This window comes from Paraburkholderia sp. GAS199 (assembly GCF_050436585.1).
GTDB lineage: Bacteria > Pseudomonadota > Gammaproteobacteria > Burkholderiales > Burkholderiaceae > Paraburkholderia.
In genome coordinates this window covers 749,300-806,383 of the sequence record NZ_JBNDMM010000001.1, presented here as the reverse complement: position 1 = coordinate 806,383, position 57,084 = coordinate 749,300, and the positions used below count along the sequence as shown (strand labels likewise).

Genomic DNA, 57,084 nt, shown 5'->3' with positions numbered 1-57,084 from the left:
CCAGATACGCAAGCGCATCGTATTCGACACCCGACGACGTACCCACGACCAGCACGAGCAGAGACGCCACCCAGAAGCTCGTCACACCGTGCGCGAGCAATACGAACGACAAGGCGCAAGGCAACAGCATGCAGAAAACGACAACCGGCGCCCACATACGATCGAGGAACCAGCCCGTCAGCAGACGGCCAATGACGATACCGATGCCGTACCACGATGCAATGCTCACTGCGTCGCTCATGCTGAATCCCGAGCGCGTCCAGAAGCGTTCGAGATTCGGCGCGATGCCGGCGAGTGCGAGTGAGAGCAGGAAGAAACTCGCGGTCAGCAACCAGAATGCCGGCGTCTTCAATGCCTGTTTGAAGGCCAAACCGGGAATCGTGGCCGACGCGTCGGCGGTCGCAACGGTGGCGTTGGCGGCATCGACTTTCGGTTCACGGAAGAAGATGAAAGCGACGGGCAGCGTGATCACCAGCAGGAACGCGCCGAGACACACGTACGCGAGCCGCCAGCCGAACAGCGCCATCATGTGAAAGGTGTAGAGCTTGATCAGTGCGCCGAAAATGCCGGTGCCGACCAGACAGATGCCGAGCGCAATGCCGCGATGCTTCTTGAAATGCACGACGACGCTCTTGGTCCACGTGACAGGCAACGTACCCGCGCCTAGCAGCGTGATCACCGCGTAGGTGAGGTAGAACATCGCGATCGAGCCATTGGTGAAGGCCAGCAGCATCCAGCCAATTGCAAGGCCGAACACGGACGCCAGCACGATCTTGCGCGGCCCGACCCGATCAGCGAGCGTGCCGATGTAGGGCCCCACGAGGCTCGAACCGAAGAACAGGATCATGAACGTGAGCATGACCTGTGAATCGGCCCAACCGAAAGTCTTCGTCAGCGACGGCAGGAAGACGCCCGCGCTGTACGACGCCATCGTCGTCAGGCTGGTGCCGATGCCGATCGTTGCAGCGAGAATGATGCCCCAACCCGTTTTGAATTCGTTTGTACCCGACACGACAATCCCCTTTCCAGTTGCGAGCCTGACGACGCCGGATCGTTCCGGCTTGCCTTGATTCTGCTTCGCCAAAAATATTTGATCAAATAATTATGTGATCGAGACTGATTTTTTGTGGGCAAAATTGAGCTGTCAAGCAAATTACAGCGATGCGCGAAAAAGGCCTTGTTCGACGTGTTGTATAGCGCTCATTCCGCGGATTGGCCATCCTGACCATCCGCAGTCGCGCCATAACACCGGCCGTACCGCTCGCGTCAAACGGGCAATTCAAACTAATTGATCAAACGTAGCCCACCGGCACGCGTGGGTTCGCCGGTTGTCGAAGGTCGCGCATCGTGTGGAGACTGCTTCCGCATCGCACTCTCCACACTATGCGCGTAGCACGCAGGCAACCATGAAGATCTGAATACGCGCGCGTCAGATTGATATCGGCTGCGGGTGACTAGCGACGCATCGCGTCCTGCAAGATACCGACCGGCAACAGCAACTGCGGGGCGTAACGCGCGAACGCATGCGCCTTGATCGGCGCGGCGGACGTCATTGGGAGCGGCAAAATATCCGGATCGCGATCCACCACGTAGGACGCCAGACGCTGTCCCAGAGAAGTGGTCATTGCAATGCCGCGACCGTTGCATCCCAAAGGCGCGAACCAGTTTTTGCCGACCTCGAAAAGACGAGGCAGGAAGTCGGGCGTCAATGCCGCGCCGCCACTCCAGATGAAGTCGAATTTCACCTCGTCCAGCTGCGGGAAAATGCGTTCCATGCGCCGCGCCAGCGAGCGCAACAAACGCGGCTCCGCCAGCCATTGCGACACCGGCGCCATGCCGCCAGTCACGATTCGTCCGTCCGCCGTGAAGCGCACCGCGAACAGGTTGTTTCGCGTATCGGACAGCGCTTCGTCGCCTTTGAGCATCGAACGACGCACGTCGACGGGAATGATTTGCGTCGCCAGTTGAAACACGGTCAACGGTACGAAGCTGCGCGCAACGGCCGGCGTCAGCGGACGCGTACCCGCCTGCATCGCGTTCGTACATTGAAGGATGGTGTTGGCCGTCACCGAACCGTTCGGTGTGTGCACGACATGGCGACCGCCATTCGATTCGACGCGCGACACCGGAGACTCGCAGAAAAGCCGCACGCCCTTCTCCGCAGCCACGCGCGCCAACTCCTGCGTATAGCCGTATGGATTGAGGTGGCCACCGCTCGGGTCGTAAAGCGCGCCATGAAACGTCTTGCTGCCGATCCGTTCTCTCGCGGCGGCCGCATTGAGCCAGTGCGCCCGCGAACCCGCCCGCTGCCATGCGGTCACGCGCGACTGCAAGCCGTCCACCAGTTCCGCCGCGTGCGCGGGATTGATCCAGCCGCCCTGCACCGCGTCACATTTCAACTGATAGCGCTCTATCGTGTCGAACACGGTTTGCGCGCCGTCAGCGACGAGCCGCACCAGCTCCGGCCCATAGCGATCGCCGAGCAGCCTCACCACGTCGAGCGGACCCACACGCGGCAGGCTCGGGACAACCAGCCCGCCATTGCGGCCCGACGCCGCCGCGGCCGGATGTTCAGCCTCGACGACGGCCACGTTGACGCCTCGCACGGCCAGTTCGAGCGCCGCGTTGAGTCCCATGATGCCCGCGCCGATCACGACCACGTCGCAATCGATGTCCTTGTCAAGCCGTGAAAACGAAGCGAACGTACCGGCCGCGGTGGGCCAGTAGTTTTGCCGAAGCGCCCGCCCTGGAACATGCGAAGCCATTTACGCCCTCGACAGACTGAGCGTGCAGGCACCGGCACGGCGAATCGCCGCGCAGCCTTTCGCAAGCGCGTCGAGGTCATCACGATCGACGCGCGCCACGACGTTGCCCGCCAGCCAGCCGATCGGGAACAACATGCGACCGCCCGGACCGTAAAAGAAGCCGAGATCGAACACCGGCTGCGGATTGCCACCCCACATTTTTGCGGGAACGTAAGCGAGCACCAGGTCGCCCGCTTGCGGCGTGACCGTGGCGTTTTCCGGCGCCAACGCGCGAGCGTTGCGTTCCGGGTCGATCATATCGGTCGGGATCGGGCAGGAAATCTCCGGTCCGGTCCACATGGCGTGAATGGCCGGCATCTCGCGCGGCGTGGCCAGCAGGTCCCACAGGAATTCTGTGCTCTCCGGCGCCTGCTGCTCGAGCAATTGGAAACGGACCTGCAGACCGCTGCGCACTTCCGCCACGACGATGCTTCTGGAACTCATGGTTTCTCCACTTGATTTCACCTGTGCCGCTGGGTCGTCACCGTCCCCTGCTCACGATTGAAATCATTTGATCAAATAATTATTCATTGCGCAAGCGGTCATTTTTGAGCGTGCGCGATTGCCTCCCCGTTCACGTGGATCGCCAATAAATGGCTTGACAGGCCTTTTTTACCCAGCGAAACTCGCATCAACGATCATTTGATCAAATTATTTTCATCGTGATGGGTTAGCAGCGGCCTCACCCGGCCAGCCCTGAGCGACTGGACAGGACACTCCGCATGACGCTCTCCGTTGGATCCGTGTTGCCCGAGTTCGAAGCCGTATCGAGCCAAGGCCCCCTGAATTTTTCCGACTGGCTCGGCGACGGCTGGGCGCTCGTCTTCGCGTTCAAAGCCATGTCGCCGACCTGCAGCACCGAATTCGCCGCTCTGGAGCAATTGCACGCCGAATTCGAGCGCTGCGGCGCCCGCGTGCTCGGCGTGTCGGTCGATCAGCCGGACATGGTGTCGGCATGGCTCGGCGACTTGCGTGAAATGCTCGAATGCACGCCGTCGTTTGCGTTGATCAACGATCCGACCGGCGAGATTCCCGCACTGCTCGGCTTGCTCGACCCGCACGCATCGCAGGTCTCATTGCTGCGCTCGGCTCATCTGATTGCGCCGGATCGTCGTATCGCCATGACGCTCACGTATCCGGTGACGAACGGCCGCAGCTTCAGCGAAATCCTGCGGACGCTGAAAGCCGTGCAGCTCACTGCAAACAAGCGCGTTGCGACGTCCTCGACGTGGAACGACGGTGACCCGGTGATGCTGCCGCCGTCGCTCGCTCAGGACAAAGCGGAGCAGATGTACCCTGCCGGGGTGCAAGTACTGCGTCCCTATCTGCGTATCGTCGCGCAACCCTGAAGGCTGGAGAACCGTTAATGCCAGGCGTTAAAAAACTGGAAATCCTCTCGCGTCAGCCGGTATTCGACGGCATGACATTCGGCAAGGCCGGATGCGTCGGGAGTTATGAACTGCTCTCGGGACGCGCCCATTGCGAGATCGACCCGGACGCACCGCTCAACCGCGACATCGCCAACCTGGCACACGCGCCGCGCGCGGCAAACGGCCTGGTCGAATACAGCGTCGACTTTCATATCTACAAGCCCGTCGACCTCGCCCGCGGTAATGGCTGGATGTTTTACGAATGGCTCAATCGCGGCACGCAGCGTGGCGTCGTGCGGATCAACAACGCACCAGTGGTCGCGTTGCCGACGCAGCCTGGGGACATCGGCAACGGCTTTCTGATGCACGAAGGCTATTCGATCGTCTGGACCGCATGGCAAGGCAACGTCGAGCCCGGCGGCGGTCGTATGCTCGCGCAGTTCCCGGTCGCGACACACGACGGCGAACCGATTGTCGGTAAAGGCTGGGAAGAGTTCGTGCTCGACGCGCCCGACTCCATTCGCGGCGCAATCGTCCAGGAACTCGATCCGCACAGCTACGTGCTCACGTTGTCGTATCCGGCGGCCAGCACGGACGCGTCGCGCGCCACCCTCACCGCACGGCAGAACGAGCGTGACCCGCGCGTCGCGGCAACGGGAATCCAGTGGCGTTTTCTCGATCGCAACCGGATCCAGATCGACCGGCTGCCCGATTGCCAGCTCGACCGCGGCGCGATTTTCGAATTCATCTACGACGCACAAGACCCCGTCGTGATGGGCCTCGGCTATGCCAGCGTGCGCGATGTCATGGCGTTCCTCAAATACGAAACGCAGGACAGCGAAGGCACGCCGAATCCGCTCGCACCGGTCGGTGGTCAGTCGATGCATGCGCTAGGCTTCGGTCTGTCGCAAAGCGGACGCGTGCTGCGCGACTTCATCTATCAGGGATTCAACGAAAGCCTCGACTCGAAAATCGTTTTCGACGGCGCGGTGCCGATCATTTCCGGTTCACGCCGCGCCTGGGTCAACGCGCCGTTTTCGCAACCCGGCCGCTATTCGCGTCAGCACGAAGACCACAGCTTTCCCGGCGATCAATTTCCGTTCGCCTACCAGACGTTGAGCGATCCGATCAGCGGCCGGACCGACGGCATCTTTGCCAAGGCCCGCGCATCAGGCACGGTGCCCAAGCTGATGCACATGGACACGGACTCCGAAGTCTGGTCCGCTCGCGCGTCGCTGGTTGCCACCGACTGCGAAGGACGCGACCTGGCCGCCGATCCCGACGTACGGCTCTACCTGGTCACCGGAATTGCGCACGGCGATTACCCACTGCCGGGTTCACCGGTCGTGCAATACGCCACCAACCCGCTCACCTATGGCGCCACACTGCGCGCGTTGCTCGTCGCCATGCGCCGTTGGGTCGCCGAGGGCATCGAGCCGCCGGCAAGCGCATTTCCTTCGCATGCGAACGGTGGATGGTGGACCCTCGCGCAATTTGCTGAACATTTCGAAGACACGACGGGACTCGACGGTCCCGGCGTGATCAATGAACTCCGGCTGCTCGATCACAGCGTCGTGCCGCCGCGCGAAGGCGCGCGTTACCCGGTCTTCGTGCCTGCCGTCGATGAAGACGGCAACGGTTCGACCGGCATCCGGCATCCGTTTGTCGAAGTGCCGCTCGGGACCCATGCGGGCTGGGCATTGCGGGCAACCGGTTACGCGCCGGGCGGTTTGTACAGCGTCTATGGCTCGTACATTCCGTTCATACGCGACGGCGTGGCCAGCCCGCGTGATTTGCGAGCGTCGTTCGAGGCGCGCTACGGCAGCGAAGAGAACTGGCGCGAAGCACTGCTCGCGGCCGCGGCAAACCTGGTCGAACAACGCTGGATGCTGCCTGAAGATGCCGATTACCTCGCCGCGCAGCTCGCCGTCAGCGTCGACGTCTTTCACATCATCTGACGCCGACGCCATACCCGACCACCTTGACTCACCTTCCACACGATGACGATCGATAAACACACCGTCGCACTCGTAACCGGCGCCGATCGCGGCCTCGGCGCGAAATTCGTCGACATTCTGCTCGCGCGAGGCGCCGGAAAAGTTTATGCCGCCACGCGCCGGCCTGCCGCCGACGTGGCGCACCCCGACAGCCGCGTCGTGCCGATACAGCTCGACGTGACCGATCCGACGCAGGTCGAAACGGCCGCGCGCATCGCCGACGACGTCACCTTGCTGATCAACAACGCCGGCGTCAATGTCCAGGCAAGCGCGCTCTCGGCGACGCAACCCGACGACGCGCGCAGGGAGATGGAGGTCAATTATTTCGGCACGTTGTCCATGGCAAAGGCATTTTCGCCGCATCTGATCGCCTCGCGCGGCGCCATGGTCAACATTCTGTCGATCCTCGCGCGGGTCACGCTCGCGCCAATGACCACGCTGTGTGCGTCGAAGGCCGCCGCCTTGCGCTTGACCGAAGGTCTCGACGCGGAACTCGCGCCGCATGGAGTGCGTGTGTTCGCCGTCATGCCCGGCGCCATCGATACCGACATGAGCCGCGGTTACGAAGGCGACAAGCTGCCCACCGACGCAGTCGTGAATGCGACGCTCGACGCACTCGACGGCGGCGAGCGCGAAGTGTACGTCGGTCAGATGGCTAACGACGTTGCGCGGATGCTGGCAGCCGATCGCGCCACGATTCAGGCGCAGATCATCGGCGTACCGGCCACCACGGCCGACTGACGAAACGGCGCGAAGTACTTACAGGCATTCACGCGAATCGACGAGGGAAGAATGGGAAGTTTTATCGAAGTAGCGAGTCACGACGGCAAATCGTTTGCCGCCTACAAAGCCACCCCGGCTCAAGGTTCGGGACCGGGGCTGATTCTGTTGCAGGAAATTTTCGGCATCAACGACTATATGAAGTCGATGGCCGACCGCTTCGCCGAAGAAGGCTATGTCGTGCTGGTGCCGGATCTGTTCTGGCGTATGGAAGCCGGTGTCGTGCTCGGTTACGGTGAGCAGGATTTTGCGAAGGCGTTGCAATTCAACGAGAAGATCGACCTCGACCTCGCGGTGCGAGATGTCGAATCGACGATGACGGCTTTGCGTGCGCAAGCCGAACACGCGGGCAAAATCGGCGCCATCGGCTATTGCCTCGGCGGCAAGCTGGCGATGCTGGCCGCGGCGCGTACTTCGATCGACTGCGCGGTGAGCTACTACGGCGTTGCGCTCGACGCTTTTCTCGACGAAGTGCCGCGCATCCAGTGCCCGATGGTGTTTCACTTCGCCGGCGACGACGCGTTCTGCCCGCTCGACACGCGCGAGACGATCATGCGCGCGCTGGCGAGCCAGCCGCTGGTCGAGCAATATGTGTATCCCGGTTGCGATCATGCATTCGCGACACCCGAGCGCGAGCATTTCAACAAACCTGCCACGCTGATGGCTTATTCGAGAACGCTGGCCGTCTTGCGCAAAGTACTCGGCCCGGTTCACGATCTCGACGCGCTGTGGGAAAAGCACTGCTATTACGAGTTCGCCACGCGCGACTCGAACGCGATCATGCCGACCATGGTGGCCGAGCCGTACGTCAACCATGTACCGACGATGACCGGCGGCGTGGGTCACGACCAGCTCAAACGCTTTTATAAATATCACTTCGTCGACGCGAATCCTGCCGACACCCGACTTGTTCCCATCTCGCGCACGATCGGCACGGATCGTATCGTCGACGAATTCGTTTTCTGTGCGACGCATGATCGCGAGATCGACTGGCTGTTGCCGGGACTCGCGCCGACCGGCAAATACTTCGAGATTCCGATGCTGGCCGTCGTGTGCTTTCGCGGCGACAAGCTCTACAACGAGCACATCTACTGGGACCAGGCGTCGGTGCTGGTGCAGATCGGCGCACTCGATCCGACTGGCCTGCCCGTCGCCGGGATCGAGACGGCCCGCAAGATGATCGACGAGAGTCTGCCGACCAATACGCTGATGCCGAATTGGGCGAGCAGCGAAAACAAGCCCGTCTAATTTGTCGCCGGCACCGCTTCCTGCCTGATTTTCTCAACCCGGTTCGTACCCGCGCATTGTGCGGCGGCGGGTTGCAACGCCCTGGAACTGAATATGAAACTCGCTAAACGCATCACCGAAACGTCGAAGAAATCGTACGGCATGTACGAGAAAGCCCGCAATCTGCCGGGCGATACCACCGACCTGATTCACCTGGAACTCGGCTGCCCGCACGCAGACACGCCGCAGCCGATCAAGCAGGCCGCCGCAGACGCGCTGATGCGCGGCGAGGTGCATTACAGCGACATGCGCGGACTGCCCGCGCTGCGCGAAGCACTGGCCGGCAAACTGCGCGAATTCAACCGCCTCGACGTGACGTCCGACGATATTCTGGTCACCAACGGGCTCACCCACGCCTCGTTCGCCGCCTTTTTTGCGTTGATCGACGAAGGCGACGAAGTCATCCTGCTCGCGCCGTATTACCCGCAGCACATCGGCAAAATCGAGCTGGCAGGTGGCAAGCCGGTGATCGTCGATCTGGACCGCGCTAACAATTTTTCAATCGACGCCGCCGCGATCGAAGCCGCCATCACGCCGCGTACCAAGGCGATCGTGATCGTCAATCCCGCCAATCCGACCGGCCGCGTCTACAGCCGCGACGAGTTGCAAGCTCTGGCGGATGTCGCCATTCGCCACGATCTCGTGGTGCTCTCCGATGAAGTCTACGAAGAGATCGTCTACGACGACGCGAAGCACATCAGCATCGGCTCGATTCCCGGCATGAAGGAACGCACGATCTCGATGTTTGCGTTCACCAAGTCGTTCGCGATGGACGGCTGGCGTATCGGCTTCATGGCCGCGCCCGCCGATGTGATGCCGGGTCTGCTGAAAATCACCGCCAATGACGTCACGCACGTCAATACCTTCATTCAGGCCGGCGCGCTGGCCGCCGTGACCGGCGAGCGCAGCGTGCTCGCGCAACTGGTGAACGACGACAAAGCCAAGCGCGACATCGTGGTGGACGCCCTCAATACGATGCGCAATGTCACGTGCGTTCGTCCTGAAGGCACGATCTACGCGTTCCCTGACATCACCGCGACGGGGTTGAGCGCGCAGGAGTGCGCGGATCGCATTCTCGTCGAAGCGCGCGTGGTCGTGGAGGCCGGCAGCTTCTACGGTCATGCCGGCGAAGGCCATTTGCGCGTGTGTTTTGGTTCGGAATCGGAGGAACGGATTGTTGAAGCGATGGCGCGCTTGAAAGCGTTCTTCGACGCCCTGTAAGCCACGTCGATCAGGCACCTTGCTGATTCGCCTGACAAGACAGCGAAATAAAAGCAGCCCGACCGGTGCAAACCGCTCGGGCTGCTTCCGTTTTGACACGGCCCTGCCGGCAGTCGATACGGCGACCGGCATCGACCGGAAACGGGTGAAAGATTCTGGCGATTTATATTCTGATCAGAACGACATTTTCCCCTGATTTATTTCGGCGAGTGATAGTTGATGGTGCGCCGATGCCCCAGTCTGGTACGCCCAATTTACGCGCGAAATGATAAGATTCAATGAGATTTGATCTAACGATCACGGAGTAATCATGACTGACCAGATCCAGCGCGTCGTGAAGCGATCGACGATGCAGGAGTCGATTTACGCGCAACTGCGCACCTCGCTGATGCAGGGGCGCTTCGAACCTGGCACCCAACTCACCGTCGCCACGCTCGCCGAAGGCTTTGGCTCGAGCGCAATGCCCGTGCGCGAGGCGCTACGGCAACTCGTGGTCGAGAATGGTTTGGTGGCGCTGCCGAACGGCACGATCCAGGTGCCGGAAGTCAGCAAGAAGCATCTACAGGACGTCTGCGAAGCCCGTATCGCGCTCGAAGGACTGGCTACCGAGATGGCCTGTGCGCACGCGGACGAAACCGTTGTGCGCAAGCTGAAGCGGTTGATTGCGGAGCACGAGCTTGCCATCAAGCACGACGGCATTCACGAGAGCCTCGTCAAGAATCAGGAGTTTCACTTTCTGATTTATCGGCTTTCGGGCTCTACCGTTCTGCCGCAATTGATCGAGACGGTCTGGCTGCAATGTGGGCCTTACATGCGCGTGATTACCGAAGAGGTCGAGCGCAATCAGGAAGTGCCGTACAACACGGCCGGAACGAATTATCACCACGTCGTGGTCGAGGCCATCGAAAAACACGATGCCGCTTCCGCCCGTGAGGCGATGGAAAAAGACATTCGCCTGTCGTTCGATTTTCTACTCGATATTTTGCATCGACGCGAGACCATCGTCTCGGCTTGAGCGGCTGCGGGAGCAGCCGGTAGATCACACATCACATCGAGCGGTGCGTATGGCGGAGCGCAATGTCCGCCATACATCCTGCCTTAGAACTTGTGGCGAATGCCGAGGTCTGCAACGACCTGATTGGCGTTCGACGAAGTACCGATTCCAATGATCGACGCCCGCGCGTTGTTGCCTTGAGCGTGCTCGGCCAGCAACATGGCGTAGACGTCAGTGCGCTTGGACAGCGCGTAATCGAGTGTCGTGCTGACCTGATGCAGTTTCGTCGCGCCTACCGCAGTCATGGTGTAACCGGCCGCGGCCTGCAACGCCGGCGTGAAGTAATACGTGAAGCCGACCTGGCCGTTCCGGAACATCACGTTCTCGATGTCCTTACCCCGAATGCCCGCGTACAAAGCCTGCGTGTACATCGCGTAGACGAACGTGCGGCTGAACTTATAGCTCGTTGCAATACCCATCGTGCGCAGATAGCTGCCGCCCACCTTGACCGTGCCGGTCGGCATGCCCGTCAGCGACGAAATATCGAGCGCAGACGCCGAACCGGCCACTTCCGTATAGGCCGCCGCAACATTCCAGGGACCGGCGTTGTACGTGGCCGAATAGCTGTACGCACGCCCTTCGCCGTTGATATCGCCGGCCAGGTTGGAAAAGCCGTACATCGCGCCGAACTGGAAACCCGACCAGACCGGCGTCATGTACTGCACCGAATTCGCGAGGCGCAAGGAATTCGCGCGGTCGTTGGCGAACGGGTGATCGGAGTACTGGCCGAGCAGCCACGTCGACGTTTCGTACATGCCCAACGTCGCGCCCATGTAGTCGTACTGATTACCCATCGTGAGCGTGCCGTAGCGGTTGTCTTTCAGGCCGACATAGGCTTGCCGCCCGAACAGCTTGCCGCCTTGCCCGAACGCGCCAGTGCTCGTGCTGAAGCCGTTCTCCAGCACGAAGATCGCGCTCGTGCCGCCGCCCAGATTTTCCGTGCCCCGAAAGCCAACACGGTCAGCCTGCATCACGGACGTGCTCTGGAAATACTGAGTTTTGCCGCCGACGTTGCTGACGTAGCCAACACCTGCATCCACGATGCCGTACAACGTGACGGAGCTCTGTGCATGAGCCACGCCTGCGAAGGCGAGCGTCGCAGCGACCGCGACGTTTGTTCGAAACAGCACAGGCAGGCGGCGTGAGGCGGAGCGTGTAGTCATGATCTGAGGCTTTCGAAAGAATTGGGCTGGTGGATTCCGGCTGCCAATCGCCGGAAATCTTGTTTTGATCAAATTATCATTTGATGATGCCAATTGTTTTTGGGCCAAAATCCTTTGTCAAGATTATTTGTGGCGTGGCTGAGTTGAGGTGTTGCGAGGGCGTAACTCGACGGGATGGCTCGACGCGGCGAGATGCGTTGGCATCGCCGCGATTGCATGTCCGCGGGACTTAGGCGCACGGGCGGTGTCGGTTGCGCCGTGCGTTTTCGGGAATGGGAATACGGATGGGGAAGCGTGACGGGCGCGAAAGCCTGCGAGCCTGTAAGTTCGGCGTCGTGGCGCGCCGCCCTCTTCATCGAACGTTCGTGCATCTCCGTCGACTCAGGAGACTTTTGGCGCAACACGCCGATGCCGGCGCTTCCATCAGGAACGCGCGGGGACATCCGACGCGTGGGCGAAGATCACCAAAGCAAGAGTCTCAGCACGCCCTCTATGCGCCCCTAAGCTCCTGCGTAGCTTTCGCGAGGTCTCTGGAGGGAGGCAGGCCGAACAGTCGCGCATATTCCCGGCTGAACTGGTTCGGGCTCTCGTAGCCCACGCTGAACGCAATCGACGTCGCGCTGCCCTGACCCGAGATGAGTTGCGACCGCGCGTGCAATAGCCGGATACGCTTCTGATACTGCAGCGGACTCAACGCCGTCACCGCCTTGAAATGGCGATGAAACGCCGACACGCTCAACGCGGCCATCTCGGCCAGCGTCTCCACCCTTATCTCCTCGGTGAAGTTGCGGCGTATCCAGTTGATTGCGACGCCGATGCGCGAAAGCGCCGTGTCCGGCGATGCGATGTCGCGCAACATCCAGCCCAGCGGGCCCTGCAGCACGCGGAACAGAATTTCCCGTTCGTAAGCGGCCGCGAGCACCGCGATCTCGTCCGGCCGCTCGATGAGCCGGAGCATTCGAATCCACGCGTCGAGCAGTTCGTCGTTGACCGGCGCAACCGAGAATCCCGAATCGAACAGCGTGCTGCAAACCTGCACCGGCAAGTCGCGGATAAGCGTCGCGACAATCGTGGGGTCGAGCGTCAGGCTGACTGCAAGATAGGGCTCGCCTGTCGCGGCCGGATGCACTGAGCCAACAGCCGGCAGATCCACCGACATGACGAAATAGGTTGCCGGGTCATAGCGGAAGGTCCGGTCGCCGACCGTCATCGTCTTGGAGCCCGTCAGGATGAGATTGATCATCGGATCGTAGACGGCGGCGAGCAGATGTTCCGGGATTTCCCCCTGAACCATGGCGACACGCGGGATGCCGGTTTCCGTACGCCTGTTCTCGGCTCCGGCGGCCAGTGCTCTCAGTTCTTGCAGTTGCTGTTCCATGGTCCGACGCTAACAGAGGCACTGAGGCCATGCAACGCAAAAGCAGAAATAGGCAAATTTGAAGGAGGAACGGGTGAGTGCGCGTTGGGCGATCGCCGTATCTTCATTCTCACCCGACACACAGGAGAGAACGCATGAAGATTGTCATCGTGACAGGCGGAAGCCGTGGCCTTGGGGCCAGCACCGCGCTCGAATGCGCCCGACGCGGCATGGGCGTGATCGTCACCTACAACCTCAATCCGGAGAAGGCAGCAGACGTCGTGAAGGCCATCGAGGGAATCAGCGGCACGGCAGTCGCGCTGAAACTCGACGTCGGCAATAGCCAATCTTTTCCGGCGTTCCGCGAAGCCGTTTCCAGACAACTCGACACGATCTGGCACAGGAAAATGTTCGACTTCCTGGTCAACAACGCCGGCTTTGGACTCTACGCGCCAATTTCCGATGTCACCGAGGCGCAGTTCGACGGACTGTTCGATGTTCATCTCAAGGGGCCGTTCTTCCTGACTCAAACGCTTCTTCCGCTGATTGAAGACGGCGGCCACGTGATCAACGTCACCAGTGCGACGAGCCGCGTCGCCACCGCCGGTGTCGCGCCATACGCCGCGTTCAAGGGCGGCCTGCAAGTTCTGACACGCTATATGGCGAAGGAATTCGCCGAGCGCCGCATCAGGGCGAACTCCATCGCACCGGGCGCGATCCGCACCGAGTTGGGTGGTGGATTGAACGATGAATTCGAAGCGATCCTTGCCGCGCAAACAGCGCTTGGCCGGGTCGGCGAACCGGATGATGTGGGTGGTGTCATCGCCAGTCTGCTGTCCGAAGAGAACCGTTGGATCAACGCCCAGAACATCGAAGTAGCCGGCGGCTACCTCATCTAAAGACAGGAGCGCGCAACATGCTCGACCACGTTTTCCTATCCGTCAGCGATATCGCTCGCTCGATTGCGTTCTACGAAATGGCGCTGGCACCGCTCGGCATCACCCATACGATCGACTACGACGGCCGGCAAGGACCCCCAGGCCATCCCGACCTCAAAGGCTTCGGCGCCAACGGCCGTGTGTTCTTCTGGCTGCGCGAAGGAACGGTCGAAGGCCGTGCCGCTCACGTTGGATTCGTCGCAGATAACAAGCGCGAAGTCGATGCGGCCTTTGCGGCGGCCATGGCCGCGGGCGCTAGCGAAATCCATCCGCCCGGCGCGCAGCTTCACTATGACCCGCGCTATTACGCGGCACAGGTTCGCGACCCGGACGGCTACAGCCTCGAATTCGTCTACAAGGAATGGCAGCACTGACATGAAGAATCTCATGATTTACGGCGCGACCGGCTACACCGGCCGCATGGCGGCAGAAAATGCCCTGGCAGCGGGCACCCCGCTTATCCTCGCCGGGCGTAACGAAGCGGCGCTCGTTACGCTCGCCGCGCGCCTCGGCGTGGCATATCGGGTATTCGCACTCGACGACATCGCAGTGCTTGATCGATCACTGGGTGACGTCGACGCACTTCTGAACTGCGCGGGGCCGTTCGCCAGAACCGCCGATATCTTGATGAGGGCCTGCATTTGCAACGGCGTCGACTATCTCGACATCGCCGCGGAGCTTGACGGCTACCGCTTGGCGGAAGCGCTGCACGGCGAGGCCGAGGCTGCGAGCGTCATGCTTCTGCCCGGCAGCGGCGGCAGTGTCGCGATGCTCGGCTGTCTTGCCGGACATGCGATTGCGAGAACCCGGAATCCTGCCAATATCAGAGTGGCCTTGCATGTCTCGGGCGGCTTGTCCCGAGGCTCGGCGGTCAGCGCGATGGAGAGCGTCACCGCGGAAACATTGGCACGTGTCGATGGAAAACTCGTCGCTCGGACTGCTGGTGCCACCCGCCAATTCGACTTCGGAAACGGCGCAGTGGATTGCTTTCAGGTCACGCTGCCCGATCTGATCACAATCTGGCGCTCGACGAAAGTGCCGGACGTCGAGACATTCGTCCACGTCACCGGCGACGGATTTCCGCAAGGCGATCTCTCCGAGCTTCCTGACGGACCGAGCGAACAGGAGCGACTGGCCAACCGCTATCGGGCTGTGGTCGAGGTCACTCAAACAAACGGTGAAGTTGTGCGATCGCTTCTCGATACGGTCAACGGCTACACATTCACCGCGATCGCTGCCGCCGAGGCTGGCCGTCTCGTACTTGCCGGCGAAACGCGTGCAGGCTTCCAGACTCCGGCGACGCTGTTTGGAAACGGCTTTGCGGAGACGATTGCCGACACCACCATCGTCGACATCTGAGGAGCATTCTGTGGAGAAACTCGTATCCGTATTTATCCAGACCGCCAACGCCTTCGACGTCGAAGGTGCGTTAGCCCTCTTCGCGTCTGATGCAGTGATCGACGACGTTTCGGTTGGCGACGCCTTTGTCGGCATCGAAGGTATTCGCCTTTATTTCGAGCAGTTTTTCGTTGGCTATAAAACCGTCAGCAAGCTTCTGTCGCTCGAACACCTGGACGACTCGACTGCCGTTGCTCGCCTGGATTTCACGGGCGATTTCGGTCACGAGATCGGGACGCTCAAGATCGCAATCAACGCCGACGGTCTCATCGAACGTATTGACGCTGATCTCGAATAGCTCACAAACGCAACACCATTGGACACTATCCATGACCCTGTCACCCTCGCAAGCCATTGAAGCCGCAGACAAGCTGGCGGTCGTCGATGCACTTTATCGCTTTGCTGCCGGCATCGATCTTCGCGACGCGAGCCTTCTCGCCTCCTCTCTCGCAGAGAACGCCGTGTCGGACTTTCGTGCAGCGGCTGCCAAAGCGGGCTTCGACTATCCGGTTATCGAGGGCAGAGACGTTATCGTTGCAGCTCTTACGGCCTCGCTCGCGTCGCTGGAAACTACGCATTCCGTGAACAATCCACGCGTGACGATCGACGGTGACACCGCGCGTCTGGATGCACTCGTGGAAGCTCAACACGTCCCACGAAACGATTCCTCCCGGCATTACCTCATGAAGAACCGGTACGACGTCGAGCTAACAAGAGAAGACGGTGTGTGGGTTATTACACGGAATACCGTCGACAACATCTGGCGTTCCGGCGATCCAACCGTGCTTTCAGTCGTATAGCGCTTGCTATTGGAAGATTTCGCGGCGGTTCGAGTTGTCGTTTTGCAAAGACCGACACGCCGCGAATTCAATTCGACGCAAGCCTGCAATCTGCATGCGAAAATCATCTGACGAATGGTCTTTTTCTAGCCATACATAAATTTAATTGCGCGCAAACCTTTGCGTCCGCCTGCGCCGCGTTTTGTCCCCTTCAGTCAAGCAATTGCCCGCCGTTATGCGAGATGTATGCGTGGAAAATCCGGTCGTTGCGTAGTCAACCGCAAGCCTTCCGGTCTACTCGACGCCCTGAATCTCTTACTCACGCACCTCGACGAGCGACTGGAGTTGAATATGAATCTCGGCAATCTGTCAGTGAAGGCAAAACTCACGGGAACATTTAGCGTGCTTGCCGTCATTGTTCTGATTGCGTCGGCCATTTCGCTGAAGGCACTCAACGACGCCAACGACCGTTTCGCAAATTTCGTGTCAGGCGTCAACGCCCGAGTGAGGATGTCTGCGCAGGTTCGAACCGCAGTCGACCGACGGGCGATTGCCGCTCGCAACATGGCGCTAGTAACCACGCCCGGCGATTTCGACCTGGAACGCGCGGCCGAAGCGCAGGCCCAGGCGGATGTGCAATCGAACCTCGCGAAGCTGACCTCGATGGTTTCGTCCGCAACCGACGCGACTGACACGACCCGCAGCCTTATCGCCGAGATCAACCGGGTCGAAGCCGCGTATGCACCCGTCGCCAACGCGATCGTCGCGCTCGCCGTTGCGGGCAAGCGCGACGAGGCAGTGAAGAAAATCGACGACGACTGTCGCCCGCTACTCGCAGCGCTCGTCAAAGCGACCGACAGTTATGCGCAATACACGCGCGAGCGTGAAGACGAACTCGTGCTAAACGCGGAAAGCAACTACGAGACGCAACGGTATGTGCTGATCGCTATCAGCATGGCCGCTGTCGCCATGGCGATCGCGGCGGGTCTCGTCATCACGCGAGGATTGCTGCGTGCCCTCGGCGCCGAGCCGGCTGCTTTGGGCAAGGTCAGTCAACGGGTGGCCGCGGGCGATCTGAGTGCCATCGCAGGCGCGAGCCAGGCGCCTGTCGGCAGCGTACTTGCTTCAATGGGCGAGATGCAGAGCAGTCTCGTCAACCTGATCGGGCAGGTCCGCGCCGCCGCTGACAGCATCGCGACCGGCTCCAGCCAGATTGCGTCGGGCAATGTCGATCTTTCGTCGCGGACCGAACAGCAGGCCGCCTCGCTGCAGGAAACCGCATCGAGCATGGAAGAACTGACTTCCACGGTGAAGCAGAATGCCGAGAACGCACAGCAGGCCAGTTCCCTCTCCGCCAACGCATCCGAAGTGGCGCTCAAGGGTAACGAGGTGGTCGGTCAGGTCGTCGGGACGATGGGCGAAATCACCACGAGTTCGACCAAGATTGCGGAAATCACGGGAATTATCGAAGGCATCGCATTCCAGACCAACATCCTCGCGCTGAACGCGGCGGTCGAGGCAGCACGCGCCGGCGAACAGGGACGCGGATTTGCGGTGGTCGCTAGCGAGGTCCGCAGTCTCGCGCAGCGTTCGTCCAGTGCGGCGAAGGAGATCAAGGAACTGATCAACGCCTCGGTTCAGAAAATCCAGGACGGCTCGCTGCTCGCGAATCAGGCCGGACAGACGATGTCGGAGATCACGCAGGCCGTTGCCCGGGTGACCGGCATCATGGGCGAAATCGCCGCTGCGTCGACGGAACAAAGCAAGGGCATCGAACAGGTCGGTCAGTCGATCGCGCAAATGGACGAGGTCACGCAGCAGAACGCCGCGCTCGTCGAGGAAGCAGCCGCCGCCTCGAAAGCGCTGGAAGATCAGGGCCAGCAACTGAATCAGGCTATCGCGTTCTTCCGGATGGAATCGGACGCCGTGCGTACGTGAGTGGTGGTTAGCACGCGTTACTCATAGCGCCGGGCTACATCCATCAAGCCCGGCGTTCCGATGATCTCGTTGAGTTCGTCGAATTGGACCATGCGATCCTGCCACGGCGCGGTCGTGCCATGCTCGCGCAAACTGCCATAAAAACCGCGTAGCGTATGGGCCACGGCGCGCGCCGCGCCGCCCGGAAAGATCACGATACGAAAGCCGCGCGACGCCAGCGCCTGAGCACTTTGCACCGGGGTCTTGCCACCTTCCACCATGTTGGCCAGCAACGGTACGCGCGACGCAAAACGGCTGCACGCCGCGTCCATCTGCTCCTCTGAGCGCAGCGCTTCGACGAACAGCGCGTCCACACCCGCATCCAGATATCTTTCCGCGCGATCGAGCGCAGCATCGAGTCCTTCGACTGCGAGCGCGTCTGTGCGCGCGAGAATCAGCGTGTCGGCACTCGTGCGCGCGTCGAGCGCGGCGCGTAGTTTGCCGCACATCTCATCGACCGGAATGACGCTTTTTCCATCCAGATGACCGCAACGTTTGGGGAAGGTCTGATCTTCGAGCTGGATCATGGATGCGCCCGCGCGCTCGAATCCGCGCACCGTGCGCTGCACATTGAGTGCATTGCCGAAACCCGTATCGCCGTCGACGATCACCGGCAGCGCCACGCGCTCCGTGATGCGCGCGAGCGTATCGGCCACTTCCGTGAACGTGGTCAACCCGACATCCGACCGTCCGAGCCGCGTATAAGCGATCGACGCCCCCGACAGATACAACGCGTCGAAGCCTGCCTGCTCCGCGAGCAACGCCGAGAAAGCATCGTAGACGCCCGGCGCCAATACGGTGCCTTGCAAGAGTTGCGCCGCGAGTCCCTTCGAATTCCGTGTCATGCTTTCTTCGCTCCGTATCGTTGCCTAAGGAGATTGAACAGACCGCCCGCGTTGGCCATGTCGAGCAGAAACGCGGGCAACGGGTCGCATAGAAGCGTTTGTCCGTCTTCACGCGTAATGCGGCCGTGCAGCGGATCGATGGCTATGTGCTCGCCTTCAGCGATCGTTTCCGCCTCGGCACATGTCAGCAGCACGAGTCCGACGTTGAACGCGTTGCGAAAAAACAGGCCGCTGTACGATGGTGCAACCACCGCGCGCACGCCGAGATGCACGAGCGCAGCAGGCGCCTGTTCCCTTGACGAGCCGATGCCGAAGCCCGGCCCCGCGACCACGATATCGCCCGCCTTAACGTTCGCTGCGAAATCCGCGCGCTGACGCTGCAAACAATGCCTCGCGATTTCTTCGATGCCGAACTTCATGTAGGCGCCGGGCGCCAGCGCATCGGTGTCGATATCCGCGCCGACGCGCCACACACGATGCGTCGACGCGTTCGTCATGTTCGTGTCGACGTTCATGCGAGCACCTCGCGTGGATCGGTGATGCGACCGCGCAGCGCGGACGCGGCAACGGTGTACGGTGAGCCCAAATAGACCTGCGCGGTTTCCGCTCCCATACGCCCCTTGAAATTGCGCGCGGTGCTGGAGATCACGTTGCTGCCTTCCGGAATCTGCCCGCCATAACCCGAGCACGCGCCGCACGATGTGGCGAGCACCTGAGCGCCCGCCGCTTCGAGAATCGCCATCACGCCCTCCTGCTTCGCGATTTCCTGATCGCGCATGCTGGCGGGTGCAACGACCAATTGCACGCCTTGCGCGACGCGTCGATTACGCAGTACCGATGCTGCCGCACGCAAATCGTCGAGTTTCGCGCCCGTACAGGCACCGATATACGCGACCTGAACGGCCACGTCCGCAAACGTCTGCGCCTCACGCGTATTCGCGGGACTATGCGGCGCGGCCACCTGAGGCGCGAGCGTGGTGGCATCGAATTCGTGCGTCTCGGCAACTGCATCGGCGTCGCCCTGCCAGCGCCCGATATCGATTTCGTCGGTGACGCCGACCGACCGGAGATAGTCGAGCGTGACGGCATCCGGTGCAATCAGGCCGGCTTGCGCACCCATTTCGGCGCTGATGTTCGAGAGCGTCATGCGCTCCTGCATCGACAAAGCAGAGACCGCCTCGCCGCAAAATTCCACGGCCTGATAGCGTCCGCCGTTCATGCCGAAGCGGCCGATCATATGCAGCATCATGTCCTTCGCGGTCACGCCACGCGCGAGGCGCCCACGCCAATGCATGCGCAAAGTCTCCGGCACCTTCACCCAGATTTGCCCTGACACGACCACGCCGAGCATTTCGGTGCTGCCGATACCGAACATATAAGTGCCGAACGCGCCGCCCGTCGGCGAGTGCGAATCGCCGCCGACGCAAAACATGCCCGGCCGCAAATGGCCGCGTTCCGGCAGCACAACATGACAAATGCCGACGCTGTCGTACACGTTCGGCAATTGCTGATCCTTCGCCCACTCCCGCGCGATTCGCACGATACGGCGCGATTCGTCGTCGGCTTCCGGCACGTAGTGGTCGATGACCAGCACGATCTTCGACCGGTCCCACAACTTCGCGCCGAGTTCGTCGAGCATCGGCTGAAGGCGTCGTGGTCCGCTCGAATCATGAAACATCGCGAGGTCCACATTGCAGGTCACGATCTCGCCCACGGCGACCTCGTTGCGTCCGCAAGCTTTCGCGATCAATTTCTGCGCGAGCGTTTGTGGAAGGGACATAGTGCGTTTCTCCAGCGACTAACGTGTTTCTGCGTAGATCAGATGGCCTCGGCCATGGCGCACAATTCGGCCGCACGCTTGGCATAAGGCTGGTCGATCATCACGCCATCCACGGACACTGCCCCATGACCGCGTGCAAGCGCTGCGTCCCATGCTTCGACGACACGGCGCGCGAATGCGATCTGCTCCGCGCTTGGTCCGAACACGCGATTGGCCGCGTCCACTTGGCGGGGATGCACGCAGGTCTTGCCCGCAAAACCGAAGGCACGCGCACGTTCGGCCTCGCCGACGAATCCGTCGAGATCCGCAACTCGTGCGAATGCGCCGTCGTAGGCCTCGATGCCGGCTTCCGCCGCCGCGAGCCGTACTTGCAGCAGGACATGATCGAGCGCCGCGCGTTGATGCCGGTCCACGCCGATCGGCTCGAACAGGTCGCCGTAACCGATCTGCAAACCCACGACGCGGTCGCTCGCCGTGGCGATCTCCGCGGCAAGCCGCAGTCCCTTCGGCGATTCGATGTTGGCGAGAAGCAGAACGCGGCGCGTAAGTCCCGCGCACGTTTCGAGTTCTTCGAGCAACGTGTCGATCTTGCGCACGTCTTCCGCGGATTCGATCTTGGGCACGTTCACGATGTCGAGTCCGTCTTTCACGACGGCTTCCATATCCGCCTCGAAATGCGGCGTTTCGAGACCGTTTACGCGCACGATCACGGACTTCTCTACCGTGCCGAGTTTCGCCAGCCACGAGGCGGCGGCTTCACGCGCAACGCCTTTATCGCGCTCCGCGACCGAGTCTTCGAGATCGATCGACAACGCGTCTGCGTTGCCTGCCAAAGCCTTATCGAAGAACTCTGGTCGGCAGGCGGGCACGAACAGTTTGCTGCGCATTCTCAGTATCTTGGGCATACGTGTCTCCGTTCGACTGCCGCGTCAATCCACCATCTTCGCGACCTCGCCCGATTCGAGCAGCAGGCGGTCGTGTGTTGAAGGCAACTCGGCAAACGGACGGCGGTACTGCGCCCACATGCGCAAATCTTCCGGCTTGTGGAACACCTGCGAATCGGGCATGGCGGGCCAGTCGGAGACGGTGAGCCAGAGACGCAACAGATGGCGACGCTCGGCGAGCGGCTCGGCATCCTGGTAGTCGGTGCGGCCATGTACCAGCACACGGTTATTCAGGAACTGGATGTCGCCGTCGCGAAAGCCCATGTCGAGATAGAACTCGGGTGAAGCCGCAATCTTGCGCGCCGTGTACAGCGCCTCCGACTCCAGTTCGCTGAACGGACACTGACCGCTTTTTTCCGCGAGGCGCGCGTAGCCGGTCGGCAGATAGCAGATCACTTCGCCGGTAGTGTCCGTGAAAAACGGCACTTTGTGTTCGCTAAACGTGCGTGTCGCGCGACGGCCATCTTCGTCGGTGCGCTTCAGGAACAGCCCCTCACGCAGTGCGTCGAGCAGATCGGGGCGCGTGCGCAGGAGTTCGTTATGAACCGCGAGCGCGCTGGAAATGCGGCTTTCACCGCCGGAGATAGCGGTACGCAGACACATCAGGCCGATGATGTCGCACGAATCCGTATGCATCAGCTGACCGCCGCCCTTGCGATAGCCGCGCGATTTCGGTTCGTAGTCGCTTACGTTCACCACATGCCCGAGCACATCGCCGAGATACGATTGCGTCACCGGCTTGCTGACGTACGAACCGAGGCCGAAATAGATGCGCGTCATGTCGTCGTCGGAATAACGCTCGCGTGGCAGACCACGCAGCATCATGAAACCGCGTCCGTTGCGCAGGAATTCGGGCAGTTCGCGCATGAAGCGGCCCATCGTGTCCAGCGGGAAAGTCTCCGGGCTGATGTCGGGGAAATCGATGTCGCCCAGCGAGAGCAGATGCGCGAGCGCCGCGTCGATCTCCGCGATTTCCGCCTTGGTGAGAACGTGCAGCCCTTCATTCATCCAGTCGAGTTCGGGACCTTTCCATGCCGCTGGCGATACGATCGGTTGTCCAACGCGATTCATTTGATGCTCCTTGTCAGATTAGAAGTTCAGACGCACGCGGCATCGATCACGGCGCCGCAGCCAATCAATTCGTCAAACACGCGCTCGCCCAGCAGCGGCGCAAGAATTTCGCGGGAGTGTTCGCCTTTTTTCGGCGCGGGACGCATGAAGCCACCAGGTGTACCCGACAAACGCGCCACCACGTTATGGACGGCGACGTGGCCCAGTTCCTCGTCCTCGATCTCCACGATGCTTTCTCGCTCGCTCACGTATGCGTCGTCGGCGAGATCACTGGCGTGATAGACGGGTCCGACGGTCACGTCCGCCTGCTCGAAGAACACGAGGTTATCGGCGAGCGTGCGGGCCTTGATGAAGCCGCCCACCACGCGGTCGACTTCCTCGACGTGCTGCAAGCGCGTCGTGTTCGTCAGATAACGCGGGTCGGCGTTCATCTCGTCGCAGCCGATCGCGGTGAACAGTCGTTCCGCCATGGTTTGCGTGGAAGTCGAAACGCAAAGCCATTTGCCATCAGCCGTTTCGTAGGTATTGCGCGGCGCCGTGGTGCTCGACCGACTGCCCGTGCGCGCTTTCACGCGCCCGGTGATCTGATAGTTCGCCACTTGCGGGCCGAGAATGGAGATCATCGGATCGAACAGCGAGAGGTCCACGACCTGCCCATTTCCGCCGTTCATGCGCGCTTCCCACAACGCGACCATCGCGGCGTGCGCGCCATAGAGTCCCGCCGTCATATCGCCAAGAAACATGGGCGGCAACACCGGCTCGCGGTCGCTGAAGCCATTCATTGCCGCAAAGCCCGAATAGCCTTCGACCAAGGTGCCGAAGCCCGGCCGATGCCGGAAGGGACCCGTTTGCCCCCAACCCGATACACGCACGATCACGAGCTTCGGATTCGCCTCCAGCAGCGTTTGCGGCGCGAGCCCCATCTTCTCCAATGTGCCGGGCTTGAAGCTTTCGACCAGCACATCGGCATCGCGCGCAAGGCTCGCAATCATGCTCGCCGCCGTTTCGTGACGAAAGTCGATGCAGATGCTCTTCTTGTTGCGCGCATACGCTTTCCAGAACACTTCCGCGCCTTGCGTGCGAAAGGCGCGCAACGTGTCGCCTTTCAACGGCTCGACCTTGATCACGTCCGCACCGAAATCCGCCAGTTGCAAGGTCAGCATGTTGCCCGCCACGAGCCGCGACAGGTCCACTACTTTCACGCCGCGAAGCGGACCGGTGTGTGATGCGTCAAAGCGTTTGCGATGCATGGTGTGCGTCCTCTCGCGGTTTTCGTGCGTGCCGGAACAACCGGCCTGAATTCATTATCACTGAAAATAGACATGATGTCTATTTTCAGCAAAGCGATGGTTGGGCGATGCTGTTGCACGAGCCCCCGAAATCGTTCATCCTTGCGAGCCAGACGCCCAAGCGGCAGGGCCCGCAGGCATCGGCGCAGACAACCGGAAACATCAATGGCAACTGAAGAACCTGGCGTAGCCGCGGTCAACCGCGCACTTTCGATACTCAAAGCCTTCGAAGACAGCATCGACGGCATGACGCTTACCGACCTCACGAATGCAACGGGCCTGTACCACAGCACGATCCTGCGGCTGTGCGAATCGCTCGAACATTTCGGCTATCTGAAGCGGCTGGAAGACGGCCGCTACATGCTCGGGCCGATGGTGTTTCATCTCGGCATGATTTATCAAAGTTCGTTCCGCCTGCGCGACTACGCGCTGCCTGTGCTGCGCACGCTGGTCAAGGAAACCGGAGAGACGGCCGCGGTCTATGTGCGCGAAGGCGACGAGCGGTTGTGTCTGTATCGCGTGGAATGGCAGCGTTCGGTGCGTATGCACGTGCGCGAAGGCGAACGTCTCACGCTCGATGCCGGCGCGGCAGGACATGTATTGCGCGCGTTTTCGGGCACGTCGAAGAAGGCGCACCTGAACAAGGTGCGCGAAGACGGGTATTGCGTGTCGCTCGGCGAGCGCGAACCGGAAAGCGCGGCGATTGCATGCCCGGTGTTTCGTACCGGGCAGGAACTGGTTTGCGCGATCTCGCTCGGCGTACCGCGCTTCCGTTTCGACCGCAAAGCGTTCGACGTCTATCTGCCGAAGTTGATGGAAGCAGGCGCTGCACTCACGAAAGCACTGGGCGGCGACACGACACCGTTCGAACCGCCCTTTGCTCATTTTCACGGCGTCTAGTCTGCAATGCCGCGCTGAACGATGATGCTCAGACGTTCTGCTGCATGACGCCTGCCGCATCGCCCGCATCGGGTTCGGTGCGGTTCACGCGGAATTGCAGCGCGGCGAAGCAGCACGCGCCGATCACGAGCGCCGTGATCATGAAGAGAAAGCCGTCGTTGTACGAGCCGCTTGCTTTCACCAGATAGCCGACGCCGAGCGGCGCAAGCAGACCGCCAATCTGGCCGCCGGTGTTGATCACGCCGGCGAATACACCTCGCGCGCCGGAAGGCGCCAGTTGCGCGACGAGTCCGGCGTAAGGCGAGAGGCATCCGTACAGCAAGAACGCGGCCGCCGACAATCCGACCACACACGCGAAGATATTGTCCGCGCTGTAGGCGAGATAAAGCGCGAGGCCCGTGAAGATGTAGCCGACCGCGACGAGCAGCGGCCTTCTGTGATGCAATATGCCGCTGCCCAGCCAGCCGAATACGACGATGCCGAGAAATCCGAACAGATACGGCACCGACGCAGCCACGCCCAGCGACTTCAGGTCGATATGCCGTTGATTGGCGAGATACGACGGAATCCAGCCGAGGAAACCCCAGTAGCCGATGCTGAAAGTCATGTAGCCGAAGAACAGCAGCCAGGTACTTTTACGGCCGGCAAACTGCTTCCATTGCTCCGTACGGTTCGCTTCCTGATGACGCTCTTTACCCTCGATCGCCTTGCCCGGAATCAGGAAATAGATCAGTAGTGCGACAAAAATACCGGGCAACGCGAACACGTAAAACACGTTGCGCCAGTCGCCGTGCATCAGCAAGGTCGTGACGACAGGCGCGACCACTGCGGGGCCGACGGCGAGCGCCGAGAGCCAGACGGAGTGCGCCTTTGCCGCGTCTTTCGCGCTGAAATTGTCGGCAACAGCCTTGTAGACCGCCGCGTTGCACGAGCCTTCCGCGAGTCCGAAGCAGAAGCGTGCACCCACGAGTACCGCCATCGACGTAGCGAAACCCGTCAATCCCGTGAACACCGAGAACAGCGCCGGCGCGACCACCAGCAGCGCTTTGGTCCCGAACCGGTCCGCCAGAAAACCGCCCGGCAGTTGCATCAACGCGTAGCCGAGCGCGAACGCGGCCAGCAGGAAGCCGAACTGCGCGGCGTCGAGATGGAGCGCTTTCATCATCGTCGGACCGGCGACGGAAATGCTCACGCGGTCGAGATAATTCACGAACTGCAGCAGCCACGTCATGACCAGCAACTGATATCTCAAACTCATCCCTGTCTCCTGTGTCCCGAGCATGACGGTGTATTCATAATAATAGAAACCATGTCTATTTTCGATAACGTAACCGAGCCGGTCGGGTCGCACAAGAAATAACGTTCCAGGGATTTCCCGTAGTTTGGTGCCGCAGTCGCGGCTGAAAGCGTTGATGGGACTGGGTAAATGGGGAGAAATGATCGCTGTTCGCGTGGTCCGATTCGGCTTGTGCGATGCGTGCGAATCGGGGAAATTGCGATTGTTCGGTAGGTCGAGTGACAGTGGAGCAAATCTGGAGAGAGGCGCGTCTAGCCGAGCTAAAGCAGTTGACCTGCTAGCGAGACGGCCACTGAATGTCTTGGAACGCCTGAACTGTGCGCGTCGGTTAGAGGCTGCGTGAGATGCGTTGTAACAGCTTGTGTCGGAGATCGGCGGATCGCCGTTCTTGCATTGCGGGGAAAGCAAGGGCCGATCTGGGCCGGCGAATCTCTGAGAGATAAAGCGCGCGTGGTTTGCACGGCAATCAATTGTTCCCGGTCCGCAGCGGCGTGGCGGCTATCACCGTGCCGCAATCCAGCTCGTTGCCGTCGCGCGCCCGGCCCTCTCGCAATATCGGATTCAAACGCGCCGCTCGTCGCGGCGCTGCCCTAACCATGCGAATCGCAGATCCAAATGAACAGACCTGCCATCGCGTTCTTTGCGATAGCAGGCCCAGCGACACAAATTACACTGCATCTGTACGACACAGCAGAACCCGGCGTGCGGGGCGCCCTTCCTTCGGCACGAACACTCCAATCACATTGGTGTCATAGGGCACGTTGGTCTCGCGATTCCGGCGGAACCAGTCAGCGGTCATCAGCATGAAAACGGCCGTGTCCGGTACGACCAAGGTCTCGAGCGGCACGTCCTTCGACGGACGCACACCGTCCGGCACCGCGCCCGACTCCGGCGACATGTATGGCGCGCCGGAGAGCTCGCGGAATCGCGACGGCGGTGCTGCCGTGTAAGGTCCGTCGGTATCGGGTTTCCAGGCACCGTTTGCCTTGAAGCGGAACGCCACTGCGTACTTGCCGTCCTGATCCGTAAAGCGGATTCGCAAGTCACGCTTCTCGGCGTCCCAACCCTGTTCTTCAGCGGGCGCGCGGCAGATTTCGTAGGTACCCGCCAGCCCGGTCGCATGGGCGACGGGCGCCGCGAACACAGCGCCAGTAAAAGCAGCAAACACGAGTGCACGCGATAAGCTCGACATGAAGAAGCAACCTCCTGGGAAAAGATGAATGGCGGGATCGACTGGCAGCTTGCAATCCTGGATGTCGGTCGCCCTATCCGCCATATCAGACGGCTTGATGAGCCGAGATGCAGCAGGCCGTTAGACCCGCCGCGAAGCTCATAGCAAACAGTCAAGTCCACAGGAATTGTAGATCAGCATTGCGCTCTCGCGATATCCATGCCAAAGATCTCATGGCACGCTGCGGTCTTTCATTCATGTGAACGACCTCATTGCAGAACCCGGAAGCGAACGGCAAAGAGAAGTTATCGCACAGGAATGTGCACGCGCCACGCAAACCAAAACCCAACCGCGTTCGCAACAACCCGACCTAAACACCACAAACACCAGCCAACACACTGGCAAGTATCATCGCATTGGAATTCATCGGTTCGCGAGACCTGCGCGCCGGCCGGAACACACAATCGCCTCGCACGATCACGCTTCCGGAGAGCACGCAAACACCCGTGCGCCGCGACATACAGCGATGCCAACGTTGCTCGGCATAGTGCCCGCCGGTGGGATCTTTCCACTCCACTATGGCGACGCCATCGGCACATTCCAGCACATTGATCGTGACGTAAGGCGAGAAGGAGATATCGCGCGCAGGTAGCGGCGAACGACATGTATTCGCGGCCGACGCCTTGTCCTCCGATTTCAGAGCAAGCTGGAGAGACGAGCCGTGACTGCGAGAAAGATCGCCAAGAGCCGACAACACGCGCACCCAGGGATCCGATTGATCAGAGCGAAGTTCCACGATTCCATGCTCCTGAAAAAAGGAAAATGACGTCGTATTGAAGGTATGCCTCTCTCGCCGTATGCGAAACGTCAAATACACGGCGATTTAGGTCCCGCTCCGTCACGCTCAGCTCATTTCTTCAGACGTCTGTGCCAGCGCGTTCGCGTCGAGCCGTGCCATGCGCCGCAGTGCCTGCGGCGAGTGTCCAACTACTCTCAAGAACGCGCGTCGCATCTGGTCACGGTCGCTGAAACCGGTTTGACGCGCGACGACTTCGATCGGGTGGCGGCTCTGCTCCATGAGATCGCGTGCGCCTTCTACGCGAAGAATCTCGATCGCCTTGGCTGGCGAGTGGCCGGTCTCTGCCAGAAAGGACCGGCTGAACTGACGCGGACTCAAACGCGCCGCCTCCGCAAGTTCTGCGACGGTCAGCGACTTGTGCAGGTTGTCGCGTGCATAAGTCAGTGCGGCCTGGATTCGATCGATTTTCGGCGCAAGTTCGAGAAGCGACGATATCTGCGACTGGCTGCCTGTGCGTCGATGATAAATAACGAGTTCGCGGGCCACGGCCTTGGCGACGTCCGCGCCGAGATCGCTTTCGATCATCGCCAGGCTGAGATCGAGACAGGCCGCGCCGCCCGCCGTCGTCCAGATCGGACCATCGCGTGTGAAGATGCAGTTGGGGACAAACTTGACCGCGGGGTATTGCGTCTGAAGTCGTGTGGCGTGCATCCAGTGAGTGGTGGCTTTGCGTCCGTCCAGAAGACCGGCTTCGGCGAGCACGAAAGCGCCGGTCGAGATCGCGGCGATCCGGCGATGCAATCTGAGCGCGCTCCCGATGTAATCGACCAGTCCTGGTGTCGGCACATTGGGGCTTGTCGCGCCACCGACGAAGAGCGTATGAAACGGCGTCGCCGCAAACGGCCGGCTCTCGACCGTCAAGCCGCACGAGGTCGTGATCGTCCCGCCGGTCTCCGAAACAAAATGTAGTTCGTAGGGACGCGGTTGCGCCACACAATTGGCGACCTCGAAAGCCATGACGACGCTCAATGCCGCGGCCGAATAATCCGGGTACATAACAAACGCAACGTCGCGCATGCTCACGCTCCCCTTGTCGGACAGTTTCGATGCCGGTTTCGAGTCGCGAACCCGATCAACCCTTCGACGCCATGGAGATAAGGCGATCGATCATGCGGTCGGACAGATGACGACGAAGGAAGAGCAACGGGGCCGCCAGATGACCACCGCTGTAGCGAGCCTTCGGCCGCTTCGCTCTGAGCGCTTTCACGACGAGATCGCTGATCACTTGCGCGGGCGGCAGTTTGAGTTGCCCCTGCATCTTGTTGAACCTCCGCACGAGGCCGGCATAAGCGCCGTCGGCGGAATATCGCGCCGCTTCGCCGGTGGCAATCCCCGACCACTCGGACTCAACGCCGCCCGGTTCGATCACGACGACGCTGATGCCAAAAGAGCGCACCTCGTTGCGCAAGGAATCGGATAGCCCCTCCAGCGCATATTTCGACGCGTGATACCAACTGCCCAGCGGCGTCGCCAACTTCCCGCCGATGGACGAGATGTTGATAATCCGGCCGCCGCCCTGTGCGCGCATATGCGGCAGACAAAGCTGCGTCAGTCGGGCGACACCGATCAGGTTGGTTTCGATCTGCCGACGCCCTTCGGCAATCGGCACGTCTTCCAGTGCACCGAACTGCCCGTAACCCGCGTTGTTGATCAGTACATCGATATGCCCCTGCTCGTCGATGATGTGAGCCACCGCTTCCACCATGGAGCGATCGTCGGTGACATCGAGCGGCAAAACGAGTCCGCCCGCGTCGCCGATCTCTTTCATCCGCTCGACCCGGCGTGCAGCGCCATAAACCGTGTAGCCCTCCCTGATCAAACGCAGGGCGAAGTCCTTGCCTAATCCCGACGAGGCTCCGGTAACGAGCGCGACAGGTTTGTCCGTGATATTCATGCTGTGTCACTCCATTGCTGCTGCTGAAATTTGTTGCCGCAACCGCGCTTTTAATTTCTGTCTAGTCAGTCATTTATTAAGTAAAAAAATTACGTGATCGCGCGCCAGACCGCATCGAACGCCGCGATAGCGCGAGCATCGGCATTGGCCGGATCGGTAATGATGTATTCGATGGCCGCCTCCGCCATCGAGTTGATGAGGGCACCCACGAAAAGGAGCGGTTCGTCGCGCATGGGGCCATTCACCCGGCTTCGCTCGATGTAGGCGGCTATGCCGGCCGTCAACTGATTGGCGGTTTCGCGCGTCTGCGGCGTGAGGTCCTTGCAGACGCTCAGGTGCTTGAGCGCCTTACGTTTTTCCGGCGACGAGACGGCCCAGTGAAGCCAGTTTTTCCAGACCTGGAGCATCTGGGTGCGGATATCGGAGTCGACGGGCACGCCCTGGAGCACGGTCCAACCCAACTCGCCCTTGAGCTCGAGGTAGAGTGCGTTCAGCAGGTCCGCCTTGGTGGCGAAATACGTGAACAGTGAGCCATTGGAGACGCCCGCCTCCTTCGCAATCGCGGCGGTAGGCGCGCCCAGTCCTTCAGAGGCGATCACGCGCGTTGCGGCCGCCATGATTCCGTCTCTTCGCTCTTCACTTCGAGGTCTAGCCACACTTACTCTCCTTTAGAGATAGGATAATAGAGAGTGGTTAGTCAGTCAAGCGAGGCAAAAAAACTGAAGAAGCGTGCTGCGGCCGTAGCTTCGCTTAGATCGTGGCCGCCATGCTTTGCGCGGCAGAGCCGGGGCGAAACTGGCGATTACGACGCCCCGATGCGACTCAAAGCGAACCGCCAGAAAAACGACGTCCGTCTCGAGCGCCTACGTCAGTTTTTTGGCAATGACCTTGCGGCGACTGCAAGCCATTCCGGGGCGCGCGTAGTGGCAGCGGATACTTCGATACCGTTTCGGGCAAACGCCATGGCAAGCACCTAGCCGATCTTGCCGAAACCAATAATTGCCTAGCTCATCTATTTTCCTTCGGTTGATAACGCCCGACAGGCGCTGATCGAGGCCGTCGGTTGGGCCGAAAGAAATTGTTCATTTCACTAACGCCCCAGGCATTAGCTCCGACTTCTTTCTGCATGCCCCCTTCGCAGGAAGGCGTCGGCAGTCTCATGCGGCATCGCAGAATCCATCAATTCTAAAGAACGTCAAATGAGTGGACGTTATCTGTCGAGTGGCTTATCAAAATGACGTGGCGGAGTCGCAGGGCTTCGCTAGTACATCAAACGTTGCATCTACGACACATCCGGCGACAAGTTGTACTTCAAGCCGCAATCGCCCCGATGAGGCCGCCCACACTGTAAAAGGTAGCGAATAAGAATGCGAAAACGTTTGCGGCCCCATGCATGTGGGACAGGCGTCGCGATTCGTATTTCAGGCCAGCTTCATTGATTATTCGGCGTAACGAAAATGTCACAGATAGCTATTAGCGTGCTGAATTCCCTTCCGAACGGTGGCCTCGAAATGCACCCCGCGCTTGCCCAGTTTCGTCACCCCGGCGTCACCGAAAGCCCGCGCTGCGCAGGCGATCTGTGTCAGGAAGTGCCAGCCATCGATGCGGACGATCCGAACTCTTTGGCAATGGAGATCTTCTACTCCCGAAGCGACATGGTCAGCCTGGCCGTTGTAGAGGAAGATCGTCCCATCGGATTGATCAACCGCGATATTTTGCTGTCGCAGATGAGCAAACCTTTTCATCGCGAGTTGTACGGCAAGAAAAGCTGCATCGCGTTCATGGATAAAGAACCGCTCATCGTCGATGCGAGCATGAGCATTGAAGCACTGACCTTCAAGACGGCTGAAGCGGGAAATAAGGCATTGACCGATGGGTTCGTCGTCACGCGAGAAGGCAAATTCGCGGGCCTCGGGAGCGGATCCCATCTATTAGGTGCGGTGGCGCAAATGCAGGCGGAGAAAAATCGTCAGATCATGCAGAGCATCGAATATGCAAGCGTGATCCAGCAGGCGATGCTTCGAGTCTCACGCGACACCTTGTCATCGATATTGCCCGATGCGTCATTAGTGTGGGAGCCGCGCGACGTAGTAGGCGGCGACTTCTATCACTTTGCGTCGTTCCCCGATGGATGGTTCGGTGCCGTCGCCGATTGTACGGGACACGGCGTGCCTGGTGCGTTCATGACGCTACTGGCGTCGTCATCATTGTCGCAAGCGCTGGAAAAAATCGGACCCCGGAACCCGGCTGCGCTCCTTGCCGCGGTCAATCGCAACGTCAAATCTTTGCTTGGTCAAGTCGATAAGTCTGGCGTGCTGCCGCAGTCGAACGACGGACTGGATGCGATTTTCTTCTGGTTCGACGCCGAACAACGGCAACTGCTCTTTTCCGGCGCACGTATCGCTCTACACGTTTTGCGGTCTGGCGCAGAGCAATTTGAGAGCATTTCCGGTGAACGCATGGGCGTCGGTTACGTGGACAGTCTGGCGGACTATGAATGGACGCTCAACACGCTGACACTTCCTCACGACAGTCTTCTCTTCGTCTCGACCGACGGCCTGATTGATCAAATCGGCGGTCCTAAAAGAATCTCTTTCGGAAAGCGCCGGGCACTCAGTCACATCGTCAAGAATCAGACCCAGTCGCTTTCCGGCATTTGCGACGGATTGCAGCGTGAATTAGCAGAGTGGCAAGGCACGCAAGGCCGCCGCGACGACGTCACGCTCTTTTTTGCTCGCGTTTAAGGTAGTCTATGATCATGTTTGAACTCTCGGACCAAGAAAGCGCGTTCTTTGAACTTGCCCAACAACGTAATCTGATTTTCTATCATAAGGGATACTTCTCCCAGAGCATCATTGCGGCAATGAGCGAGGTTGTCAAACTGCAACTGGAAGTTGCAGGAATCAATGCACCCACGCGCCGCAAATTATTCTCGTCGTTTATCGAGTTGTCGCAAAACATCGTTCACTATTCCGCGGACGCTCTCGTTGAAAAAGGGGAAGCGAGTGGCGCGATCCGCGAAGGCGCCGTTTGCATAACAAACGACGGCGAGCGTCATCTCATGTTATGCGTGAATCCAGTGGCGACGGCGGATGTAGACAATCTGCGCGAGCGACTCGAACCGCTACGAAACATGTCTATCGAAGAAATAAAACAAGCATACAAGCTATCATTGCGCGCCGAAACTCCCGAAGAAAGCAAGGGCGCGGGGCTCGGTTTTCTGACAATGGCACGTGACGCAAGCGCACCGCTTGAATTCGCATTCCATCCAAGAGCGGATTGTTCCGACACGACCCTCTTTTGTCTCAAGACCATTATTTGACCGGGAACAATTACGCGTTATGGACAATCTTTATATTGCGGCGACCAATACGTCACCGGAAGTCGACTTCAGGTTTGATGAAAACGTACTGACTTTCCGGGGAGAATCCTATCCTGAGAACGCTGCAGCGTTTTACGCGCCAGTTCTCGAAAGTCTTCGCGCATACCTCGCAGCCTGCAACGGTGCCGAGATCACGATGGACGTTACCCTGACCTATTTCAACAGCTCCAGCACGAAAATGCTGTTCAGCGTGTTCGATGCGTTGGATAGCGCGGCCTCGGCTGGCAATCAGGTGGTGGTGCGTTGGTATCGTGATGCCGAGGACGAAACTATTCTTGAATTCGGCGAGGAGTTGCAAGCCGATTTCACCGCAATCCAGTTCACGGATTGCCCGATCGTCACATAAGGACAGCCACGGTGGTCCCAACCTTCCCTGCAAATGCCAGTTTGTCCGACGCTCCTGACCTGTTCAAGAGCGAAAGCCACGCGCTAGAAAAGGCACGCTTGATCCATGCAAGCGCGGACACCGACGCGCAGCAGTGTCACCAGGCGCTAGGTGAGCTCATCGGGCACTACGAGCGCTTGATGCGGGAAACTCGCCGTCTCATTGGACGCAGTGACCGTGCAGAACGCGAGATGCAGGCACTGACACAAGAACTGCAATATCGCGCGACGCACGACGCGTTGACAAACGTGTTGAATCGAAGCGCGGTCATCGAGCGGACGGTCAAAGCATTGCGTGCCGATCGCGCTGTGATGATTCTGCTCGATATCGACGACTTCAAAAAAATAAACGACGACTTCGGACATCCTGTCGGAGACGCGGTGATTCGCGGCATAGTCGATTGCTTGCGACAAATCGTCGGCGACCAAGGCGTCATCGGTCGTGTCGGCGGTGAAGAGTTCACCGTGCTGCTTCCGGGACAAGATCTCGATGACGCATTGCATTTGGCGGAAAAAATGCGGGAAGCGATCGGTAATCACGCGTTCGCGGCACCCGTCAACCGTCGCATCACGGCGAGTTTTGGTTTGAGCTCCAATGCAGTCCGGACCGATTTCGACACGGCCTACGGCCTGGCGGATGCGGCTCTTTACGAAGCAAAGCGAGGTGGGCGAAACCGCGTAGAGTTTGCCGCAGCGCAAAAGCCTTGCTGAGCCGCGCGGCGTAGGCTAAGCCCGCTCTTCCGCATCTGAATGGGCGGTCGCGGCAACACTCTGACTTACCTACCTGGTTTGCATCCTGCGATAAAAACCTTTGCGCGGCATGTGCGCCCGCTCGCGTTCATGATCTCGCAGCGGCGCGGCCATGCATTTTCCGAATGCGAGTTGCGGCTCGTCGAGCTACTCGGCCATCGTCTTCGCTTCTCGAAGAATGCCGTCAAGCGTCGCGTTTTACGCGGCGGCAAAAAGGCGTGAGCGTTGCGCGAGGACAATCGCCATTTCGATGCTCCTAAAAAACCGGCGCTATTTCGAAGCCAGATAGCGCTGCGGCGATTCGCCCGTCACTTGCCGGAACATCGCGATAAACGCGCTCGCACTGCTATAGCCGAGTTCGGTTGAAATGCGAGCGACCGGCTGACCCAGCGCCAGCCGCGTAATGGCTTCGGCTACACGCAATTGCTGACGCCACACACCGAAGGTCAAGCCGGTCTCCAGCTTGAATGCGCGCGCGAGCGTTCGACCGCTCGCGCCAAAGTGTTCGCCCCAGAAATCGAGCGTCAATTCGCTCGCCGGGTCGTTCATCATGTGCTCGCAGATTTTCAACAGACGCCCGTCGCGCGGCAAAGGCACGCCGCTTTCCGGCACAGCCGGCGTGTCGCCCAGCACCTTCAGCAGCAGTGGCGCCGATAACGCCGCGCGGCTCCCCGGCGCGTAGTCGTCGCCGTCCGCGCTGAGCGTGACGGCCAACTCGCGCATGAGCGGCGATGCCGCGATCACGGCCGGTTCACGCCAGGGCCACGGAAACGCCTCGGGTTCGATATAGACGCTGCACAAATCGGTCTCGCCGACCGCGTGCAGTTCGTGGTCGATGTCCGAAGGCAGCCAGACTGCGCGCGACGGCGGCAATGTCCACGTACGTACCGGTGTCAGCACGCGCACGACGCCGCGCACTGCAAAAACGAGTTGTCCGTGCCGATGCTGATGCCAGATCACGCGTTCGCCGTGCCGGTAATGCATGACCGAGGCAAGCACGTCGCGCGTCAGAGGTCTTGGCGTGAGCGGATAACGCTTGAGCAGAAATTCTTTCATGGCATTGGACGGGATTGCATACGTGCTGCACATCAGTTGCAAGCCGGGCTTGCAAACGCAATTCATCTGGCATCGAACTATATCGCTAAACTGCCTTATTTTGTCCAAAATTCGACATTCATTGTCAGCCTTTCGGTGCGACGAACCGCTATTCTCCTTACCTGTCATGGAGTTAAGCCAACTCATCGTCTTATATAATAATGCTTCTCATTCGCTCATTTTTAATCTTTTGCCTGCATGACGCCGGCACCTTTGCGCATCCCGGTTGCCCTTCATGTCGTTGATCGCCGCATCCATCCGTCACGCACGCTGGCTGCTGCCGGTGGCACTGCTGATGAGTCTCGTCAGCGGTCTCGGCAACGCCGCGCTCGTTGCGCTGATCAATCAGGCGCTCGGTGCGTCGCGCGACCGGTTGGTGGTTCTGGGGCTGCAATTTGCCGCGCTCGGCCTGCTCGTGCTCGTCACGCGCGTGCTGTCGCAAACGCTGTTCATGCATCTCGGCCAGCGCACCAAGGCGACGCTGCGCATGCAGACCATCCGACGCATAGCGTCGGCTGCCTATCCGCATCTGGAAAAGTGCGGCGCGGCGCGTGCGCTCGGCGTGCTGACGCAGGATCTGGATTCGGTCGTCGTGTTCTTCATCAGCCTCCCTTCGATCGCGATGCAAGTCGCGGTCATCGCCGGCTGTCTCGCGTATCTCGGCATGCTGTCGTGGCCGATTCTGCTGCTCGCCGTCGTGACCATCGGTGTCGGCGCGCACGGTTTTCATCTGGTCAACGCGCGCGCCCTCCTGCATCTGCGCGGGTCGCGCGATCGCGAGGACATTCTGGTGGGACGGTTTCGCGCGCTCTTCGACGGCGCCAAGGAACTGAAGCTGCATCGCGCCCGTCGTCAGGCTTTCGTCGACGATGAACTCGCGCCGCACGTCGAAGCCGTACGCGTGCAACGCACACGGGGCTACGTGCTGTATGCGGCGGCGGCCAGCTGGGGCAGCCTCGTGCTGTTCGCCTTCGTGGGCGTGACGCTCTTCGTGATTGCACGCCTCTTCGATGCGAACGCCCACGTCATGTCCGGCTATGCGCTGGTGTTTCTCTATCTCATGATGCCGATCGAAGGGCTGCTTGCCGCGTTGCCCGCGCTCAGCACCGCACGCATCGCCTTCGAGCGCATCGGGCAACTCGACGACTTGCTGCCGCCCGACCAGCCAGCACATAGCGATGCCAGTTCCACGTTCACGAGCCTGGTGCTCGAGGGCGTGACGCATCGGTACTTCCGCGAAAAAGAAAATGCGTTCTTTCAACTCGGCCCAATCGACATCGCGTTCACGCCGGGTGAAATCGTCTATCTGATTGGCGGCAATGGTAGTGGCAAGACGACGCTCGCCAAACTGCTCGTCGGTTTGTACGTGCCCGAGCATGGCCGTGTGTTGCTCGACGGGCAACCCATCGACGACACCACACGCGAAGTCTATCGCCAGCTTTTCTCGGTCGTATTCAGCGACTTCTATCTGTTCGATTCACTACTCGGTCTGCCGGCAGGCAGTGAGCAAACCGCACAGAAACTGCTGGTGGACCTGCAACTCGATCACAAGGTCAGCATTGAAAACGGCGCGTTTTCCACGCTCGATCTGTCGCAAGGTCAGCGCAAACGGCTTGCGCTGCTCGTCGCGTATCTCGAAGACCGCCCGTTCTACGTATTCGACGAATGGGCCGCGGATCAGGACCCTGTGTTCAAGGGCGTGTTCTATCGACGTCTGCTGCCGGCGCTGAAAGCCGCTGGCAAAACCGTGCTCGTCATCACACACGATGATCGCTATTTCGATCTCGCCGACCGCACGATCAAACTCGACAGCGGGCAGGCAGCCGGCCCGCAATACATCGTGTCCACTCGCGCGGCGGTTGCATCATGAACGGCCAATCGAACGACTTCGCCACGATGCGCGCGGCTGACTGCACCGCTGACTGCGCGACCAATCACGATACCGCAGAAGCGAAACCGTCCACGTCCCCCAGCCGCAACGCGACGGCTGCTTGGACGCTCGACAAAGTCTCGTTTTCCGCTGGCGGCCGCACACTGCTGCATCCGCTCGACCTCGCGCTCGACAGTTGCTCCGTAACCGGCCTGATCGGCCACAACGGCTCCGGCAAGTCGACGCTTATCAAGCTGCTCGCCGCCCAGCAGCAGCCTGCATCGGGCACGCTGAGTTTTGCCGGCAAGCCGCTGCACGCCTGGAACAATCGCGCATTCGCGCGCGAGGTCGCGTACCTGCCGCAACAGTTGCCCGCCGCCGACGGCATGACGGTGCGCGAACTCGTCGCGCTCGGTCGATATCCCTGGCATGGCGCGCTCGGCCGTTTCAGCGCCGACGACCGCGCCCATATCGACGAAGCGATGCGCGTCACGGACGTGATGCATTACGCCGAACGCGCCGTGGACAGTCTGTCCGGTGGAGAACGTCAACGCGCCTGGCTTGCGATGCTCGTCGCGCAGAACTGCCGCTGCATGTTGCTCGACGAACCCACCTCGGCACTCGACATCGGCCATCAACTCGCCGTACTCGAACTCGTGCGCTCGCTCTGCGTGAGCCGTGGCATGACCGCCGTGATCGTGCTGCACGACGTCAACATGGCGGCGCGCTTCTGCGATCAGATCGTCGCATTGCGCGAGGGGCGTCTGTTGTTGCGCGAACCTGCTGGCCAGGTCATGCACGCGGACAAACTCGAAGCGATTTACGGCGTCCCGATGAACGTGATGACCGATCCGCGCAGCGGCCACACCATCGGTTTTCCTCTATGAGCCGCACTGCGCCCGATCACGCGAATGAAGTTCGCCGCGGACGCCGCCGCGTTCTGGGCGGCTGGGCCGCCGCGCTTCTAGCTCCGCTTGTTACGCCACTCGTTGCACCACTCGTTGCAACCGCTGCGCCCTCGCTACAGACAAAACCACGCATCCCGCGCCGCGTCGTCACGCTGAACTGGGAACTGACCGAGACCCTGCTCGCGCTCGGACGAGCCCCCGTCGGCACGTCTTTGCCCGACTGGTACACGAGCACCATCGTCGCGCCGCCGCTGCCGCCGGGCGTCGCCGATATCGGCTTGTTGTATCAGCCGAACTTCGAGGTGCTGCTCGGACTCGCGCCCGACCTGATGATCGTCACACCGGGTCATGCCGGCGTACTGCCCGCTTTGCAGCGCATCGCGCCGACGCTCACGCTCGGCGCCTATATGAACGACCCGCAACCCTACGCGCGACTATGCGAAGAAACGCGCACCATGGCGAACGCATTCGACGCCGACGCGCGGGCCGCCCAATTGATCGACTCGACGCAGCGTGTGCTGACCGACGTGCGGCAACGCATCGCTGAAAACGCGAATCAGCGACGCCATCCGGTGATCGTCGCCGACGCAATCGACGACCGGCATCTGCGCGTCTACGGCAGCGGCAGCCTGTTCGACGCTATGTTGCGCAAGACGGATGTCGTCAACGCCGCGAATCCGCCCGTGTCGGCGAACGGCGTCAGCGCGCGCTGGACCACCAATATCGCCGGCTCGGCGCTCGTCTCGCTGCCGCGCCTGATGGATGTGCCGGACGCCAGCGTGCTGCTGGTGGGTCCATTGAAAGACGACGTGCGCGCGGCGCTCGCGGCGAGCCCGCTATGGCGCGTGCTTCCCGCTGCCCGCGAGCGGCGCGTTGCCGTGTTACCCGTGATCGCGCCATACGGCGGACTGGTCTCGATGCAGCGCTTCGCCGCCGCAGTCGAGTCCGCGCTCGTCACGATCGCCGCCGGCCGAGGTGGACTTGCGTAATCCTGCTTTGTCCCATGCGTCGTTCGAGCAACGCGACTGGCGCTTCGTGCTGGTCGGCACACTGCTCGCTATCGCGGTGACGCTGGCCGCGTTCAATCTTCATGCGGTGCTCGGCGGCTCGTCGTGGTCTGCGTGCTGGTCCGCGCTGTTCGCACCGGACATGACCGATATGCGCGACGTGCTGGTCCACGACAGCCTCTTGCCGCGCGTCGTGGTGACCTTGCTGTGCGGCGCCGCGCTTGGGCTGGCCGGTGCGCTCGTGCAGCAGGTACTACGCAATCCGCTGGCCGAACCGATGACGCTCGGCATTTTCCCCGGCGCCTATCTCGCGCTGATCATCGCCGGTCTCTGGATGCCAGGCTGGCTTGCCGCCGGCCGTGAAGCCGTCGCACTCGTGGGCGGCGCGCTCGCCATGCTCGTCGTATTCGCGCTTGCATGGTCGCAAGGCATGTCCTCGCTCAGCGTGATTCTGGCCGGCATGGTGGTCAATCTCTATCTCGGTGCGATCAGCCTCGCCATCTCGGTGGTCCACTTCGATCTGCTGGCGGGACTGATGATCTGGGGCGGCGGCGCGCTCGATCAAAGCGGCTGGCAGGCGGCCACGCATCTGCTGGTCAGCTTCGTGGTTTGCGCGGGCGCGGCGGGTTTGCTGTACCGCCCGCTCAGCCTGTTCGACGCAGGCGATTCGACGGTGCGCAATCTGGGCGGACGGGTCGGCTTGTTGCGTTTCGGCGCATTGCTGATTGCGGTGACGCTAACCGCGTTCGTCGTAGCCGAGGTCGGCGTGATTGGTTTTGTCGGGCTTGCCGCGCCGCTCGTCGCAAGACTTGCGGGCGCGCGGCGGCTGCGCGAGCGACTGCTCTGGGCGCCGCTGACCGGCGCGGCACTGTTGTGGATCACGGATGAACTCGTGCGCATGGCGGCCGCCGCCGAGCCGTTCTCTGCGCATCTCATTCCAACCGGCACGGTCACGTCGCTGATCGGCGTTCCCTTGCTCGTCGCCTTGCTGCCACGACTGCGCGCGCGGCCCGATCTGCTCGCGGTCCCTGTATCGCCCACCAACGCTCGTTCCGCAAGACGGGCCTGGGTGGGGTGGTTCGCGCTGCTCGTGATCGCCGCCGCGTTATCGCTGACAGTCGCACGCGGTCCGCACGGCCTGAGCATTGCCAATCTGGCGCAAGTCGAGAGCTTGCTGTTCTGGCGCGCGCCACGTCTATTGTCCGCGCTCGCAGCGGGCGTGCTGCTCGCGCTGTCCGGCACACTGCTCCAGCGCGTCACCGCCAATCCGATGGCGAGTCCCGATCTGCTGGGTGTCGGCTCGGGCGGCATGCTCGGCATCGTGATCGTGCTGTTCGGCACGGGCAGCATGTCGCCCGCACTGCTGTTCGGCGGGTGTGTCACCGGTGCTTTCGTGACGCTCGGCTGCCTGCTCTGGTTCGGCCGACGCGCGGCATTCGCGCCCGAGCGACTGCTGCTGGTGGGTATCGCGATCAGCGCGCTGTTCCAGGCGGTGGTCGGTGCCGTGATGTCGAGCGGCGATCCGCGCGCGGGCGTGCTGATCGATTTGCTGGTCGGCTCGACCTATTACGTGGCTACGCCGGTTGCCTGGAGCATGGCCGCGTTCGCCGCACTTGCGCTGTGCGTGGCGCCGCTCACATCGCGCTGGGTGTCCGCGCTCGCATTGGGCGCGCCGGGCGCCGCCGGCATCGGCGTGCCTGTGGGACGCGCACGCTTCGTATTGCTGCTCTTTGCCGCCCTGCTGAGCGCAGCCGCGACGCTGATTGTCGGACCGCTTTCGTTCGTCGGGCTGATTGCGCCACACATCGCGCGCCTGTGCGGCGGCCGGCGACCGCTTGCGCAAATGTATCTCGCGGCCACGCTCGGCGCACTGCTGATGGTCTGCGCAGACTGGCTCGGGCGGCAGCTCATATTTCCCGAAGAGATCGCGGCCGGGCTCGTCGCGACCCTGCTCGGTGGACCCTACATGGTCGTGCTCACACTGCTGCGTCGCCGGACGGTCCACGTATGAACGCTTCCGTCGCTTTGAATCACGGCCCCTGACGACACGGCCACGGTCGCCGACGCACGTCGCGACTTTCGCGAGCGGGAACACCCGCCGCCACATAACAACATCGCTCCCTGCTGGATTTTTCGAACCGTCCGCCTTTGCCGGAAGGATGGACATCGCTCGGGCTTTTTTTACAACAGGGGATTGAACACCCATGAAAACAACGATGCATAGACCAGACAGACACCGCGCGCCGACGAACCGTTGGCGTGCCCTCGCGCCGCACATGACGCCGCTTGCACTCGCCCTGCTGAGCGCGTGGCCGCTGCATGTCTACGCGCAGACCGCAGCCGGACCAGCTGCAAACACCTTGCCCGCCGTCACCGTGTCGGCAACCACCTCGCCCGACGCCACCACCGAGGGCACCGGCTCCTATGCTTCGAAGACAGCGACGATCGCCGGTAAAACGGAACAGTCGATCAAGGAAACGCCGGCCTCCGTTTCCGTGCTGACACGTCAGCGCATGGACGACCAGAATCTGACGACGATTCAGGATGCGCTCAAATACGTGACAGGTGTGGAGTCGATCGACTACGGCGACGGCACCGCCTACTTCAAGGCGCGCGGCAATCTGCTCGGCGTCGAGTTCGACGGCGTGTCGATCATGGGCGGCTTCCAGTATCTGCAACAGTTCGATCTCGCCATGTACGACCGCATCGAAGTACTTCGCGGACCCTCGGGTGTGATGGACGGCGCGAGCGATCCAGGCGGCACCGTCAATCTCGTGCGCAAGCGTCCTCAGGACACGTTCCACGTCTCGACCGAAACGCAGGTGGGCTCGTTCGGCAGCGTCCGGCAAATGGTCGACGTCACCGGTCCGTTGAACAAGGACGGCTCCTTGCGTGGCCGCGCCGTGCTGGTGGGCAGCGACGGTCTGCAATCGGTCGACGGCACGCGCGAGAAGGAAGTCATGGCCTACGGCGCCATCGATTACGACTTCAATCCACGCACCACGTTGTCGTTGTCCGCGGGATATCAGGTCAACCCAATTTCCGGACTCGATTACGGCGCAAGCGGCGTATACAACAGCGACTTCACCGCTCTCACCGGACGCGTGCCCAGTTCGTACTCGCAGAACTTCAGCCCGAGCTGGAATTACGGCTATACCTCGCTGCAAGAGGCCAATGCCAATCTGGTGCACCGCTTCGAGAACGGCTGGAAGTCGCAAACCACGCTGTTCTACCGCCACGAACTGCTCAAGGGCGACTACGCCTACGCGGGTCCGGGCGCGACGGCCGACGGCCTGTCGTACTACGGCGAGCAACGTCAGCGCAACAGCTACGACTGGTTCGGCGCCGACACCAATCTCTCCGGCTCGGTGCAGGCATTCGGCCTCACGCACTCGTTCACGGTGGGCGCGAATTACTCACTGCTCTCCAGCACGGCGGAGTCCGGTTACGTCTCGCTGAATGGTCCCTTCGACGGTCAGACCTTCAGCCTCTACGATCCGAATGCGGTCCAGAAAGTCGACACGCCATTCACCTACGGCGCGAATAATCGCACTGAACAATACGGCGTATACGCGCAGGCCCGCATCCATCTGGCCGCACCGTTGACACTCGTGTTCGGCGTGCGCGAGGCTTTCTTGCAGGAAACCTCGCAGTCGATCATTCCTGCCGTCACAGACTGGACGACGCAGGCGCAGTTGAATCACCGTTTCCTGCCGTCCGCCGGTCTGGTGTACGACATCCTGCCTTCGTTGACCGCTTACGCGAACTACTCGAAATTCCTCACCGCGCAAACAGCCACGACCTATACCGGCGCGATTCTGCCTCCTCGTAGCGGCGAGCAATACGAAGTCGGATTGAAGAGCAGCTTCCTGAACAATCGTCTGTCGACCACGGCCGCGCTGTTCCGTATCAACGACAACAACCGCGCCATCGCCGACCCGGTCAACCCGACGGGTTCGATTGCCGGCGGCAAAGCAATCGATCAGGGCTTCGAACTCGAAGTGACCGGCGAGCCTTTGCCGAACTGGAATCTGTATGCGGGCTACACGTACCTGAACGTCAGATACGAAGACGACGCGCCCGATTTGAGCGACGGCACGGACCCGAAGCATCTGTTCAAGCTGTGGACGAGCTACCGGTTCACGCAAGGCATGATGAACGGTGTGATGATCGGCGGCGGCATGCTGGCGCAAACGCGCATTTCACGCGGCGTCGAGCAAGGCGCGTATGCGATCTTCAATGCGCAGGTTGGTTACCGTTTCAATAAACACGTAGAAGCGTCGCTGCAATTGAACAACGTGTTCAACCGCAGCTATTACATCCGGCCGCCTGGCAACTTCTATAGCGTTTTCGGCGATCGCCGCAACGTGATGCTCACCGTTCGCTCGGATTTCTGAACGGCATCACTCAGGTTCGATGCCTTCGCGCGATGCAGTTCGATTGCGCGAGGGCGTGTGTGCTCGTCAGGCCGACTACATTCTTAGTTGCCCTTTCACCTGAAGCAACGCCTGTTCTTGCCGACCCAACCACTCCTCCACCCGTTCCGCGCTCTCCATCAAACGCCCGATGGAAGCACGCACCTGCCCGGCGGCATCGCTACAGAGCCGCAGCAATTGCTCACGAATCGCCGTTTTCAACGCCGCATGCAGACGCTGATAATCGACCCCGACGATTGAGAGATCCACCGCAATTTCATCGAAACGATCGTCGTGTTGTGGGTCGATCAGCGCAGCGTCGGGATTCAGTGAAATCACGAAATCCGCGCATCGCGTGTGCGCCTCACGGCCAAAGGTTTCGCCGAGCACATTGGACACTTCGCCATAGAGCGCTTTTACGTCACGCGTAACGGAATGCGACTCCAATAAGGCCGGCAGCGTGGACACAACAGTTCGCCACGCGGAATGTGCGACCTGCTCCTGTTGTTCATCGAGCGCGCCGAGCGCCCGGCGCGAGATCACCTTTAAATTTGCCAGCATCGGCAGCAAATCGTTGCGCAACGCGCCCAGCACGTTTTCTTCCAGATGATGAAGCGCCACCTCGGCTCGCTTTCGACGTTTGTAGGCCAACGCAGGTTGCACGATGGACAGCAGCGCGGCATAGAGTCGCTCGAATCCTGCATCGGCCAGCGCTGCCTCTTTCCGCTCGCGCGCCATGTGAACCGAGACGGAGACTGGTCGCTTCAACGCCGTCACGTCAACGTCCATCGCAACGAGCTTCGCTTCGCCGCGCATCTGCACGTCGGCTTCCTGCTGCGCGCGTCGTGGTGCAATCTTGTTGCGCAGCACTCTGACGAGTTCGCCGTCCACTTCGTCTTCGTCGTATTCATCGCTGCGTGTCAGGACCGGCAGCAACGGCTTGTTGCGATGAAGTTCGCGTCCGAGGTCGTCGAGTTCCTGCACCTGACCAGGCGATGTCGAACTGGTCAGCCAGATCACGCCATCCGCACTCTCGATGAAACGCTGCGTGAGCGCCGCGTTTTCCGGCGTCACCGAATGCAGGCCCGGCGTGTCGAGCAGAACGAGGTTTTCGCCGAGCGTGACGCCCTGGAGACGCGACGTGGTTTCCGTGACGCCTTCCTTAAAGGGTCCGCTCGTTTCGACGACACGACCGGCATCGAGCAAAAAGTATTGGACCGCTTCGCCGTAAGCCGCGAAACGCTCCGCGATGAAATTGCAAAACGAACTCTTGCCCGCGTTGAACTTGCCGAATACCAGCAAGATGATTTTGCTATCGAGCGAATCCGCCAGCGACTCGGCCTCGTGCAGCGCCTGCGATGGCTGCAAGCAGCTTGCCGTGTGCCGGTCGAGCGCCGCGTCGATGGTCTCCGCCTGAACAGCCAGCTCACTACCCGCACTCAAACCGGATCGATCCATCCGACCGTCCCGCAGATCAGCAATCCAGCCGGCGAGCCACGCGTCGAGCGCCTGCATGACGTTCGCCATATCGCGCCGCCCGAATTCAAGCTCGTCGGCTTCGGCGATAAAACGCTGCTCGTCGCTGACGTCCGCTTTCATCGGGCCGCTTTCAGGTTGACCAATGACGCCGACGCATGATCCGCGGCTGCAAGGGTTGATTCGAGTTCGGCAATGCGGGCCGCCAGTGCTCGTCGATCAGCAGACAACTCGTAGTAATGCGTGAAATCGCGCTGCATGCGCTCGCGTCCCGATGCCTCGCAAAACATCTTGCGCAAGTCCTTGCGAAATTTGACCGACACGCCCATCACGGCAATCATCACCGAATTCAGGCTACTCGCCGCCGTTTGCTGCGCAGTCGGTAATTCGACCACGCCATGCCCGGCAAGATAACCGTCGATGGCAATGCAGGCGCGCGAATACGCAATCTGGATGTGCCCGCGTTCGCGCTTGCCGGCCGTGCTGGCGTAGATATCCTTCGCGGTGTCGGGCACGATCGCGTGATCGGTGCCGAGCGCGTTCAGCATCGCTTCGATATCGCCGCTCACCTTGGCGATGACAGCCGTCAAGCCATGGTCGAAAGCGACACGCTGTTGCTGCTGCGTTTCGCGCAGCGTGTCGAGTCGTGCGTTCTGCGCGGCGCGAACTTGCTGCAATTCGGCGACGATACTGTCGTGCAGTTGCGCCGCTTCGTCAGCGCGAGCCTGAGGCACGTTTTCGAGTGCGGCGCGCAGCGAGGCCTGCAATGCTGGAATGCCGCTTTTTTGCAGCAATAATGCCTTACCGCTCTCCTGCCCCTTGCGATGACGCATCGACGACACCGCCAGCGGTTCGACATCGGCAAACTGGGCGCGAATCGCGTCGGATACGTGATGGAGTTCGTCCTCATCGGCAAGCTGGTCGACCTGGCTCAGAATGAAGAACGTGCGCCGTTTAGTTTTTTCTTCATCGGCGCGCAGTTCGGCCAGCAACGCCTGTTCCTTCGCGTCGAGTTCGCCTTCTTTCGCGGCATGCACGAAGAGACGAATATCGGAACTCATCCACACGGCGTGCAATGCGTGACGATCGTCTTCGGTGCCGACGTCGGCATCGAGACCGGGCGCATCCAGCCAGCGCACGCCAAGATGCACAGTGTCCGACAACGCGACGGTCTCGCGCTTGTCGGACACCGCGAACGTCTGCCGGCCGATCAGCTCATTGAGCAGACTGCTTTTGCCATGATTGTATTTACCGACAACCGTGACGACCGGCACGCCGCTCTCGGCCAGCAGTGTCAGCCGCGCCAGATCGCCGGCGCGATGCGGCAGGATCGCGGCAACATCGCGAGCCACGCGCTCGAAGATTTCGCTGGACACCGCGTCTCCTGTTGATCGAATCGTGAGGCAAAGACTTTCTTCTGGCAAATCATCATGCGCACAGCGGCACGTGCCGCCATGCGTTCACCCATCAAACAGGTTCAAGCCGCGACCGCAACGCGCAGACGGTTGACGATCTGGTTGTCCTGCCCTTGCAGAAGCGGCGTCAGCGTGACATTGAATTCGATGTCCTTGTACGCGTCTTCCTTCAATCCCAGCGCTTCGCCACCCGTTTTTTCGACGACGTGCGGAATGAGCTCTTCACGCGTTGCATAGGCGAAGTCGTCCCAGATCAGCGGATCGCCCTCGATGTTGAATTGCGTGGTCAACTTGCGATGATTGTCGCTGGTGACGAAGAAGTGCACGTGCGCCGGGCGATTGCCGTGACGGCCGAGCGTGTTCAACAACTGCTGGGTCGAACCATGCGGCGGGCAACCGTAACCGACCGGCATCAGCGTGCGGAATTCGTAGCGGCCATCCGGGCCGGTGCGAACCGCGCCGCGCAAGTTGAACTCGGTTTGCGCGCCCGTCGGATCGAAGTGCGAGTAGAAGCCCTTCGAATTCGCGTGCCAGCATTCGACCACCGCGCCCGCAATCGGCTTGCCGTCGAGATCCGACAGCGTGCCGTGAATCACGAGCGGACCGGCATCCGGATCGGGATTGATGTCGATGCGCGACACGCCATCGCGCAGCGGTGCGCCCTCGACGTACAGCGGTCCTTCGATGGTGCGCGGCGTGCCGCCGTCGAGACCGACCTGTTTGTCGGCAGCATCCATGCGGATATCGAGGTATTTTTCCAGACCCAGACCGGCTGCGAGCAGCGCGGCTTCGCCGTCCTGGCCGAGCTTGTTGAGATAGTTGACGCCGGCCCACACTTCGTCGGGCGTGATATCCAGATCGTCGATGGCCTTGAACAGATCGCTCAGCAGACGGTGTGCGATCTGCTGGAATCGCGCATTGCCGTTATCGCCGTTGAGGTTAGTGGCGGCCTTCAGCAGATCCTGCACTTCTTTCGTTTCGAAAACCTGAACGCTCATGATGTCTGTCTCCGTTTGTATTGGGGGAATCGCTCAGCGAACGCCGTTTTGCAGACGCACGGCGCACACCAGTAATCAGGCGTCGTCGTCCCGGATCGACGACGGGTGACGGCAAAGCGGCGTCACCGAAATCTTCATGTACGGGAAAAGCGGCAGTGCGGTCAAGATATCGTGCAATTCGGCGTTGCTCTCGACGTCGAACACGCTGTAATTCGCGTACTCGCCGACCAGTCGCCAGATATGGCGCCACTTGCCGCTGCGTTGCAGTTCCTGCGAGTACGCCTTCTCGCGCGCCTTGATCTCGTTGGCGACGTCGACGGGCAGGTCGGCCGGAATATTCACGTCCATACGCACGTGGAAGAGCATCGTCTATGTCCTTTCAATCGGTTCAGATTAGCGGGTGACTTTCATCAGCCCGTCGCGGGTAAAGCGGCGAATCTTCGCTTCGTCGAGTTCGATGCCGAGGCCCGGACCATCCGGCACGGTCAGTTCGAAGTCGCTGTAATCGAGCGGCCGGGTCAAAATTTCTTCGGTGATCAGAAGCGGCCCGAACAGTTCGGTGCCCCATTGCAGATTCGCGAAGCTCGCGAAAAGATGTGCCGAAGCAATCGTGCTCACCGCGCCTTCCAGCATCGTGCCGCCGTACAGTTCGATACCGGCCGCGTCGGCAATCGTGGCCACGCGCTGCGCCGCGAACAACCCGCCGCTCTGTTCGATCTTGATCGCGAACACGTCCGCGCCGGCCTGCTTCGCGATCTCGAATGCGCTCTCCGGACCTTGCAGAATCTCGTCGGCCATCAACGCGACCGGGAAGCGCCGCATCAGTCGCGCGAGCGCGGCGGCCGAGGCGACCGGCTGCTCGACCAGTTCGCAGCCCGCGTCGGCCAGCGCGGGAATTGTCCACGCCGCCTGCATCTCGCTCCAGGCCATGTTGACGTCTACGCGCACCGTCGCGCGATCACCCACGGCCTTCTTGATTTCGGCGACGTGCCGGATGTCGGTCCGGAGTTCTTTGGCGCCGATCTTCAGCTTGAAAATCTTGTGGCGGCGCACGTCGAGCATGTGCGCGGCTTCGTCGATGTCTTTGGCGGTGTCGCCCGAGGCGAGCGTCCACGCAACCGGCAGGCGCTCACGCCGGCGTCCACCGAGCAGTTCGCTCACCGGCACGCCGAGCCGTTTTCCGTGCGCGTCGAGCAGCGCGGTTTCCAGTGCGCTCTTCGAAAAATGCGTGACTTTGACGAGTTTGCCGAGATGCGCCATGGCGGCCTGGATGCGCGTCGCGTCCTTGCCGATCAGTGCGGGGGCGAGATAGGCGTCGATTGCGAGCTTCATGGCCTCCGGGCTTTCGGGACCGTAGGCCATGCCGGCAATCGTGGTGCCCTCGCCGATGCCGACGACGCCGTCGCTGCAATACACTCTGACCAGCATCAGGGTTTGCCCGTACATCGTGGCGACCGAGAGCTTGTGCGGACGGATGGTCGGCAAATCGACGAGACTGGTTTCGATACGTTCGATGGTGGGATGGCTCATCGCGGCTGCCGGCTTCTCATGTTGACATGCCGTTTTTATACACTTGGGCCGATCGGGTCGTCCAATACCATTGCCATCCTGTTTGATACCTTTATGATATGGAAGGCGCGCAACTGCCGACCGGCGGACGCTTATCCGCCCCACCATATTCAACCAGTATCGAGTTTCGACGCTTCTCCATCGTATGGACTTACGCCAGATCCGCTATTTCGTGGCCGTCGCCCGTGAGCGCAATTTCACGCGCGCCGCCGAGCAGTTGCATATCGCGCAGCCGCCCCTGAGCCGGCAGATTCAATTGCTCGAAGACGAACTCGGGGTCGCGCTGCTGATCCGCAACACGCGGCCGGTGCGCATCACCGACGCGGGGCGTCTCTTCTACGAGCAGGCCATTCAGGTACTCGGACGCATCGATCAGATGCAGACGGCTGCCAAGCGCATTGGGCTGCATCAACGAACGGTGTTGTCGGTCGGCTTCGTCGCGTCGACGCTCTATGCCGGGCTGCCGGAACTGATGCGCAAGCTGCGTCAGCACGCGCCGGAACTCGATATCCAGATGATCGAACTGATGTCGGTTCAGCAGATCGAGGCGTTGAAGGAAGGACGGATCGACATCGGCTTTGGCCGCGTGCATCACACCGACCCGAACGTGGCCGGCATGGTGCTACGCGAAGAGCGGCTGGTTGCCGTGGTGCCGGTGGGTTCGCGCATGGCGCGGGCGTCGACACCGCTTGCGATCCACGAACTCGCCGGTGAGAAGCTGATTGTCTATCCGAAAGAGCCGCGCCCCGGTTTCGCCGACCAGGTGCTCAACGTCCTGCACGGTCACGGCGTGGAGCCTGGCGAGGTAATGGAAGTGCGTGAGATTCAGACCGCGCTGGGTCTGGTGGCCGCGGAATTCGGCGTGTGCGTGATTCCCGAATCGGCCCAGCAGATCCGCCAGGATGTGCATTGCCGGCTGATCGACAGCGAACGCGCAACCTCGCCGATCATTTTTAATCATCGAGTCAACGACAACTCGAAGTACCTTTTACTCGTGCGGGAATTGCTCGCGGAGATGTATCCGTAAATAGGCGATCTCGGCGAGCAGCGCGTTATACCGTCAAGCGGGTTCCGTGTCGCGATAGTTCTCCGCCATCGCAGCCGCCAGCTTCCGCAGCGGGCTATCCGCCTTCTCGTGATTCTCATGATGCAACTGAAGCGGCGGCTTCACTTCAGCGGTCAAACCTTCCGCAACGGCTGCGCTCATTTGCGTCAGCATGTCTGCGATCAACGTCTGCCGACGGCGAAACGCTGCACGCCGGTTTGACGGAACCTCGCTGATGTCGCGGTGAGGCGGGCAAAGCGGCAGCATGAATCGCCCATCGGCCTCGACGCCGCCCAGTTCGCGCCAGAAGGCGTCGTAGTCAGCGCTGAATTGAATCGATGTCGTAGCGGAAACGTGCGTCTTTTTCGTCACTCCGGCGAGCGCATCCACCTTGGCCATCCGGCAAAACTCACCCACGGCTTCCATCACCGCGGCTTTGGGCCGTAGACCGTGACATGCGCGTGTTGCCTCGCGCACTCGTTCCCGGTCACCGCCGGCAGGTCCTTGCAGGCCGCCGATCAGCGCTCCCCGTTTGCCCGACCCGGCATGCGTTTCGAAACTGACGGTCGCCCACGCGAGATCGACCTGCTCCAACACGTCGCGCCACGCGACGGTCAGCAAGCCTTCGCGCCAGCAGCGCACCGGTTCGCTCACGACGAGCGCATACCGGCCGCTCGACGCCAGGGTCACGTGTTCTGAATTCAGGTAAAGCTTGCGCATCAGCCCATCACCCAGTACTTCCCGAGCGACCCGAAAATGGCCGCACAGCAACTCTGCGCGAGCACGCGCAGACATATCCGCCTGGGCGAAGCAGTGAAAAGGACGTTCGAGAAAGCGCCGGTTGCGAACTGCGATATCCGAAAGCAGCGTGTTCGTCGTCAGCGCCTTGAGCCAGATGCGCGCCGCGGACGGATTGAGCACCGCGTACATCAATACGCGGCCGCGCCGGAACAGATCGTGAGGCGTGCGCCCAGGAATCGCGCTGGACAGCAGGTGACAAACTTCAGAAAGCGACATTATTGACCACGATCTATTTTCACTTTCGTGAAGGCGCGAGCGCGCACGCGACCTCGGCGAATACAGGAGTCGCTGCCAGCAAGCTGTCATTAGGGAAAGCACCCGGATGCGCAACCTGGCTTGCTCAACGTCCCCGTGCCCGGTTTTGCAGACTCCAATTGCCTGAAAAATACATCGCATTCCTTACCGATTACGACGAAGCCCATTCCGGATATCCGTCGTTGCGATAGACCATGCGACTACTTCTGATGCCGCGGCACGCATGCCGCAAAAATTACCTGCGCCTTCGAAAGCGTAATGAAATATTACCGGATATTTCCCATAGCGCATAGCGCAATGTTGAATATCGCAAGAAGGATTTAAAACTGGACAACGCAGGGCGAGCGAGTCACATTTCCGTCACGAGCATTCTTCTGACGTTATTAGATTCGCTGATTCGTGAGAGTAGTCGAATGCTCGAATAGCTTCACTCTTCTCGCGGAGAGAAACACCAGAATGCCTGTCGATCAACACGCTGCTTCGATCTTTGGAATGCTGGGTTCCGCAGTATCCCTACTCGCGCCCATCCCCTACGGACTGGCGATTTATCGACGTATCGTTCGGCCGCATCTTTTCACATGGCTGATCTGGTCGACTGTCACGACCATCGCCGCCGTTGGCCAGTTCGTTGCTGGCGCGGGACCGTCCGCGTGGTGCACCGCCACGATTGCGGTGACGTGTATTGCTATCCTGGTAGCCAGTGTGTTTCGCGGAGAGAAAAGCTGGGCCGTCTTCGACTGGATTTTTCTCGGCGCAGCCGTTTCCGCGATTCCACTTTGGGTCGTGACGAAAGAACCGACCTTGTCGATCTGCCTCGTCACGCTCATCGAACTGTTGGGACTCGGCCCGACAGTGCGCAAGATTTTCCGCGACCCGAACAGCGAAAATCTCTCGTATTTCGCGCTGTGTGTCGTCAAGTATGGGCTTGCCATGCTCGCCCTGAGTCAATGGAGTCTGGCAGTCGCGTTCTACCCGACCGTCAACATCATCGCCTCGGCCGGGATTTGCGTGCTCATGATCACCCGGCGTCGGGTGCTGTCAGACTCAGGTTAGCGAATAGCCATTCCCGGATGCCCCGAGACTCAAATCGAGGTTGAGGTCGGCAAAGCCGGACGAACCGCTACCCGACGCCATGTCGTCCAGGCCGCCTTGCGCGGCCCACTGGAAGTTGCCGACACCGGAGACGCCGTCCGCGCCTGACACGTCGTGCGTTTCGATCTGCTTGTACACATCGGGGTTCTGCAACATGTACGAAGCCGCAGCTGACACATCCGAAGGCGTGCCGGCGGGCGGATTGTTCGCGAGCTTATAGAGTTGGTCTGGGTTGAGCGACGAGATGCCGTTCTGACTCATATAGCTGGCGAGCGCCCCTGCCGCGCTCTGCGCGCCCATCATCGCGCCCTGGCTCGACGTGGAGTCGAGCGAACTGGCGGCATCGGACGAGCCGGACGTACCGTCGTTGTCGAGGCCGCCTTGCGCGGCCCACTCGAAGTTGCCCACGCCGGAAATGCCGTCCGCGCCCGCCACGTCGTGCGTTTCGATCTGCTTGTACACGTCCGGATTCTGCAACATGTACGACGCCGCCGACGACACCTCGGGCGGCGTTCCAGCCGGCGGATTGTTCGCGAGTTGATAAAGCTGGTTGGGATCGAGCGACGAAATGCCGTTCTGATTCATATAGCTGGCGAGTGTGCCCGCCGCGCTCTGTGCCGTCGCGCTTTGCCCGAGCGAAGACGAACTCTGCTGCAACGCCTGCTTGATCATCTGGTCGACCTGCTGCTCGAGCTGCTGGACGGTCTGATCTTCGGAATCGAAAGACGAGTTGAGACCCGACGTGCTTAGGGTGGAAACAGAGTCGTTGGCAATAGCGGTCACGTGATCCTCCAGGGCAGCTCGACCGCCGTCGGGCTTGCGGAATGCGATGTCCTGGGCGGCGGTCCGACACTTGAAGATGCTAGTTGGGTTATTCAGCGCACACGTGATGCACGCGAAAACCGCGCACGAAAAACGAAGTGACTCCGAAGCCACGCACCGCGACGCTTATCTGACCTGGGCGGCCCCATTCGCCGCCTGCTGTTCGCAGAACGCGAGATATTTTTCGTACGCTTCCTGCGGCGGCATCTTCGCGTAACGTCCGTAAAGACGGTCGACGAACACGGTCAATTCCGCCTGCGCGTACAGTTGCCGCTGCACCGGCATTGCAGCCGCCACGGCTTGCGCCTTGCGCAGTTCGTCCTGCTGACTCACGCCTTTGTCGCGATCCTGCGCGATCAGCTTCGCGTTATTGGCGCGGACGGTGCAAACCTCTTTCATTGCATTCGATGCCTGCGCGTGCACGTCGGCCACCGAACCTAAACATGCGAATGCGCAAGTCGCCAGCAAGGCAGCGCGGCGAAGCCGGCGCGAGATCAGGCGTTTAACGTTCACACCAGCGTGGTTTGCATCGGTCATCCGGTTCTTCCTCTTCATGTTGCAAGCGAATGCAGTGTTGGCTCACGTCGGCGCAACATGGCGCACGCACTGACGTCGTCCGCAAAACGGCTGATCGAGAACACGGGATCGAGCGCCCACACGCAATGGAACCACCCCGTGGGAATCACCAGCAGATCGCCGGGCGCCAGAACGATATCGACGCCTCGTGCGTCGGCGAAACGCGGAAAGCGCGCGAGGTCGGGCGACCCGACGTCCACACGGCAAGGACGATACGTATTGAACGAATCGAGCGCATAGACCGCGTGTTCCTGAGACGGTGCATAGAGGCGCACACGTTTGCGACCATGAATCTGCGCAAGAAACGAGCTGGCGAGATCGCAATGCAGACGCGTGACCAGTGCAGCGCTTGCGTTGCCGAACCAGAGTTGCGCCGCGCCGAAGAGACCAGCGGGCAACGATGGCAATGCGAAACGCGCTTCCCATGCGGGCGGCAGCAGACAACCTTTCGTGTAGGCCCCTCTCTGCGTGGGCGAATCAAAGCCGTCGATGAAATCGCCCACTGTTTGCGGCGCACCGCTCGTCGGTTCGTGACGCAGAACCGTCGTTCGTTCGCGCTCGCGCCACTCGGCAAGCGTCCATGCTATCTCGGGCCACTGGATCAGCTCGCGCACCAGCAATGGCACCGACGCGTCGAGCGTTGCTGCAATCGTGTCGTGGAGCGCGCTGTCGTCGCGCGTATTCGCGTGATAAATGGGCACGCTCGACAACGTAGACGGCGCACGCCGCGCAGCCCGATCGAGCGCCACGCGTGCCGCCGGCGAGGGCCGTTTGAGCAATTGCAGCCAGTAAGCGGCAAGACGCTCGGCGCCTTCGATCTGCACGCCGCCGAGCGACAGAGACTTCGCACTGCGCGGATCGAAGTTCGTTGGATCGTCCAGCATCGCACTCAGCAGCGCCAGATTCAATGTGATGCGCGCCGACGGCGTGGCCAGGCCGGAGACATGAGCAAGACGCACCGATTCGATCTGCGAGCCGAGCACGAATCGACGGCTCGCGTCGGGACAATCGCTGACGCGAAGATCGACGCACACCGTTTGCGGCGGCGCGACGTAGTGTTCGGCCAGACGCGCATCGAGTCGCACATCCATGCATGCGTCAAGCGCATCGCGGGCGACGTGCTTCAGCATGGCTTGCGCCAATAGACCGCCTGACGGTCCACCTGAACGAGCGGCGCAGCGATGGCATGCAGCGCACGGTATTCGTCCACGGCGCGCGCGCAGCCGGTCGGCAAGCCGTAATCGTCGACGATAACAAACCCGCCCGGCGACAAGCGCGGATACAGCGATTCCAGCGCCACACGGGTGGATTCGTACCAGTCGCCATCGAGCCGTATCAGCGCGAGACGGTCGATCGGCGCACGCGGCAACGTGTCCGCGAACCAGCCTGGCAGAAAGCACACGCGACGATCGAGCAGGCCCACGCGTGCAAATGCCTCGCGCACGGCCGAAAGATCGCTGCGCAAGCCGCTCACCGCGCCCATCAGGTCGTGCCAGATGGCCTCACGCAAATCCACGGCAGGATCGGGCTCGGGCAAACCCTCGAACGAATCGGCCACCCAGACGTTGCGATCATGTGCGCCAAACGCGTTGAGGACCGCGCGCATCAGGATCGTCACGCCACCGCGCCACACGCCGGTTTCGATGAAATCGCCCGGTACGCGCTCATCGATAACCGTGCGCGCCAGGCTCACGACGTTGTCGAGCAGCACGTCGGAACACATCGTCAGCCGATGCGACTCGTGATGCATGTGATTCAGCGCCGCCGCAATACGCGCCGGTTCGATGCCGGCGACATCGGCCGCTGAGCGTTGCAGCGGCTGCAGCCACGGCGCGAAGCGTCGGTCGGCTTCTGCGAGGCGCGCGATGCAATCGTCGGCAGTGAACGGCCCGGCTTGCGCGTGTGTGGCTGTCGACGATTCGGGCAGGTCGGACGCTGGGCCGCAGATATAGCGGCGAATCATCGTCAGATAGGCGGTGGCGCGCTCGTCGTGCGCGAGTGGCTCGAAGCCGCTCATGGCTGCCGGGATTTCGCGCGACGCGGGCAGCGCGGGCGGCCTATCGGAACAGAGAGGAGAAGTAGATTGCATCGCCGGTTCCAGCGGATTGGACGGATCGGAAGATGAACCCAGTATCGGTCCGCCTCGCACTGCTACATCGCACCGCCACGAACGCATGCATGCTCATGCGAACCCGCTTTGCACTTCGCGTCGCTCGACGGCGCACGCTGCGCGTCGCGACGCGTGCGTATTTCGATGCAGGCTTTCGTGTCCGCGTGTGCCGCGATGTCCACGATCGGGTTTGATGACAGCATCGTCCGTCCCTTCTCATTTGCCCATGACCGCAATGATCGGTTTCCCGCTGCGCTTTCCAGTTCATCTCGCGTCCGGTTCGCGTTCAGCGTGGCGCACCGCGCTCGCCGCCAGTTGCCTGCTCGCGCTCGCTGCCTGCGCGAGCACGCCCAAACCGCCGACAGCCAACGAAACCTTGCCGACCGATCTGCGCGCGAGTCAGAACGAAGTGCTGCAGGAAGTCATGACCTCGCACGGCGACGAAACCTACGTGTGCCGCCGCATCAAAACGGCGCTGCCGCCACTCGCGACCACTGCGCCGCCGGGCGTGCATCCTGACGTTGCGCGCGACGGCACACAGCTGTTGTGGGACTCGCTGGGCTCCGAAGCCATACTGGTCGACGCCGACGGAAAAAGCGTCGGGACCGTCTCGCCGGGCCGCTACTTTCTCTCTTACGACGGCAGCTATGTGATCGGCAACGTGCCGGCCGAAAGCCAGGTCGGCGCCAATACGCTGACATGGGCCCGCTATACCGCGCATTTCAACGCTGCGCCACGCCCAGGCGAAGGCCGTTTCGCGGACATCAGTTCGATCCAGCGTATCGACACCACCGGCGGCCTGCCGCCGCAGTTCGCGTGCGACCTCGAAGGCGCGCATCTGCTCGTGCCGTACAGCGCAACGTATATGTTCTACCGGTCGAAGGGACTGGCGCCCGTCGCGGGTGCGATGCGTACGATGAGCACTGCAAGCACCGTCAG

At 61.0% G+C, this 57,084-nt stretch carries 54 protein-coding genes (2 of these 54 only partly in view); 26 read left to right on the top strand and 28 right to left on the bottom strand.

The window, feature by feature from the left end:
* From P3T18_RS03490 to P3T18_RS03480, 3 genes are all read right to left on the bottom strand, one after another.
* Positions 1 to 1,012: the 5' portion of an MFS transporter gene (locus P3T18_RS03490; protein ID WP_429298511.1), read on the bottom strand. The gene continues 281 nt to the left of window position 1, outside the view; 1,012 of the gene's 1,293 nt are visible here — the first part of the coding sequence; its start codon is at positions 1,010 to 1,012; the stop codon falls past the left edge of the window.
* Positions 1,013 to 1,454: 442 nt separating this feature from the next.
* Positions 1,455 to 2,765 carry an NAD(P)/FAD-dependent oxidoreductase gene (locus P3T18_RS03485; protein WP_429298510.1) on the bottom strand — a complete coding sequence of 437 codons (1,311 nt, stop codon included), beginning with the start codon at positions 2,763 to 2,765 and terminating at the stop codon, positions 1,455 to 1,457.
* On the bottom strand, positions 2,766 to 3,248 hold the full coding sequence (locus P3T18_RS03480; protein ID WP_429298509.1) for a DUF3830 family protein: 483 nt from the start codon (positions 3,246 to 3,248) through the stop codon (positions 2,766 to 2,768).
* A gap of 278 nt (positions 3,249 to 3,526) precedes the next feature.
* Here P3T18_RS03480 and P3T18_RS03475 point away from each other — a divergent pair, with 278 nt between their 5' ends.
* From P3T18_RS03475 to P3T18_RS03445, 7 genes are all read left to right on the top strand, one after another.
* Positions 3,527 to 4,153: a redoxin domain-containing protein gene (locus P3T18_RS03475; protein WP_429298508.1), complete on the top strand. Its 627-nt coding sequence runs from the start codon at positions 3,527 to 3,529 to the stop codon at positions 4,151 to 4,153.
* A 17-nt stretch (positions 4,154 to 4,170) separates the two neighbouring features.
* Positions 4,171 to 6,132: an alpha/beta hydrolase domain-containing protein gene (locus tag P3T18_RS03470; RefSeq protein WP_429298507.1), complete on the top strand. Its 1,962-nt coding sequence runs from the start codon at positions 4,171 to 4,173 to the stop codon at positions 6,130 to 6,132.
* Positions 6,133 to 6,174: 42 nt separating this feature from the next.
* On the top strand, positions 6,175 to 6,912 hold the full coding sequence (locus tag P3T18_RS03465) for an SDR family NAD(P)-dependent oxidoreductase (RefSeq protein WP_429298506.1): 738 nt from the start codon (positions 6,175 to 6,177) through the stop codon (positions 6,910 to 6,912).
* A 51-nt stretch (positions 6,913 to 6,963) separates the two neighbouring features.
* Complete coding sequence (locus P3T18_RS03460) at positions 6,964 to 8,199, top strand: dienelactone hydrolase family protein (RefSeq protein ID WP_429298505.1); 1,236 nt, start codon at positions 6,964 to 6,966, stop codon at positions 8,197 to 8,199.
* A 93-nt stretch (positions 8,200 to 8,292) separates the two neighbouring features.
* On the top strand, positions 8,293 to 9,459 hold the full coding sequence (locus P3T18_RS03455) for a pyridoxal phosphate-dependent aminotransferase (RefSeq protein WP_429298504.1): 1,167 nt from the start codon (positions 8,293 to 8,295) through the stop codon (positions 9,457 to 9,459).
* Between the two features lie 19 nt (positions 9,460 to 9,478).
* Complete coding sequence (locus tag P3T18_RS03450) at positions 9,479 to 9,655, top strand: hypothetical protein (protein ID WP_429298503.1); 177 nt, start codon at positions 9,479 to 9,481, stop codon at positions 9,653 to 9,655.
* Positions 9,656 to 9,769: 114 nt separating this feature from the next.
* Positions 9,770 to 10,474, top strand: coding sequence for a GntR family transcriptional regulator (locus tag P3T18_RS03445; protein ID WP_429298502.1), 705 nt, complete (start codon positions 9,770 to 9,772; stop codon positions 10,472 to 10,474).
* Between the two features lie 83 nt (positions 10,475 to 10,557).
* Here P3T18_RS03445 and P3T18_RS03440 read toward each other — a convergent pair whose 3' ends face one another.
* A complete protein-coding gene (locus tag P3T18_RS03440) occupies positions 10,558 to 11,676 on the bottom strand; it encodes a porin (RefSeq protein ID WP_429298501.1) in 1,119 nt (372 codons plus the stop codon).
* A 490-nt stretch (positions 11,677 to 12,166) separates the two neighbouring features.
* Positions 12,167 to 13,054 (bottom strand): AraC family transcriptional regulator N-terminal domain-containing protein, encoded by an 888-nt coding sequence (locus P3T18_RS03435; protein WP_429298500.1) that lies wholly within the window; start codon positions 13,052 to 13,054, stop codon positions 12,167 to 12,169.
* Positions 13,055 to 13,188: 134 nt separating this feature from the next.
* Here P3T18_RS03435 and P3T18_RS03430 point away from each other — a divergent pair, with 134 nt between their 5' ends.
* The 6 genes from P3T18_RS03430 (at position 13,189) to P3T18_RS03405 (ending at position 18,086) form a co-directional block, all read left to right on the top strand.
* The gene (locus tag P3T18_RS03430) at positions 13,189 to 13,932 is read left to right on the top strand and encodes an SDR family NAD(P)-dependent oxidoreductase (RefSeq protein ID WP_429298499.1); all 744 of its coding nucleotides are present in this window, start codon (positions 13,189 to 13,191) and stop codon (positions 13,930 to 13,932) included.
* Positions 13,933 to 13,949: 17 nt separating this feature from the next.
* Positions 13,950 to 14,345, top strand: a complete 396-nt coding sequence (locus tag P3T18_RS03425; protein ID WP_429298498.1) for a VOC family protein — start codon at positions 13,950 to 13,952, stop codon at positions 14,343 to 14,345.
* A 1-nt stretch (position 14,346) separates the two neighbouring features.
* Complete coding sequence (locus P3T18_RS03420; protein ID WP_429298497.1) at positions 14,347 to 15,330, top strand: saccharopine dehydrogenase family protein; 984 nt, start codon at positions 14,347 to 14,349, stop codon at positions 15,328 to 15,330.
* 10 nt (positions 15,331 to 15,340) lie between these two features.
* On the top strand, positions 15,341 to 15,667 hold the full coding sequence (locus P3T18_RS03415; RefSeq protein WP_429298496.1) for a nuclear transport factor 2 family protein: 327 nt from the start codon (positions 15,341 to 15,343) through the stop codon (positions 15,665 to 15,667).
* A gap of 31 nt (positions 15,668 to 15,698) precedes the next feature.
* On the top strand, positions 15,699 to 16,169 hold the full coding sequence (locus P3T18_RS03410; RefSeq protein ID WP_429298495.1) for a nuclear transport factor 2 family protein: 471 nt from the start codon (positions 15,699 to 15,701) through the stop codon (positions 16,167 to 16,169).
* Positions 16,170 to 16,499: 330 nt separating this feature from the next.
* Positions 16,500 to 18,086 (top strand): methyl-accepting chemotaxis protein, encoded by a 1,587-nt coding sequence (locus P3T18_RS03405; protein ID WP_429298494.1) that lies wholly within the window; start codon positions 16,500 to 16,502, stop codon positions 18,084 to 18,086.
* 17 nt (positions 18,087 to 18,103) lie between these two features.
* On the opposite strand, the gene P3T18_RS03400 is transcribed toward P3T18_RS03405, so the two are convergent.
* From P3T18_RS03400 to P3T18_RS03375, 6 genes are read right to left on the bottom strand one after another with little or no spacing between them, the layout of a single operon-like run.
* Positions 18,104 to 18,970, bottom strand: coding sequence for an isocitrate lyase/PEP mutase family protein (locus tag P3T18_RS03400; RefSeq protein WP_429298493.1), 867 nt, complete (start codon positions 18,968 to 18,970; stop codon positions 18,104 to 18,106).
* Complete coding sequence (locus tag P3T18_RS03395; RefSeq protein WP_429298492.1) at positions 18,967 to 19,485, bottom strand: 3-isopropylmalate dehydratase; 519 nt, start codon at positions 19,483 to 19,485, stop codon at positions 18,967 to 18,969. The genes P3T18_RS03400 and P3T18_RS03395 overlap by 4 nt, the downstream gene beginning before the upstream one ends.
* Entirely contained in the window at positions 19,482 to 20,750 is a 1,269-nt protein-coding gene (locus tag P3T18_RS03390; RefSeq protein ID WP_429298491.1) for a 3-isopropylmalate dehydratase large subunit, read from the bottom strand. The genes P3T18_RS03395 and P3T18_RS03390 overlap by 4 nt, the downstream gene beginning before the upstream one ends.
* Positions 20,751 to 20,788: 38 nt before the next feature.
* Positions 20,789 to 21,655 (bottom strand): HpcH/HpaI aldolase/citrate lyase family protein, encoded by an 867-nt coding sequence (locus P3T18_RS03385; protein WP_429298490.1) that lies wholly within the window; start codon positions 21,653 to 21,655, stop codon positions 20,789 to 20,791.
* 24 nt (positions 21,656 to 21,679) lie between these two features.
* Entirely contained in the window at positions 21,680 to 22,765 is a 1,086-nt protein-coding gene (locus P3T18_RS03380) for a TauD/TfdA family dioxygenase (RefSeq protein WP_429298489.1), read from the bottom strand.
* A 26-nt stretch (positions 22,766 to 22,791) separates the two neighbouring features.
* The gene (locus P3T18_RS03375; protein ID WP_429298488.1) at positions 22,792 to 24,015 is read right to left on the bottom strand and encodes a CaiB/BaiF CoA transferase family protein; all 1,224 of its coding nucleotides are present in this window, start codon (positions 24,013 to 24,015) and stop codon (positions 22,792 to 22,794) included.
* 204 nt (positions 24,016 to 24,219) lie between these two features.
* Here P3T18_RS03375 and P3T18_RS03370 point away from each other — a divergent pair, with 204 nt between their 5' ends.
* Positions 24,220 to 24,954, top strand: a complete 735-nt coding sequence (locus P3T18_RS03370; protein WP_429298487.1) for an IclR family transcriptional regulator — start codon at positions 24,220 to 24,222, stop codon at positions 24,952 to 24,954.
* A 28-nt stretch (positions 24,955 to 24,982) separates the two neighbouring features.
* Here P3T18_RS03370 and P3T18_RS03365 read toward each other — a convergent pair whose 3' ends face one another.
* The 6 genes from P3T18_RS03365 to P3T18_RS03340 all read right to left on the bottom strand — a co-directional run bounded on the left by P3T18_RS03365 (position 24,983) and on the right by P3T18_RS03340 (position 30,792).
* The gene (locus P3T18_RS03365) at positions 24,983 to 26,212 is read right to left on the bottom strand and encodes an MFS transporter (RefSeq protein ID WP_429298486.1); all 1,230 of its coding nucleotides are present in this window, start codon (positions 26,210 to 26,212) and stop codon (positions 24,983 to 24,985) included.
* Between the two features lie 706 nt (positions 26,213 to 26,918).
* Entirely contained in the window at positions 26,919 to 27,527 is a 609-nt protein-coding gene (locus P3T18_RS03360) for a hypothetical protein (protein ID WP_429298485.1), read from the bottom strand.
* A gap of 265 nt (positions 27,528 to 27,792) precedes the next feature.
* Positions 27,793 to 28,218, bottom strand: coding sequence for a DUF3331 domain-containing protein (locus P3T18_RS03355; protein ID WP_429298484.1), 426 nt, complete (start codon positions 28,216 to 28,218; stop codon positions 27,793 to 27,795).
* A gap of 108 nt (positions 28,219 to 28,326) precedes the next feature.
* On the bottom strand, positions 28,327 to 29,298 hold the full coding sequence (locus P3T18_RS03350; RefSeq protein ID WP_429298483.1) for a GlxA family transcriptional regulator: 972 nt from the start codon (positions 29,296 to 29,298) through the stop codon (positions 28,327 to 28,329).
* 55 nt (positions 29,299 to 29,353) lie between these two features.
* The gene (locus tag P3T18_RS03345; RefSeq protein WP_429298482.1) at positions 29,354 to 30,175 is read right to left on the bottom strand and encodes an oxidoreductase; all 822 of its coding nucleotides are present in this window, start codon (positions 30,173 to 30,175) and stop codon (positions 29,354 to 29,356) included.
* An 89-nt stretch (positions 30,176 to 30,264) separates the two neighbouring features.
* On the bottom strand, positions 30,265 to 30,792 hold the full coding sequence (locus tag P3T18_RS03340) for a TetR/AcrR family transcriptional regulator (protein WP_429298481.1): 528 nt from the start codon (positions 30,790 to 30,792) through the stop codon (positions 30,265 to 30,267).
* Between the two features lie 1,011 nt (positions 30,793 to 31,803).
* Here P3T18_RS03340 and P3T18_RS03335 point away from each other — a divergent pair.
* The 4 genes from P3T18_RS03335 to P3T18_RS03320 are packed head-to-tail and all read left to right on the top strand — an operon-like array spanning position 31,804 to position 34,652.
* Entirely contained in the window at positions 31,804 to 32,919 is a 1,116-nt protein-coding gene (locus tag P3T18_RS03335; RefSeq protein ID WP_429299031.1) for a SpoIIE family protein phosphatase, read from the top strand.
* A gap of 14 nt (positions 32,920 to 32,933) precedes the next feature.
* Positions 32,934 to 33,497 carry a SiaB family protein kinase gene (locus P3T18_RS03330; RefSeq protein WP_429298480.1) on the top strand — a complete coding sequence of 188 codons (564 nt, stop codon included), beginning with the start codon at positions 32,934 to 32,936 and terminating at the stop codon, positions 33,495 to 33,497.
* Between the two features lie 19 nt (positions 33,498 to 33,516).
* On the top strand, positions 33,517 to 33,903 hold the full coding sequence (locus tag P3T18_RS03325; protein WP_429298479.1) for a DUF1987 domain-containing protein: 387 nt from the start codon (positions 33,517 to 33,519) through the stop codon (positions 33,901 to 33,903).
* 11 nt (positions 33,904 to 33,914) lie between these two features.
* A complete protein-coding gene (locus P3T18_RS03320) occupies positions 33,915 to 34,652 on the top strand; it encodes a GGDEF domain-containing protein (RefSeq protein ID WP_429298478.1) in 738 nt (245 codons plus the stop codon).
* Positions 34,653 to 34,961: 309 nt separating this feature from the next.
* On the opposite strand, the gene P3T18_RS03315 is transcribed toward P3T18_RS03320, so the two are convergent.
* Positions 34,962 to 35,747 carry an AraC family transcriptional regulator gene (locus P3T18_RS03315; RefSeq protein WP_429298477.1) on the bottom strand — a complete coding sequence of 262 codons (786 nt, stop codon included), beginning with the start codon at positions 35,745 to 35,747 and terminating at the stop codon, positions 34,962 to 34,964.
* A gap of 274 nt (positions 35,748 to 36,021) precedes the next feature.
* Here P3T18_RS03315 and P3T18_RS03310 point away from each other — a divergent pair, with 274 nt between their 5' ends.
* The 5 genes from P3T18_RS03310 (at position 36,022) to P3T18_RS03290 (ending at position 43,968) form a co-directional block, all read left to right on the top strand.
* Positions 36,022 to 37,656 (top strand): cyclic peptide export ABC transporter, encoded by a 1,635-nt coding sequence (locus P3T18_RS03310; RefSeq protein WP_429298476.1) that lies wholly within the window; start codon positions 36,022 to 36,024, stop codon positions 37,654 to 37,656.
* A gap of 26 nt (positions 37,657 to 37,682) precedes the next feature.
* A complete protein-coding gene (locus P3T18_RS03305) occupies positions 37,683 to 38,543 on the top strand; it encodes an ATP-binding cassette domain-containing protein (RefSeq protein ID WP_429299030.1) in 861 nt (286 codons plus the stop codon).
* Positions 38,540 to 39,553 (top strand): ABC transporter substrate-binding protein, encoded by a 1,014-nt coding sequence (locus P3T18_RS03300; RefSeq protein WP_429298475.1) that lies wholly within the window; start codon positions 38,540 to 38,542, stop codon positions 39,551 to 39,553. Before P3T18_RS03305 ends, P3T18_RS03300 begins: the two co-directional genes overlap by 4 nt.
* Positions 39,540 to 41,582 (top strand): Fe(3+)-hydroxamate ABC transporter permease FhuB, encoded by a 2,043-nt coding sequence (fhuB, locus tag P3T18_RS03295; RefSeq protein ID WP_429298474.1) that lies wholly within the window; start codon positions 39,540 to 39,542, stop codon positions 41,580 to 41,582. The genes P3T18_RS03300 and fhuB overlap by 14 nt, the downstream gene beginning before the upstream one ends.
* A 265-nt stretch (positions 41,583 to 41,847) precedes the next feature.
* The gene (locus P3T18_RS03290) at positions 41,848 to 43,968 is read left to right on the top strand and encodes a TonB-dependent siderophore receptor (RefSeq protein ID WP_429298473.1); all 2,121 of its coding nucleotides are present in this window, start codon (positions 41,848 to 41,850) and stop codon (positions 43,966 to 43,968) included.
* Positions 43,969 to 44,043: 75 nt separating this feature from the next.
* On the opposite strand, the gene P3T18_RS03285 is transcribed toward P3T18_RS03290, so the two are convergent.
* From P3T18_RS03285 to P3T18_RS03265, 5 genes are all read right to left on the bottom strand, one after another.
* Positions 44,044 to 45,444, bottom strand: a complete 1,401-nt coding sequence (locus P3T18_RS03285) for a dynamin family protein (RefSeq protein WP_429299029.1) — start codon at positions 45,442 to 45,444, stop codon at positions 44,044 to 44,046.
* Between the two features lie 137 nt (positions 45,445 to 45,581).
* Positions 45,582 to 46,838, bottom strand: coding sequence for a GTPase (locus tag P3T18_RS03280; RefSeq protein WP_429298472.1), 1,257 nt, complete (start codon positions 46,836 to 46,838; stop codon positions 45,582 to 45,584).
* Positions 46,839 to 46,939: 101 nt separating this feature from the next.
* A complete protein-coding gene (gene catA, locus P3T18_RS03275; protein ID WP_429298471.1) occupies positions 46,940 to 47,875 on the bottom strand; it encodes a catechol 1,2-dioxygenase in 936 nt (311 codons plus the stop codon).
* 75 nt (positions 47,876 to 47,950) lie between these two features.
* Positions 47,951 to 48,241: a muconolactone Delta-isomerase gene (gene catC, locus P3T18_RS03270; RefSeq protein WP_429298470.1), complete on the bottom strand. Its 291-nt coding sequence runs from the start codon at positions 48,239 to 48,241 to the stop codon at positions 47,951 to 47,953.
* Between the two features lie 27 nt (positions 48,242 to 48,268).
* Positions 48,269 to 49,405 carry a muconate/chloromuconate family cycloisomerase gene (locus P3T18_RS03265; RefSeq protein WP_429298469.1) on the bottom strand — a complete coding sequence of 379 codons (1,137 nt, stop codon included), beginning with the start codon at positions 49,403 to 49,405 and terminating at the stop codon, positions 48,269 to 48,271.
* A 184-nt stretch (positions 49,406 to 49,589) separates the two neighbouring features.
* Here P3T18_RS03265 and P3T18_RS03260 point away from each other — a divergent pair, with 184 nt between their 5' ends.
* Positions 49,590 to 50,471 carry a LysR family transcriptional regulator gene (locus P3T18_RS03260; RefSeq protein WP_429298468.1) on the top strand — a complete coding sequence of 294 codons (882 nt, stop codon included), beginning with the start codon at positions 49,590 to 49,592 and terminating at the stop codon, positions 50,469 to 50,471.
* Positions 50,472 to 50,504: 33 nt separating this feature from the next.
* On the opposite strand, the gene P3T18_RS03255 is transcribed toward P3T18_RS03260, so the two are convergent.
* Positions 50,505 to 51,620, bottom strand: coding sequence for a VirK/YbjX family protein (locus P3T18_RS03255; protein WP_429298467.1), 1,116 nt, complete (start codon positions 51,618 to 51,620; stop codon positions 50,505 to 50,507).
* A 381-nt stretch (positions 51,621 to 52,001) separates the two neighbouring features.
* Here P3T18_RS03255 and P3T18_RS03250 point away from each other — a divergent pair, with 381 nt between their 5' ends.
* Entirely contained in the window at positions 52,002 to 52,598 is a 597-nt protein-coding gene (locus P3T18_RS03250) for a hypothetical protein (RefSeq protein WP_429298466.1), read from the top strand.
* Here the strand turns inward: P3T18_RS03250 and P3T18_RS03245 are convergent.
* The 4 genes from P3T18_RS03245 to P3T18_RS03230 form a co-directional block, all read right to left on the bottom strand.
* Entirely contained in the window at positions 52,590 to 53,420 is an 831-nt protein-coding gene (locus P3T18_RS03245; protein WP_429298465.1) for a hypothetical protein, read from the bottom strand. The genes P3T18_RS03250 and P3T18_RS03245 overlap by 9 nt on opposite strands.
* A 165-nt stretch (positions 53,421 to 53,585) precedes the next feature.
* Positions 53,586 to 53,858, bottom strand: a complete 273-nt coding sequence (locus tag P3T18_RS03240; protein WP_429298464.1) for a hypothetical protein — start codon at positions 53,856 to 53,858, stop codon at positions 53,586 to 53,588.
* A gap of 152 nt (positions 53,859 to 54,010) precedes the next feature.
* Positions 54,011 to 55,165 (bottom strand): cupin-like domain-containing protein, encoded by a 1,155-nt coding sequence (locus tag P3T18_RS03235; protein ID WP_429298463.1) that lies wholly within the window; start codon positions 55,163 to 55,165, stop codon positions 54,011 to 54,013.
* Entirely contained in the window at positions 55,159 to 56,124 is a 966-nt protein-coding gene (locus tag P3T18_RS03230) for a TylF/MycF/NovP-related O-methyltransferase (RefSeq protein WP_429298462.1), read from the bottom strand. Before P3T18_RS03230 ends, P3T18_RS03235 begins: the two co-directional genes overlap by 7 nt.
* 247 nt (positions 56,125 to 56,371) lie before the next feature.
* Here P3T18_RS03230 and P3T18_RS03225 point away from each other — a divergent pair, with 247 nt between their 5' ends.
* On the top strand, positions 56,372 to 57,084 hold the 5' portion of the coding sequence (locus P3T18_RS03225) for a DUF3455 domain-containing protein (RefSeq protein WP_429298461.1). 22 nt of this gene lie beyond the right edge of the window; only the first 713 of its 735 coding nucleotides appear in the window; its start codon is at positions 56,372 to 56,374; its stop codon lies off the right edge, out of view.

What these genes read in the sequence shown, in the direction of transcription:
- P3T18_RS03470 (WP_429298507.1), top strand. Translation starts at nt 4,171, where the DNA reads ATGCCAGGCGTTAAAAAACTGGAAATCCTCTCGCGTCAGCCGGTATTC.
- P3T18_RS03235 (WP_429298463.1), bottom strand. Translation starts at nt 55,165, where the DNA reads ATGCTGAAGCACGTCGCCCGCGATGCGCTTGACGCATGCATGGATGTG.
- P3T18_RS03445 (WP_429298502.1), top strand. Translation starts at nt 9,770, where the DNA reads ATGACTGACCAGATCCAGCGCGTCGTGAAGCGATCGACGATGCAGGAG.
- P3T18_RS03370 (WP_429298487.1), top strand. Translation starts at nt 24,220, where the DNA reads ATGGCAACTGAAGAACCTGGCGTAGCCGCGGTCAACCGCGCACTTTCG.
- P3T18_RS03360 (WP_429298485.1), bottom strand. Translation starts at nt 27,527, where the DNA reads ATGGCGGATAGGGCGACCGACATCCAGGATTGCAAGCTGCCAGTCGAT.
- catA (WP_429298471.1), bottom strand. Translation starts at nt 47,875, where the DNA reads ATGAGCGTTCAGGTTTTCGAAACGAAAGAAGTGCAGGATCTGCTGAAG.
- P3T18_RS03395 (WP_429298492.1), bottom strand. Translation starts at nt 19,485, where the DNA reads ATGAACGTCGACACGAACATGACGAACGCGTCGACGCATCGTGTGTGG.
- P3T18_RS03350 (WP_429298483.1), bottom strand. Translation starts at nt 29,298, where the DNA reads ATGCGCGACGTTGCGTTTGTTATGTACCCGGATTATTCGGCCGCGGCA.
- P3T18_RS03315 (WP_429298477.1), bottom strand. Translation starts at nt 35,747, where the DNA reads ATGAAAGAATTTCTGCTCAAGCGTTATCCGCTCACGCCAAGACCTCTG.
- P3T18_RS03375 (WP_429298488.1), bottom strand. Translation starts at nt 24,015, where the DNA reads ATGCATCGCAAACGCTTTGACGCATCACACACCGGTCCGCTTCGCGGC.
- P3T18_RS03300 (WP_429298475.1), top strand. Translation starts at nt 38,540, where the DNA reads ATGAGCCGCACTGCGCCCGATCACGCGAATGAAGTTCGCCGCGGACGC.
- P3T18_RS03380 (WP_429298489.1), bottom strand. Translation starts at nt 22,765, where the DNA reads ATGAATCGCGTTGGACAACCGATCGTATCGCCAGCGGCATGGAAAGGT.
- P3T18_RS03485 (WP_429298510.1), bottom strand. Translation starts at nt 2,765, where the DNA reads ATGGCTTCGCATGTTCCAGGGCGGGCGCTTCGGCAAAACTACTGGCCC.
- P3T18_RS03240 (WP_429298464.1), bottom strand. Translation starts at nt 53,858, where the DNA reads ATGAAAGAGGTTTGCACCGTCCGCGCCAATAACGCGAAGCTGATCGCG.
- P3T18_RS03250 (WP_429298466.1), top strand. Translation starts at nt 52,002, where the DNA reads ATGCCTGTCGATCAACACGCTGCTTCGATCTTTGGAATGCTGGGTTCC.
- P3T18_RS03305 (WP_429299030.1), top strand. Translation starts at nt 37,683, where the DNA reads ATGCGCGCGGCTGACTGCACCGCTGACTGCGCGACCAATCACGATACC.
- catC (WP_429298470.1), bottom strand. Translation starts at nt 48,241, where the DNA reads ATGCTCTTCCACGTGCGTATGGACGTGAATATTCCGGCCGACCTGCCC.
- P3T18_RS03285 (WP_429299029.1), bottom strand. Translation starts at nt 45,444, where the DNA reads ATGGATCGATCCGGTTTGAGTGCGGGTAGTGAGCTGGCTGTTCAGGCG.
- P3T18_RS03290 (WP_429298473.1), top strand. Translation starts at nt 41,848, where the DNA reads ATGACGCCGCTTGCACTCGCCCTGCTGAGCGCGTGGCCGCTGCATGTC.
- P3T18_RS03400 (WP_429298493.1), bottom strand. Translation starts at nt 18,970, where the DNA reads ATGACACGGAATTCGAAGGGACTCGCGGCGCAACTCTTGCAAGGCACC.
- P3T18_RS03475 (WP_429298508.1), top strand. Translation starts at nt 3,527, where the DNA reads ATGACGCTCTCCGTTGGATCCGTGTTGCCCGAGTTCGAAGCCGTATCG.
- P3T18_RS03340 (WP_429298481.1), bottom strand. Translation starts at nt 30,792, where the DNA reads ATGGCGGCCGCAACGCGCGTGATCGCCTCTGAAGGACTGGGCGCGCCT.
- P3T18_RS03230 (WP_429298462.1), bottom strand. Translation starts at nt 56,124, where the DNA reads ATGCAATCTACTTCTCCTCTCTGTTCCGATAGGCCGCCCGCGCTGCCC.
- P3T18_RS03455 (WP_429298504.1), top strand. Translation starts at nt 8,293, where the DNA reads ATGAAACTCGCTAAACGCATCACCGAAACGTCGAAGAAATCGTACGGC.
- P3T18_RS03310 (WP_429298476.1), top strand. Translation starts at nt 36,022, where the DNA reads ATGTCGTTGATCGCCGCATCCATCCGTCACGCACGCTGGCTGCTGCCG.
- P3T18_RS03410 (WP_429298495.1), top strand. Translation starts at nt 15,699, where the DNA reads ATGACCCTGTCACCCTCGCAAGCCATTGAAGCCGCAGACAAGCTGGCG.
- P3T18_RS03330 (WP_429298480.1), top strand. Translation starts at nt 32,934, where the DNA reads ATGTTTGAACTCTCGGACCAAGAAAGCGCGTTCTTTGAACTTGCCCAA.
- P3T18_RS03465 (WP_429298506.1), top strand. Translation starts at nt 6,175, where the DNA reads ATGACGATCGATAAACACACCGTCGCACTCGTAACCGGCGCCGATCGC.
- P3T18_RS03390 (WP_429298491.1), bottom strand. Translation starts at nt 20,750, where the DNA reads ATGTCCCTTCCACAAACGCTCGCGCAGAAATTGATCGCGAAAGCTTGC.
- P3T18_RS03405 (WP_429298494.1), top strand. Translation starts at nt 16,500, where the DNA reads ATGAATCTCGGCAATCTGTCAGTGAAGGCAAAACTCACGGGAACATTT.
- P3T18_RS03265 (WP_429298469.1), bottom strand. Translation starts at nt 49,405, where the DNA reads ATGAGCCATCCCACCATCGAACGTATCGAAACCAGTCTCGTCGATTTG.
- P3T18_RS03460 (WP_429298505.1), top strand. Translation starts at nt 6,964, where the DNA reads ATGGGAAGTTTTATCGAAGTAGCGAGTCACGACGGCAAATCGTTTGCC.
- P3T18_RS03420 (WP_429298497.1), top strand. Translation starts at nt 14,347, where the DNA reads ATGAAGAATCTCATGATTTACGGCGCGACCGGCTACACCGGCCGCATG.
- P3T18_RS03260 (WP_429298468.1), top strand. Translation starts at nt 49,590, where the DNA reads ATGGACTTACGCCAGATCCGCTATTTCGTGGCCGTCGCCCGTGAGCGC.
- P3T18_RS03440 (WP_429298501.1), bottom strand. Translation starts at nt 11,676, where the DNA reads ATGACTACACGCTCCGCCTCACGCCGCCTGCCTGTGCTGTTTCGAACA.
- P3T18_RS03430 (WP_429298499.1), top strand. Translation starts at nt 13,189, where the DNA reads ATGAAGATTGTCATCGTGACAGGCGGAAGCCGTGGCCTTGGGGCCAGC.
- P3T18_RS03345 (WP_429298482.1), bottom strand. Translation starts at nt 30,175, where the DNA reads ATGAATATCACGGACAAACCTGTCGCGCTCGTTACCGGAGCCTCGTCG.
- P3T18_RS03365 (WP_429298486.1), bottom strand. Translation starts at nt 26,212, where the DNA reads ATGAGTTTGAGATATCAGTTGCTGGTCATGACGTGGCTGCTGCAGTTC.
- P3T18_RS03480 (WP_429298509.1), bottom strand. Translation starts at nt 3,248, where the DNA reads ATGAGTTCCAGAAGCATCGTCGTGGCGGAAGTGCGCAGCGGTCTGCAG.
- P3T18_RS03425 (WP_429298498.1), top strand. Translation starts at nt 13,950, where the DNA reads ATGCTCGACCACGTTTTCCTATCCGTCAGCGATATCGCTCGCTCGATT.
- P3T18_RS03385 (WP_429298490.1), bottom strand. Translation starts at nt 21,655, where the DNA reads ATGCCCAAGATACTGAGAATGCGCAGCAAACTGTTCGTGCCCGCCTGC.
- P3T18_RS03325 (WP_429298479.1), top strand. Translation starts at nt 33,517, where the DNA reads ATGGACAATCTTTATATTGCGGCGACCAATACGTCACCGGAAGTCGAC.
- P3T18_RS03435 (WP_429298500.1), bottom strand. Translation starts at nt 13,054, where the DNA reads ATGGAACAGCAACTGCAAGAACTGAGAGCACTGGCCGCCGGAGCCGAG.
- P3T18_RS03335 (WP_429299031.1), top strand. Translation starts at nt 31,804, where the DNA reads ATGGAGATCTTCTACTCCCGAAGCGACATGGTCAGCCTGGCCGTTGTA.